This window comes from Pandoraea commovens (assembly GCF_024704525.1).
Taxonomy (GTDB): Bacteria; Pseudomonadota; Gammaproteobacteria; order Burkholderiales; family Burkholderiaceae; genus Pandoraea; species Pandoraea commovens.
In genome coordinates this window covers 4540978-4598648 of the sequence record NZ_CP102780.1, presented here as the reverse complement: position 1 = coordinate 4598648, position 57671 = coordinate 4540978, and the positions used below count along the sequence as shown (strand labels likewise).

Genomic DNA, 57671 nt, shown 5'->3' with positions numbered 1-57671 from the left:
GCGGCGAGTCGCCGTCCTGATGCAGCGCGAACCACAGCATTTCGAACCACAGATTGGCGAGCTGCAATGGCTCGAAACGTACGCGTCCCTCCTCGTGGTCGGCGAGCGTTGTAGCCACAACGTCGGTCCAGCGCAGGAAACCTTTGGCGCGCGAGAAGGGCGCGCCGAATGGCTGGACGGCGTCGAGAAAGGCATCGACTGCGAGGGGCGTGCTCGCGCGCAGCGTCTCCAGATCGGGATCGCGTCGCACCGGGACAGCGCCTCGTGCAATGCGCAGCAGGAACACCGTATTCCAGACGGAATTCCCGCCCACACCGAAGCGGTCGCAAATCCACTCCGATAAGCCGATCCACCGCAATGCCTGACGCTGGACTTCGGCCGCTGCAAGCCTTCTGCCCGGATCGATCAGCGCCCCTTGCCAGAACAGCCAGAGCGACAGGCCGATGTTGGCGGCCACGTGCTGAGCCAGCTCGATGGAGTCGGCTTCGAACGCGGCTTGCAGGGCGTCCGAGAAGGCGGCCAGCGCGTCGGCGGCGGATTGCGCACGGGCAGGCATCGGACCATTGCGCGCGGCGTGCGACTTGTGCAGCAGCGCCTGGAGATTGCGGCTCTCGAAGCGAATGCGCGGGTTGTAGACGAGACACGGGGCGAGCGACGCGTCGTCGCTGATGCGTTGCAGATGCGCGAACGCGCCCGGCTCATCACGCAATGCGTAGGCCTGCCATGCCTGCACGATCCAGTGCATGGCACGTAACGTCGGCGAGCCGGGCTGGCTCGCGCCGAAGGTGGCCGCGAGTGTGGCCAAGGTCTGTTTCGTGCGCGCGGCGTCTCCCATGCGACGCCACACGATGGTCTCGGCGAGCAGCGCAATGCCACGCTGTACGTCGTCCACGGCACACACCTGCGCCGCGTGGAACGACGGGATCGCGCCCGTGCGCTGGCGTCTGGCTTCGCTTGGCGTCGCAGGCGGTGACGGCGAGAAGAACACGCCGTCCTGCATGTCGCGCTTGCCGAGCGTCAGGTGATGCCAGAACGCAATGTCCTGCATGACGTAATCGAGTGCGGGTGACTGAGCGTCCGGCGTGCTGTCCTGCGGCAAACCGAGAAACGCAGCGATCGCGCGGCGCGGATCGGCGGGTGTCGTGTCGCCGATGGCGACTTCGATACGCGACATCTCGTGCGCTGCGAGCCAGAAGGGGCCCTTGCCACGTCCGCGCGTCGGGAGCAGACGCACATCGGCGTGCCGGTCATCGCCCCAGCCGACTGCGACGCCCCATCGCGCAAAGTCAGAAAACGCGCGGCTGATGAGCATGCGCAGATCGCCCCCGAGGCCCGCCTGACCGAAGCGGATCTTGAGCGACGCAAGCGTCACCGGCGACGCCTCGAAATGCGCGGCGTAATAGACGCGCATCAGCAACCACAGGCTTTGGTATCGCACCGGCTGACCGTCGATTTTCTGCGGCGCGTCGAGTCGCACGACGAGTGCGGGAGCGAGCGACGGTTCGGTGGTGTCGTTCATGTTGACTGAGTAACTCGGGCAGCAAGCATGGCAGGGACCGGCGACGCGCATTGCGTCGCGAACGGCGTGCACACGTTCCACGTGTTCATGGAAGGGGCGAGCCGATGATACGGCGGTTACGTCGGTTACGGTAGCTTTGCTTTGCAGCTGTCGAAACGCGCACTAAGCTGCAAACGCATTTCGAAAATGCAGTGCCTGGCCAGCGCGACGCGTATCGGCAGCGACGACGGTTTCGATGTCGCTGCCACCCTCGGTGTGTCATCGCTATGTCACCCACAAGCTTCTTGAAAATAAGGATAACGAAATGAAACGAATTCTCTCTCGCTGGCGCCGCGTGGCCGTCATGCTGCGCCTGGCGTCGTCGGTCGTCGCGTATGGTGTGCTGCCTTCGCCAGCACACGCGCTGGAATTGTCGCGGGCGTCAGCAGCGGGAGCACCTTCCGTGGCAGCCCCCGTCCACCTGACCGAGCGCGCCGACTGGGGCAAGTTCTTCGCGGCGGAAAACGTGAAGGGCACGGTCGTTGTGCTCGACGGCAAGACACAGACGTATCAGGCATATGATTCGGCGCGCGCCGAGCGGCGTATGTCACCGGCGTCGACATACAAGATATTCAACAGTCTGCTGGCGCTGGAATCGGGCGCGCTGGACAACGAGCGCGAGACGATTCCGTGGGACGGCAAACCACGCCGGATGAAGGCGTGGAATGCGGAGTTGAATCTGCGCGACGCGTTTCGTGTGTCTTGCTACCCGTGCTACCAAGTCGTTTCGCACAAGATTCCGCGCGCGTATGCGCAGGCGAAGCTCGACGCCGTCGGGTACGGTAACCGGACCATCGGTCGCGTGAACGACACCTATTGGGTGGATGACAGTTTGCAGATCTCGGCGCGTGAGCAGGTCGATTTTCTGCAACGTCTGGCGCGTGGCACGTTGCCGTTCTCGGCCCGTTCGCAGGACATCGTCCGGCAGATTTCCATCGTCGAAGCGAACATGGACTATGTTCTGCACGGCAAGACGGGCTGGTTTGTCGACAAGAAGCCGGATATCGGCTGGTGGGTGGGCTGGCTCGAGCGTGACGGCAATCTGACGATGATTGCGCTGAACATCGATATGAACGGTGACGCCGACGGACCGAAGCGCGCGCGTATCGTGCGTGAGGTGCTGAAGAACCTGAAGTTGATCTGAGTCTGGCGCCGTGCGACGCGAACGTCGAATGACGTCGTGTCGCACGCGTTGCGGGTGATTTACCGACGCGCTTTACAGAGCGCGCCCGTGTTTGAGCGCCGCGGCGATTTCCGCGACGTGACGGCCTTGCGTCCTTGCAATCGTCAACTCGTTCTCGCTCGGCTGACGTGAGCCGTCGGCGGCAGCGAGTGTCGTGGCACCGTAGGGCGAGCCGCCGGTGATCTCTTTCATGTTGGTGAGCGCAGGCTCGGTGTACGGCACGCCGACGATGATCATGCCGTGGTGGAGCAGCGTGGTGTGGAAGCTGGTGATGGTCGTTTCCTGCCCGCCGTGCTGTGTCGCGGTGCTTGCGAACACGCTGCCGACTTTACCGGCAAGCGCACCTTTGGCCCAGAGGCCGCCGGTCTGATCGAGGAAGTTGCGCATCTGCGCGGTCATGTTACCGAAGCGCGTCGGCGTGCCGAAGATGATCGCGTCGTATTCGGGCAACTGGTCGACGCGCGCGACGGGCACGCTGGCGAAGGCGGCGCGTGCGGCCTTTGCGCCACTTTTTTCCAGCACGTCGTCGGGGACGAGTTCAGGGACCTGCATCACAGTGACGTCGGCGCTGGCGACGCTGCGCGCGCCTTCGGCGACCGCTTCGGCCATCTTGTAGATGTGTCCGTACATGCTATAGAACACCACCAGGATCTTGGCGTTGGCCATGGAATTCTCCTTTGGGGTCGAAAGATGCCGGCGTCGCGGACCGTCGGCCGCGCGAGGCGAGCCGTTCCATCATAGTCGACGCGGATGACGCTTTAGCGCAGGCGGGGCATGCCTTAGCGAAAGTGTGACCCGCCTCAGCGCAAGTGCGACCCGCCTCAGCGCAAGCGCGACCCGATAAGGCAGCCCAGCGTCAGCGCTGCCATGAGCACCGTCACACTCGCCGAGACGCCGCCAGCCAGCGCGAGTCCCGTGGCCGCAAGTCCATGTGCCATCACCGCGGCGGGCACGAGCAGCATGGCGCTGACGACACACCAGCGCATGACGTAGCGCCACATGAAGCGACTCACGATCTGCATACGCGCGTCGAGTTGATGCCGCTGCCAGAAAGACAGATCGGCTGCCGCGTGGAAGAGCCACAGCGGGCTGAAGTATTTGATGAACAAGTCCATGACGCCGTACCGGAAACACAATGCCCGCAGGGCGCGGGCATGTCGTCGAGGCACGATGGCGGGGCAGACGCCCGATGGCACAGTCACGCACTTGGGGGGAGTCGACGCACCGGCATTGTAGCAGGCGCTCACTTACTTTGATGTGTCGAGATCCATCCCGATCAGGTGGTTTTTTGCTGAATTTCGCTCAACGGTGCGCAAAATTCCGGTATCCGTTGGCTATTCCCATCATGTCAGGGAGGGTCGCCCGACGCGTCACTTACGGGGCGTGCCTGACGCAAGCGAGTGCGGCGTATTGGCCGTGATCTGCTGGATCAGTTCCCAGACGGATTGTGCGGCGGGGGAGAGCGTCCGGTTCTTGCGGCGCACCAGCATGATGGTCCGGTCGATCTGCGGCGTGAGCGGCAGGGCCACGAGGCGGCTGTCCGCTTCCGCGCCGTTCACCGCCAGTCCGGGCATGGCGGGCAGCGCCAGCGCAGGCATGATGCTGATGCCGATACCCGCTTCGACCATCCGGAAGACGGTGATCGCGTGCCCGACTTCCTGTGCTACCTGACAGTACGCGCCGTGCTCGGCCAATGCGCGGTCGATCAGCGGTCGGCTACCGGACGCGTAGTCGAGCAACACCAGCTTCTCGCCGTTAAGCTCCTTCCACGTCACCTCTGCCTGCTTCGCAAAGCGATGTGAGCGGTCGCACACCACGAGGAACGGCTCGACCATGATGGGTTCGCCCACCAGATCGTCCGTGCCTTCCGAGGCGACGATCACGCCAAAATCCACTTCACCGTGCCGCACACTGTCCGTCGCGAGCGTCTGAACCTGATCGCGCAGCATCAGCGTGATGTCGGGATAGCGGGCGGCGCACGCCGAGATGCACTCGGGCATGAGATTCGCGGAAATGGTCGGCGCGCTGGCCACGCGCACGCGGCCGCGACGCTCTTCCGCCAACCCGTGCGTGTCGCGCAGGGCGCTCTCCAGTTCGTCGAGCACCCGGGCGAGGGTGGCGGAGAGGCTAGCGCCCACTTCGGTCAGCGTGACCTCCCGCGTGGTGCGGTCCACCAGCTTGAGCCCGAGTTCTTGCTCCAATTCCCGGATGCAGCGGCTCACGGCGGGCTGAGTCAGGCCGATATCCTCGCCCGCGCGGCTGAAACTGCCGTGCTCGGCCACTGCGAGGAATACTTTGAGCTGGCGCAGCGAGATATTCATGCGTCTTTGGTATGAATAAAATTTTTAAATGAATTTGTATTTTAACTACCCTTGCGCTCTAATACGTAAAAACCCGTAGCGCGAGCGCACACTTCCAGTCACTTTTTGACGCCTGGGCCTCCCAGGATCGACAGTCGACCATCGCTGATGGCCCCTCAATGCCATCGCGTCCCGTGTTCTGGCGGAACGGGCTTTGTCATTTCAGACGTATCCGAGAGAGTATTCAAGAGCAACGATGGCCAGACCGCGTTTCCTTCCCGACAATTTCACGTTGATGCTGGTGGCTACCGTAGCGCTGGCCAGTTTCCTACCTGCGCACGGCGAGGGCGAAGTCGCCTTCAACCTGCTGACCAACGTGGCGATTGCCGCATTGTTCTTCCTGCACGGCGCGAAGCTGTCGCGCGAAGCGGTGCTCGCCGGTGCGACCCACTGGCGTTTGCATCTGCTGGTGTTCGCCAGCACGTTCGCTATCTTCCCGATCGTTGGCGTGGCGCTCAAGCCGGTGCTGTCGTGGATGGTCACCCCCGAGCTGTATCTGGGCATCCTCTTCCTGTGCACGCTGCCCGCCACCGTCCAGTCGGCCATCGCCTTCACGTCGATGGCGCGCGGTAATGTGCCCGCCGCGGTGTGCAGCGCATCGGCGTCCAGCTTGTTCGGCATCTTCATTACGCCGCTGCTGGTCGGCCTGGTCGTGATCCATCACGATGGCAACAGCGGCGCGTCGCCGTTCGACTCCATCGGCAACATCATGTTGCAACTGCTCGTGCCGTTCATTGCCGGGCAGTTGTCGCGCAAGGCCATTGGTAAATGGGTGGAGCGCAACCGTGGGCTGCTCAAAATCGTGGATCAGGGCTCGATTCTGCTGGTTGTCTATACCGCGTTCAGCGAAGCCGTGAACACGGGGCTGTGGCATCAGATTCCTCCGCTGGCGCTGCTGGGCCTGCTGGGCTGCTGTGCAGTCATTCTGGCGATCATGCTCGCAATCACGACGTATTCGGCACGCTGGCTCGGATTTTCGCGCGAAGACGAGATCACCATCGTCTTCTGCGGCTCGAAAAAGAGCCTCGCGAGCGGCATTCCGATGGCCAAGGTACTGTTTGCGACCGGCCCGCTCGGCGCGATTGTCCTGCCGCTCATGCTGTTCCATCAGATGCAACTGATGGTGTGCGCCGTGCTGGCGACACGTTATGCCAATCGTCAACGCGCCGCTCAGGCTGCGAAGGCCGTGGCCGGTAAGGCCGCGCCTGGTGCCAAGCCGGGCAAGGCGGAGAGCAGCGGCGCCAATGCGGGCGCGGGCCGCTGAACGCCCAAGGCGCCCAAACTGCCCGTCCTTCGACGCATTCGCCAGCGCGTAACCTGACGCGTTGTCCGATAGACACGGCCCGTCAAGGGCCGTTGTCACACGTTGGTCGTGCGCAAGTGCTAGAATTGCGTCTGTTTCGCTTCTTGACGACCACCCCGGTCCGGCGGCGCCCGACGCATCTGTTACATGACAGACCCCTCTCGCGCCAGCCTTGAGCATGGCGCGCAGCGCCCCTTGAATCTTCGCGAGTGAGCTTTGATGCGGAAACCCTTCCGCGTGGCGGCCCCCGTTTTTTTAAAAGAGATGTCCCTTCATCATGGCTGATGTAAATGCTGTTCCGACCCCCGGCTTCGATAGCTTTGGGCTGCATGCGGACATCTTGCGGGCCATCGCCGAGCAGGGCTACACCCAACCGACCCCGATTCAGGCACAGGCCATTCCGGTCGTGCTGTCCGGTCGCGACGTCATGGGTGCCGCACAAACGGGGACCGGCAAGACCGCCAGCTTCTCGCTGCCGATCATCCAGCGTCTGCTGCCCGATGCCAACACGAGCGCATCGCCCGCCCGTCACCCGGTGCGTGCGCTGATCCTCACGCCGACGCGCGAACTCGCCGATCAGGTGGCCGACAACGTGCGTTCGTACGCCTGTCACACGGCATTGCGTAACACCGTGGTGTTTGGCGGCGTCGACATGAATCCGCAGAAGGACGCGCTGCGCCGCGGCGTCGAAATTCTCATCGCCACGCCGGGCCGTCTGCTCGATCACGTCGAACAGAAAACGGTGAACCTGAGCCAGGTGAAGATGCTGGTGCTCGACGAAGCCGACCGCATGCTCGACATGGGCTTCTTGCCGGATCTCCAGCGCATTCTGAATTTGCTGCCGAAGCAGCGCCAGACGCTGCTCTTCTCGGCCACGTTCTCGAACGACATCAAGCGGCTCGCATCGAGCTACCTCACGAACCCGGTCACGATCGAAGTGGCGCGTCGCAATGCGACGGCCGATACGGTCGAGCAAGTCGTCTACGAAGTGGATGAAGACGACAAGCGCGCGGCTGTGGTCCAAATTCTTAACGAGCGCGATCTGAAGCAGGTCATCGTGTTCGTGAACAGCAAGATCGGCGCGAGTCGTCTGGCGCGTCAGCTTGAGCGCGACGGCATCGTGACGGCCGCCATTCACGGCGACAAGTCGCAGAACGAGCGCATGCAGGCGCTCGAAGCCTTCAAGCAGGGCGGGATTCGCGCGCTTGTGGCGACCGACGTCGCGGCACGCGGTCTGGACATCTCGGATCTGCCGGGCGTGATCAACTACGACCTCCCGTACAACCCGGAAGACTACGTGCACCGCATCGGCCGTACGGGGCGTGCTGGCGCGTCGGGAGAAGCGCTCTCGTTGTGCGCACCGGACGAGCGCAAGCAACTCGTGGAAATCGAGAAGCTGATCAAGCGCGAACTCAAGCGTGGCGAGCTGGTGATGGAGCGCCGCAGCCGTTCGCGTGACGACCGTGGCGATCGCTACGAGCGCAGCGACCGCGGTGAGCGTGCGGAACGTGGCGAGCGTGGTGATCGCGGGGAGCGCCACAGCCGTCACGATGGCCTGCGCGCTGGCCGTAGCGGTGGCAGCACGCCGCGTCGCGTGCGTCCGGAAGATGAATTCTTCTACAAGCCGTACGAGCCGTCGCCGTCGGCCGGTGAGTCGCAGCGCGACCATCGTGCATCGCATGACGCTGCTGCACCGACGACCTTCGGCGCGCCGTCGGAGAAGGCCCCTAAGCGTCAGGTCGCTGCACTGCTCGCGGGCTTCCCGCGCAAGGCACAGGACCGCTAATCCAAGGCCAGGCGCCGGGTGCGGTAGTTTCAGGCACCTTGCCGTCGTAAAAAAGCCAGCGTACACACGCTGGCTTTTTTCATTGGACTGACCCGTCCTGAAATAGGTTGTCACTTTTTCGATGCATTGAAGGAGTGGCAAATGGAGCAAGGGTTTAAGCGGACGCAGCGGGACTACAGCCTGGCTTTTAAGCTATCGGTGGTGGAGCAAGTCGAAAAGGGCGAGCTGACCTACAGGGAGGCGCAGCGGCGATACGGAATTCAGGGTCGCTCGACAGTACTGGTATGGTTACGCAAGCACGGCTTGCAGGATTGGGCCGATCCATCCGGGCGTGCTCAATCGGGTTCCACCATGTCAAAACAAGATTCAAAGCCGCTCACGCCGGAGCAGCGCATCAAGGAGTTGGAGACGCAATTGCGAGAAGCGCAGGAAAAGGCTGCGCTATTCGAGGCGGTGCTCGACGTGATGCGCAAGGACTACGGAATCACCGTAAAAAAGCCTTCGGGCAGGTCGTTGCGCAAAAGCGGATCGAAAAGCTAAGCGTTGAGCGAGCCTGCCGATACATGGGTATCAGCCGCCAGGCATATTACAAGCGCATCCAAAGTGAGGTGCGTCGCTGCTCACAGGCCGAGGCCGTGACAGCGCTGGTGCGCGATGTCCGGTTGCGTCAGCCCCGAATCGGGACCCGAAAATTGCACTATCTACTCGGACCAACGCTGGTCGAGCGAGGCATCAAGCTGGGGCGGGACCGAATGTTCGAGATGCTGCGCCGCGCGCGTCTGCTCGTAGTGGCCCACCGGGCGTACCACAAGACAACGCAAAGTCATCATCGCTTCCGGCGCCATCCGAATCTGCTTAAGCCGGGGCCGCAGCAGGTCGTGCCAACTGGCCCTGAACAGGTATGGGTGGCCGACATCACGTACTTACCGACGGCCGGTTCGTTTGTCTATTTGAGTCTCATCACGGACGCGTTTTCACGCAAGATTGTCGGTCATCACGTTCACGATAGCCTGCAAACTGAACAGGTCAGTCAGGCGCTCCAAAAAGCGCTGCGCAAACGCCGAAGTCGCCAACCACTGATACATCATTCTGATCGGGGCATCCAATACTGCTCGACCTACTATCAGGAGATCCACCGACGCCACGGCTTGCGCTGCTCGATGACTGACGGCTATGACTGTTATCAGAACGCGCTGGCCGAACGGGTCAACGGCATCCTTAAAGACGAGTTCCTCTTGCAGCGTCCTGTTGATCTTGAGCAGGCTGCCAAGATGGTCGAGCAATCCGTGCACATCTACAACCACGAGCGGCCACATGCTGCCCTGAAATACAAAACGCCCGATGCGGTGCATCGGGCGTTTTAACCTGAAATAACTGTCAACCTATTTCAGGACTTGACAGACGGCGATATTCGGACCGGGCAGGACAGTGGGCCGACGATGTCAGCGTGCGTGTTGCGCCTGCCACGCGCGCGTGGCCGCCGCGTAGAAGTCGGCGCGATGGGAGATGTCGGCGAGTACCGCTGGCAGCCCGAGGTGCGAGGCTGCGTCCTTGAGGGAGGCGAGGACCGCGTCGGGTGTATCGAGCGACAGCGGTGCGGCACCGTTCTGCTTGCTCAGCTTCTCGCCGTCGTCGGCCATGACGAGCGGCACGTGCAGATAGCGAGGCGTCGGTGCGCCGAGGCAGGCTTGCAGGTAGATCTGACGTGCGGTCGAGTCGAGCAAGTCGGCCCCGCGCACGATGTCCGTGATGCCCTGCAATTGATCGTCGACGACGACCGCCAACTGGTAGGCCCACTGTCCATCGGCGCGCTTGAGCACGAAATCCCCGACTTCCGTCGCCAGATCCTGCGTCTGCGATCCCATCCAGCGGTCTTCGAAGTGCATGCATGCGGCGTCGCCATCCGGCACCCGAAGGCGCCATGCGCGGGCCGTCTTCCCTTGCAGACCGTCGCGGCAGGTGCCCGGGTAAGCCAGTGTGCTGTGACGCGCATGCACGCGCGTGAGCGAGTCCGCGATTTCGCGACGGGTACATCCGCACGGATAGACGAATCCGCGTGCCGTAAGGGCCGCGAGCGCCTGCTCGTAAAGCGCATGACGACGGCTTTGCCAGACGATCGGTTCGTCCGAATGCAGGCCGAGACGCGTCAGCGTATCGAGAATGTTGTCAGCCGCACCGGGCACGCTGCGCGGTTCGTCGAGATCTTCCATGCGGACGATCCAGACGCCGCCGTGCGCGCGGGCGTCGAGCCAACTGGCCAGTGCCGTGACGAGTGAGCCGCGATGCAGCGGCCCGGTCGGGGAGGGGGCGAAGCGTCCGCGGTAGCCGCCGACGTCTGCACGGGCCGCCGACGTCGGGTCGTCGGTGGCCGGGGCGGCGGATGAGGTGGCGTCGTGCGCCGAAGCCTGCGCCACCCGGGGTCTCAGGCCGAGGTTGCCGTGACAGCCGCAGCGGCGTCAGCGGTATCAGCGGTATCAGCGGCGATGGCACCTGCCTTGTCACCCACGCACGCCGGGCACTGCTCGCCCTCGATGTAATCGGGGCTGCGCTGGTCCTCGGCCGTCACCACGGCGCGGCAGGCGAAGCACTGCTTGGTCGTTGACGGGGCGAGGTCTGGCGTGAGTGCCGTGCGGTAGTCGAACACGAAGCAGTCGCCCTGATAATGCGCGCCGCCCACATCTTCGAAGTACTTGAGAATCCCGCCGTCGAGCTGATATGTGTGCTCAAGCCCGATGTCGCGCATGTAGATGGCGGCCTTCTCGCAGCGAATGCCACCGGTGCAGAACGACACGATGGTCTTGCCCTCGAAGTCTGCGCGATGTGCCGCGATGACGTCAGGGAATTCCGAGAATTTCGTGAGACGGTAGTCGACGGCGTTGTCGAACGTGCCCACGTCCACTTCGAAGTCGTTACGCGTGTCGAGCATCACCACCGGGCGGCCTTCGTCGTCCTGTCCGGCGTCGAGCCAGCGCTTGAGCGTGGCGGGATCGACACCCGGCGCACGTCCGTCTGCCGGTTTGATGACCGGCATCTTCATGGTGATGATTTCTTTCTTCTGGCGCACCAGCATCCGGCGGAACGGCTGATCGTCCGACAGGCTTTCCTTCACTTCCAGATCGGCAAACCGGGCGTCGGCACGCAGGCCTGCGAGGAAGGCATCGATCGACTCGCGTGAACCGGCGAGGAACAGGTTGATGCCTTCCGGCGCGAGCAGGATGGTGCCTTTCAGGTCGAGCGCGTTGCAGCGCTCAAGCACGGCCGGGCGCAGGGTCGCGATGTCGTCGAGCGTGACGAACTTGTACGCAGCGATGTTGACGATAGACATGGCAACGAAATTCCGCAAAAGCGTGAAGCAATAAACCGCCATTATCGCCGATTCGGTGCAAGTTCGCGCTTGATTCAGGACAAAGCCGGGCAAATGAGGTGTGACGCAGGCTTCGCACGCGGGTGGCCGCGAGACAGCCCGGGCGCGCGGCGAAATCCGGCGACGCCGCGTTACAATACGGCCCATGTCAGAACCTCGCTTCGTCCACCTCCGTCTCCACTCCGAATACTCGATCGCCGATGGCATCGTGCGGCTCGACGACGTCGTCAAGGCCGCCGCCAAGGATGGTCAGGGCGCGCTCGCGCTCACCGACCTCGCGAACATGTTCGGAGCCATCCGTTTCTACAAGGAAGCCCGTGGCAAGGGCGTCAAGCCGATCATCGGTTGCGACGCCTGGATCACGAATCCGGCCGACCGTGACAAGCCCTCGCGTCTGTTGCTGCTCGCGCGCGACCGGGAAGGCTATCTGAACCTGTGCCAGTTGCTGTCCAAGGCCTGGCTCGGCAACCAGTACCGGGGACGCGCGGAGATCGAGCCGTCGTGGCTTCAGCCCGACGGCCTCGCCCGTGGCCTGCTGGCGCTCTCCGGCGCGCAGATGGGCGACGTGGGCGCAGCGTTGGCCGCAGGCAACCCCGATCTGGCGTTGCAATGTGCGAAACACTGGGAGAGTGTTTTCCCGGGTGCGTTCTACATCGAACTGCAACGCACTGGTCAGCAGGGCATGGAGACGTACGTCCAACAGGCGGTGCAACTGGCGGCGAAGGCCGGGCTCCCGGTCGTCGCCACGCATCCCATTCAGTTCATGACCTCCGACGATTTCACGGCGCACGAGGCGCGCGTGTGTATCTCGGAAGGTGAGATGCTGGGCAATGCCCGCCGGGTGCGTCGTTTCACGCAGGATCAAAGTTTCCGCACGCAAGACGACATGCTGGCCGCGTTCGAGGACGTGCCGTCCGCGCTGGCCAACACCGTCGAGATCGCCAAGCGCTGCAACCTGACGCTCGAACTCGGCAAGCCGAAGCTGCCGTTGTTTCCCACGCCGGACGGCATGTCGCTCGACGACTATCTCGTCCAGCTGTCCAAGGAAGGCCTGGAGACGCGTCTCGCGCAGCTGTTCCCGGACGAAGCCGAGCGCGACAAGCAGCGGCCCGAGTATTACAAGCGGCTCGATTTCGAGACCGGCACGATCATCAAGATGGGCTTCCCGGGTTACTTCCTGATCGTGGCCGACTTCATCCAGTGGGCGAAGAACAACGGCGTGCCGGTGGGCCCGGGCCGGGGTTCCGGTGCCGGTTCGCTCGTCGCCTATGCGCTGGGCATTACCGACCTCGACCCGCTCAAGTACAACCTGCTGTTCGAGCGCTTCCTGAACCCGGAACGTGTGTCGATGCCCGACTTCGACATCGACTTCTGTCAGGACGGCCGCGACCGCGTCATTCAATACGTGAAGGAAAAGTACGGCGCGGACGCCGTCTCGCAGATCGCCACCTTCGGCTCGATGGCCGCCAAGGCAGCGGTGCGCGACGTGGGCCGCGTGCTCGATCTCGGCTACAACTTCGTAGACGGTATCTCGAAGCTGATCCCGTTCAAGCCGGGCAAGCACGTCACCATCGACGACGCGCTCAAGGAAGAACCCCAACTCGCCGAACGCTTCCAGACGGAAGACGAGGTCAAGCAGCTGATCGAGCTGGCGCAGCGGGTGGAAGGGCTCACGCGTAACGTCGGCATGCACGCGGGCGGTGTGCTGATCGCCCCGGGCAAGCTCACCGATTTCTGCCCGCTCTACACGCAGGGCAGCGGCGAAGACGCCAGCGGTGTGGTGAGTCAGTACGACAAGGACGACGTGGAAGCCGTCGGTCTGGTGAAGTTCGACTTCTTGGGGCTGACCACGCTCACGATCCTGAACTGGGCCGAGCGCTACATCAAGCGCCTGCATCCGGAGATGGCGGACTGGTCGCTCGAACAGGTCTCGCTCACGGACCCGGCCGCGTTCAGCATTCTCAAGAAGGCCAACACGGTCGCCGTGTTCCAGCTGGAAAGTCGCGGCATGCAGGGCATGTTGAAGGACGCTCAGCCTGACCGCTTCGAGGACATCATCGCGCTGGTGGCGTTGTATCGTCCGGGTCCGATGGACCTGATTCCGAGCTTCTGCGCGCGTAAGCACGGTCGCGAGAAGACGGAATATCCGGATCCGCGCGTGGAGCCGGTGCTTCAGGAGACCTACGGCATCATGGTCTACCAGGAGCAGGTGATGCAGATGGCGCAGATCATCGGCGGATACTCGCTCGGTGGCGCCGACTTGCTGCGCCGCGCGATGGGTAAGAAGAAGGCCGAGGAAATGGCCGAGCACCGCGAGATTTTCGCCAAGGGTGCCGCCGAGAATGGCCTGACGCGCGAAAAGTCGGACGAAATCTTCGACTTGATGGAGAAGTTCGCGGGCTACGGCTTCAACAAGTCGCACGCCGCCGCTTATGCGCTGCTCGCCTACTACACCGCGTGGCTGAAGGCCCACCATCCCGCCGAATTCATGGCCGCCAACATGAGCTTGGCCATGGACGACACGGACAAGGTCAAGATTCTCTACGAAGATTGCCTTGCCACGGCCAACGGCTTGGGCGTGCTGCCGCCGGACGTCAACGTCTCGGCGTATCGTTTTGAACCGGCGGACTCGAAGACCGTGCGTTACGGTCTGGGCGCCATCAAAGGCAGCGGTCAGTCGGCCATCGAGGAAATTCTGCGCGCCCGTGAGGGCAAGCCGTTCACCGACCTGTTCGACTTCTGCGCGCGGATCGACCGTCGCGTGGTGAACCGTCGCACGATTGAAGCGCTGATTCGCGCGGGCGCGTTCGATTCGATCCACGACAACCGGGCGCAGTTGATGGCGTCGGTGCCGATGGCGATGGAAGCGGCCGAGCAGGCGAGTGCTGCCGCCAATCAGGTCAGCTTGTTCGATCTGGGCGACGAAAGCCTGCAAGCACCGCTGGAACTGGCCGACGAACCGGCGTGGACCGACAAGCGCAAGCTGCAGGAGGAGAAGCAGGCGCTCGGCTTCTACCTGTCGGGTCACATGTTCGACTCGTATTCGGACGAAGTGCGACGCTTCGTGCGCACGCGTATTCGCGATCTGTCCGAAGGGCGTGATCGTCTCGTTGCTGGCGTGATCTCCAGCATGCGCACCATGATGACGCAGCGCGGCAAGATGCTGATCGTGCAGCTCGACGACGGTACGGCCACGCTCGAAGTCACGATCTTCAACGAGCAGTTCGAGGCAAACAAGCACCTGTTCAAGGAAGACGAACTGCTGATCGTGCACGGCAATGCGCGACCGGACAGCTTTACGGGCGGCCTGCGTTTCACCGTCGAAAGCCTCATGGACCTCGGCCGCGCGCGTGCGCGCTTCGCCCGGGCGCTCAAGCTGTCGTTTAACGGCAACGCCGACTGGACGCGTCTTCGCGCCACGTTGCAGCCGCACTGCACGATGTACCGCGTGGCCGCCACGGCGGGCGCGGGCGGTGGTGGTGGCTTCAATGGCGGCGGTGGGTTTAACGGTGGTGGAGGTGGCGGTGGCGGAGGTTTCGGCCGACGTAACGGTAATGGCAACGGCGATGGCGACGCGGATAAGCAAAACGGCCTGCCGGTGCATATCGTCTATCGCCGCACGGACGCCGAGTGCGAGTCGCGTCTCGGCGACGAGTGGAAGGTGCAGCCTGGCGACGAATTGCTGGGCGAGCTTCGTCAGTGGCTCACCACCGACTCGGTACAAGTCGTCTATTGATGCATCGGTTCGCGCAAGGCAGCGCCGGTTGGCTGCCTTTCGCTAACCGGCGCGTTGGCGTAGCGACGCATTGCCCTATTGCGCCCATCGCGCCCATCGCGTCCATCGCCCGCCGTTCGATATCACAAGGAAATCCGGATGTTCTCCATCATCGTTCCGACCTGGAACAACCTTGCCTTGCTGCAACTGTGCGTGCGCAGCATCCGACAGAACTCGCGCTACCCGCATCAGATCATCGTGCACATCAACGACGGTTCCGACGGTTCGCTCGACTGGGTCCGGGCCGAAGGGATCGAGCATACGGCGTCGCCCAATAACATCGGGATCTGCTACGCGGTGAATCAGGCGGCGGCGCTGGCGCGCGAGAAGTACATCGTCTATCTGAACGACGACATGTATTGCTGTCCGGGTTGGGACACGACGCTGATCGAGCGCGCGGAGGCGCAACCGGACAAGGCGTTCATGCTGTCGGGCACGATGATCGAACCGGTGGATACCGGCAACCCTTGCGTGCTGGTGCAGGACTTCGGCCGTGACGTCGATACGTTCGATGAGGCGGCGCTGCTCGCGGCTGTGCCGACGTACAAGAAGCCCGACTGGTTCGGCGCGACGTGGCCGCCCACGCTCGTGCATCGCGACTGGTGGTTCCTCGTCGGTGGCTACAGCACGGAGCTGAGCCCCGGCATGAGCAGCGACAACGACTTCTCGATGAAGATGTGGGCCGCAGGCGCGCGCCGCTTCGTCGGCGTGGGTGCTAGTCTCGTCTATCACTTCCAGTGCAAGAGCACCGGCAAGGTGGTCAAGAACGACGGACGCACGCAATTCCTGCGCAAGTGGGGCATGACGCAGTCGATCTTCGATCGCCACTATCTGCGTCGCGGCACGCCGGTGCCGTCGGGCAGCGATGGCCGCCTCGCCGAGCCGGTCGATGACAGCAAACTGCGCTGGCAGTTGTTCCGCTCGCGCATCAAACGAGCGCTGGCGAAGTAAGCGTGGAATGAGTGCGGAATGAGTGCGGAATGAGAAACGGACGCCAGGGGCGTCCGTTTTGCTTTGGGGCGGTCGTCAGACTTCGCCGCGTCGAAGCAAAGCGTACTTCAGGAACGCACTGCGAGCGTTCATGCGGGCAATCGCGGCACCGGCTGCGCCGTCGAGGAAGCCACGACGTAGCACGTAGGTCCGAACGAACGCCCATCCGCCATTGATCCACGGCTTGATCGCGGAGACGCGTTTGCCGCGCAGCGACATCTCCCTGGCACCGGCGCGTGCGTATCGCTGCACCTTGTCCTCGACCTGACGGACTTCCGTGTAGCTGTAATGGAGCAGGTGGTGGGTGAGGGTGCCGATCTCGCCGTCGACGATCACGCGCTCGTGCACGAGATTGTCGGAGAAGCGTCCGGCTTCGCGGCGAAACAGTCGCAGCACGTAATCGGGATACCAGCCGCAATGCTTCACCCAGTGCCCCAGAAACTGAGACAGACGCGGCATGCGATAGCCAGCGTGGGATGCACTGCCAATCGCCGCCGCGATCTCGGCGGCCAGTTCCGGCGTGACGCGCTCGTCCGCATCGAGCGACAGCACCCACGGTTGCGTGGCGAACGACAGCGCGCGATTCTTCTGCGGCCCAAAGCCCGGCCAGTCGGGCGTGACATGGACCTCCGCTCCGGCGGCGCGTGCGATATCGACGGTGCCGTCCGTACTCGCGTTATCGACCACCACGATCTGCGAGGCGAACGCCTTCACCGATGCAATGCAGTCGGCGATGTTGTGACGCTCGTTGCGCGTGAGGATCGTGACGGTAAGCGGTAATGTGGGCATGAGCGGGCGTGGGCGGGGCGTGGGCGCGGCGTGGGCTTTAGGCGTTCAACAATTCGACGAGCGCTTCGCCGTAACGCTCGATCTTCGCTTCTCCGAGGCCGGTGATATCGACCAGTCCTTCGCGGTGACGCGGGCGGCGCTGAGCGAGTTCTCGCAGTGTACGGTCGTGAAGGATAACGTAGGCGGGGACGGCCTGCGTCTTCGCCATTTCCTGACGCCACGTGCGCAGTTTCTCGAACAATTGCTGATCGGCCGTATCCAGTTCGATGGCCTGCGACGATGCATATCCGGCAAAGCGGCTCTTCTTGCCCGCCGTGGGACGCTGGCGTCGTAGCGACACGACCGTCTCACCCTTGAGTACCGGACGCGCCGCCGCATTGAGCGTGAGCGCACCGTACTGACTGCTGTCCGGCTCGATGATGCCGTGGGCAATCAGTTGACGGAACACGGCCCGCCAGCCCTGATCGTCCATCTCGCCGCCGACCCCGAAGGTCGGCAGGCTTTCGTGGCCGAACTGACGAATCTTGTCCGTGCTACGCCCGCGCAGCAGGTCAACCAGATGGCCTGCGCCGAAGCGCTGGCCCGTACGCAGGATTGCCGACAGCGCTTTTTGCGCCGCAATCGTGCCGTCGAAAACTTCCGGGGGATTCAGGCAGACGTCGCAGTTGCCGCATGGCTCACTCGACTCGCCGAAGTACGACAGGAGCACCGTACGACGGCAGCGCGGGGCTTCGCAGTAACCGAGCAGCGCGTCGAGCTTCTGGCGTTCGATGCGCTTCTGGAGGTCCGGCGCGTTCGACTCGTCGATCCGGCTTCGGTGGACCACCACGTCGTTCAGGCCGTAGGTCATCCAGGCTTCGGCCGGTTCGCCGTCGCGCCCGGCACGTCCCGTCTCCTGATAATAGGCTTCGAGGCTCTTGGGCAAGTCCAGATGGGCAACGAAGCGCACATCCGGCTTGTCGATGCCCATGCCGAAGGCGACGGTCGCGGCCATGACCAGCCCTTCCTCGCGCAGGAAACGCTGTTGGTGCGTGCGGCGCACCTCGGCGTCCAGCCCCGCGTGATACGGCAGCGCGGGAATGCCTTGCGTTTCCAGCCACGCGGCCGTTTCTTCCACCTTCTTGCGCGACAGGCAGTAGACGATGCCTGCTTCGCCGCGATGCCGACTCAGAAAGGCCAGCAACTGCTTGCGGGGGTTGTCCCGGTCGACGATTTCGTACCGGATATTCGGCCGGTCGAAGCTGGAGACGAACAGGCGCGCGTCCGTCAGGCCGAGCCGCGTCTGTATTTCCTCGCGCGTCGCGGCGTCTGCCGTGGCCGTGAGCGCAATGCGCGGCACACGCGGATAACGCTCATGCAACGCCGAGAGCTGGATGTACTCAGGACGGAAGTCGTGTCCCCATTGCGAGACACAGTGGGCCTCGTCGATGGCGAACAACGCCAGCTGACCGCGTTCGTCGAGCCGGTCGAGCAGATTGAGGAAACGGTCGGTCAGCAGCCGTTCGGGCGCGACGTACAGCAGATCGAGCTCGCCTCGCGCGGCGCGGCGTTCGATATCGACCGCTTCATCGAAAGCGAGACTGGAATTCAGATAGGCGGCGCGGACCCCGGCTTGCAGCAGGGCGTCGACCTGATCCTGCATGAGGGCGATGAGCGGGGAGACGACGATGCCGATGCCCGGGCGCAACAGCGCGGGGATCTGGTAGCAAAGTGACTTGCCGCCGCCCGTGGGCATGAGCACGAGTGCATCGCCCCCGTCGGCCACATGGTCGACGATGGCGGCCTGATCGCCACGGAATGCGTTATAGCCGAATACGGTACGGAGAACTTCGAGTGCGCTTGCCATGCGCCGGAGTATACCGGTTCCACCCGGCGTCCGGCGTGCCAAAGACCCCGGAAATCCGGCGTTAGGGCGATTTTTGGGGCGCGGTCCGAGTCCGCTTCGGACACGTCCCGACGGGACCGGCCGGTACGTTAGAATAGCGGTTTTCCCGCTGTCCCCGACTTACATGAGCGCACCGCACAAGCCCACCGGACCGATTCTGCGACGTCTGCTGGGCTATCTCCAGCCATATTGGCACATGGGCCTGCTGGCCGTTCTCGCCATGGCGCTGGTGGCGGCCACCGAAGCGGCCATCCCGGCAGTCCTCAAGCCGGTGCTCGACAAGGGCTTCTCGGGCGGCGATCCCTGGAAGCTCTGGTATGTCCCGGCCGCCGTGATCGGCCTGGCCGTGATCCGGGGGCTGGCGCAATATTCGGCCAACTACATGCTGTCGTGGGTCTCGAACCGCGTGCTGCTCGACCTGCGCGTGAAGATGTTCGAGCGTCTGCTGCACGCCCCGGCCGCCTACTACCAGCGCGAGACGACCAGCACGCTCATCAACGCGATCGTCTACGAAGTCAATCAGGTGCTCGGCGTGCTTACCACGGTGCTGATCACGCTCGTGCGCGATTCGCTCACCGTCGTCGGCCTGCTGGGGTATCTGTTCTATCTGAACTGGCGTCTCACGCTGGTTGTGGCCGTGATTCTGCCGTTGATCGGCTGGCTGGTCGGCAAGATCAACCGCCGCCTGCGTCGTCTCAATCGTGAGCAGCAGACGCTGACCAACGCGTTGTCGTATGTGGTCGAAGAAGCGGTCGGCGGCTACAAGGTCGTGAAGATCCACAATGGCGAAGAGTACGAGAAGAACCGCTTCGACAAGATGACCAGCACGCTGCGCGGCTACGCCATGCGCGTGACGGTCTCCGGCGGTCTCGCGCAGCCGGTCACGCAGGCGCTGGCCTCGCTGGCGCTCGCCATCGTGATTACCGTCGCGATGATCGAGTCGTCGTCGGGCGAGATGACCGTGGGCGGTTTCACGGCGTTCGTCACGGCACTGCTGCTGGTTGTGTCCCCGCTCAAGCATCTGATGGACGTCAACCAGCCGCTGCAACGCGGCGTGACGGCTGCCGAGCTGATCTTCGAAGTGATGGACGTCGAAGTCGAGCCGGTCGGCGGCGAGCGCACGCTCGAACGTGCGAAGGGCCGTGTGACGTTCGATCAGGTGAGCTTCAACTACGGCGCGAGCGAGCGCCCGACGCTCGACAGGATTTCGCTGGAGGTCGCGCCGGGCGAGATGGTGGCGTTGGTCGGTCCCTCGGGCAGCGGCAAGACGACGATGGTCAATCTGGTGCCGCGCTTCTTCGATCCGACCGGCGGACGCATTCTGCTCGACGACATTCCGCTCAACGATCTGCGTCTGGCTGACCTGCGTCGTCAGATTGCGTTCGTGAGTCAGGACGTCGTGCTGTTCAACGACACCATTGCCGCAAACGTCGCCTACGGTCAGGAAGTCGACGCCGAACGAGTGCAGGCAGCGCTGCGCGCTGCCAATCTGGCCGATGCAGTCGCCGCCATGCCTGACGGCGTGAACACGCTGGTGGGCGATAACGGCATGCGCCTGTCGGGCGGCCAGCGTCAGCGTCTGGCGATTGCCCGCGCGATCTACAAGGACGCGCCGATCCTGATTCTGGACGAAGCGACGTCGGCACTCGATTCGGAATCCGAGCGTCATGTGCAGGCGGCGCTCGAAGTGTTGATGGAAGGCCGTACCACGCTGGTGATCGCGCACCGCCTGTCGACCATCGAACGCGCCGACCGTATCGTCGTGCTCGAACATGGCCGCATAGCGGAGCAGGGATCTCACCAGGCACTCGTGGCGCATAATGGCCTCTACGCCCATTTGCACCGCATTCAGTACGCACAGCAGCAGGAAGCGTGACATCCGGGGCGCCCGCCGATGCCGTGTGCACTGCGGGGGGCGCAACGTCATGCCCCAAACCACATACCCCAGCATTTGAGGATTTGAGGAGACTATGATGAGCCAGCCGCCGATCAGTCGTTTTCCCGTGCCGGACCTCGCCGCGTTGCCGGACGATATTCGTGCGCGCATCGTCGCGGTCCATGAAAAGGCTGGCTTCATCCCCAACGTCTTCCTCACGCTCGCGCACCGTCCGGACGAATTTCGCGCATTTTTCGCATATCACGACGCCTTGATGCTCAAGGATGGCAATCTGAGCCAGGGTGAGCGCGAGATGATCGTGGTCGCAACCAGTGCGGTGAATCAATGTCTGTATTGTGTGGTCGCGCATGGTGCGCTGGTGCGCATCTACGAAAAGCAGCCGTTGCTCGCCGATCAGGTGGCCGTCAACTATCTGAAGGCGGACCTGACCGAACGGCAAAAGGCGATTCTGGCGTACGCGATGAAGGTCTGCGAACGCTCGCATGAAGTGAGCGACGAAGACTACGCCACGCTGCGTCGCCACGGGCTGAACGACGAGGATATCTGGGACATTGCGTCCATTACGGCGTTCTTCGGTATGTCCAACCGAATCGCCAATGCCATTTCGATGCGGCCCAACGACGAATTCTTCTTGATGGGGCGCGTGCCTCGCACCCGTTAAACCTACTTCTCACAAAACTTCGATACCTATGATCTTCGTGACTGGCGGCGCCGGATTCATCGGCGCAAACTTCGTTCTCGACTGGCTCGCGCAACACGATGAACCGGTCGTGACGATCGACAAGCTCACCTACGCAGGCAATCTGGCGAATCTGGCAAGTCTTGAGCGCGACCCCCGTCACCATTTCGCGCAAGTCGACATCTGCGATCGCGCAGCGCTCGACAAGCTGTACGCCGAACACCGTCCGCGTGCCGTGCTGCATTTCGCGGCGGAAAGCCACGTCGACCGTTCCATTCATGGTCCGGGCGAGTTCGTGCAGACGAACATCGTCGGCACCTTCACGATGCTCGAAGCCGCTCGCGCCTATTGGGGTTCGCTCGAAGGCGAAGCGCGCGATAACTTCCGATTCGTGCATGTATCGACGGATGAGGTCTACGGTTCGCTGAGCCCGACGGATCCGGCCTTCACCGAGACCACGCCCTACGCCCCGAACAGCCCGTATTCGGCCTCGAAGGCAGGCTCCGACCATCTGGTGCGCGCTTATCACCACACGTACGGTCTGCCGGTCCTCACGACCAACTGCTCGAACAACTACGGTCCCTACCAGTTCCCCGAGAAGCTGATTCCGCTGGTGATCGCCAATGCGCTCGCCGGCAAACCGTTGCCGATCTATGGCGACGGCAGCAACGTGCGCGACTGGCTGTACGTTGGCGACCATTGCTCGGCCATTCGCGAAGTGCTTGCCAAGGGTGTGCTGGGCGAGGTCTACAACGTGGGCGGCTGGAACGAGCAGAACAACCTGTCGGTCGTGAAGCATCTGTGCACATTGCTCGACGAGTTGTCGCCGCGCGCCGACGGTAAGTCGTACCTCGATCAGATCACGTTCGTGACGGATCGCCCGGGACATGATCGTCGTTACGCTATCGATGCCCGCAAGCTTGAGCGCGAACTGGGCTGGCGTCCGGCGGAAACGTTCGAGACCGGCATGCGCAAGACGGTGCAGTGGTATCTGGCCAACGGCGAGTGGGTGCGTCAGGTGCAGTCAGGCGAGTACCAGCGCTGGATCGAAACGCATTATCAGAAGAACGACTGAGGCAACGTATGAGTATCAAACGTAAGGGCATCATCTTGGCTGGCGGGTCCGGCACGCGCTTGTATCCGGCGACGCTGGCCGTCTCGAAGCAACTGCTTCCGGTCTACGACAAGCCGATGATCTATTACCCGCTGACCACGCTGATGCTGGCGGGGATCCGGGACGTGCTGATCATTTCGACCCCGCAGGACACGCCGCGTTTCGAGCAATTGCTGGGCGACGGCAGCCAGTGGGGCCTGAATCTCCAGTATGCGGTTCAGCCCTCGCCGGACGGTCTGGCTCAGGCCTTCCTGATCGGTGCCGACTTCATCGGCAACGATCCGTGCGCGCTCGTGCTCGGTGACAACCTGTTCTACGGACACGATTTCGCTGCGCTGCTTTCGGCCGCCAACGCGCAAACGGACGGCGCATCGGTGTTTGCCTATCCGGTGCACGATCCCGAACGCTACGGTGTGGTCACGTTCGACGAACACGGCAAGGCGATCGAACTCGTCGAGAAGCCGACGGAGCCGAAGTCGCGCTACGCCGTGACCGGGCTGTACTTCTGCGACAACGACGTCGTCGACATCGCACGCTCGATCAAGCCGTCGGCACGAGGCGAGCTGGAAATTACCGACGTCAATAACGAATACCTGAAGCGCGGAAAGCTGAACGTGCAGATCATGGGACGCGGCTACGCCTGGCTCGACACGGGGACTCACGAGTCGATGCTCGAAGCGAGCACGTTCATTCAAACGATCGAATCGCGTCAGGGGCTCAAGGTGGCCTGTCCGGAAGAGATCGCGTACCGCAGGGGCTGGATCGATGCGGCGGCCATCGAAAAGCTGGCGCAACCGCTGGCGAAGACGGGTTACGGCCAGTATCTCCTCTCCATGCTGCGTGAGCGCGTGTTCTAAGGTCGGCGCTTTTCCGTCTCAGTTCTCTGTCTCAGATTCTTACCGGTACCTCAATATGCAAGTGATTCCCACCGCCATTCCGGCCGTTCGCGTAATCGAACCCAAGGTGTTCGGCGACTCGCGCGGTCATTTCTTCGAAAGCTTCAACCAGCGTAATTTCAACGACGGTCTTGGCGAGACGCTCACGTTCGTGCAGGACAATCAGTCGCGCTCGGCGCGCGGCGTGTTGCGTGGTCTGCACTATCAGGTCAAGCAGCCGCAAGGCAAGCTGGTCCGCGTGCTGCAAGGCGAGATCTATGACGTGGCCGTCGATATTCGCGAAGGATCGCCGACGTTCGGCAAGTGGGTCGCCGAAGTGCTGAGCGCTGAGAACAAGCGGCAACTGTGGATTCCGGCGGGCTTCGCCCACGGGTTTGTGGTGACGTCGGAGACGGCCGAGGTGCTGTACAAGACCACGGACTACTGGGCGCCGCAGTTCGAGCGCTGCATCCGCTGGGACGATCCGACACTGGCGATTCCCTGGCCGCTCGACGGCATCACGCCGATCGTCTCGGACAAGGATAAGCAGGGCATGCTGTTCGCCGACTACACTCACGAAGACTGAGTTTCGCCCGTGACCCTGAGCACTCGCACGAACCGCAATCCCAGCGGGGCGAAGCGGGCGGTCAGGGCATCGGCGACGGTCTGCGACGGCCCTTCGATGCCACCGTCGCCCGCCGCCAAACGGTTCGAACCGTTCGAACCGTTCAGCCCTTCGACGATCACATCGGCTTCCAGCCCGTTGTTCAGATAGTGCAGCTTGACGTCGTGCAGGGCCAGCGCATTGGCCCGGCACAGCAGTTCGGCCGCACCGACCACCACGGCGCGTGCCGGCCACTGTTGCAGCGCGGTACCCTTGGTGTCGCTTTCCGGGTCGACGTGCACCAGCACGTCGAGGATCTGCGGTTCGTTCATGACTGCGGCCCGAGCCTGTTCGGCGAGGTAGTGCCCCTCCGAGACCGACAGGCGTGCGTCCACGAGAATGTGGACGTCGACGACGATCTCATCGCCCATTCGTCGCGTACGCAGCATGTCGATGCCGCGCACGCCCGGTGTGTCGAGCAGACGCTGGCGAATCGTGACGGTGGTGTCGTCGTCCACGCCGCGATCGATCAGGTCCTGCAAGGCGTTCCAGCCGAATTTCCACCCGGTGCGTCCGATCATCAGCCCGACGAGCGCGGCCGCGAGCGGATCGAGAATGCGGTAGCCCGCGAGGTTGCCGAGAATCCCGCACGCCACCACGAGCGACGAGAGGGCGTCCGAACGTGCATGCCACGCGTTGGCGACGAGCATCGCCGAGCGCACCCGTTGTGCCGCGCGCAGCATGTAGCGGAAGAGTCCTTCCTTGCTGACGAGCACCACGACCGCCACGACCAGCGCGATGGTATGCACCTCGGGAATGTCCTCGGGGTGCAGCAGACGCTCCACGCCACGCCACAACATCCCCGCACCCACTACGAGCAGGATCACGCCCAGAAATAGCGACGCGGCGTTTTCGTAACGGTTGTGCCCGTAAGGGTGATCGGCGTCCGGTGCCCGGGCGCTGCCGCGTGCGGCGGCGAGCACCACAAAGTCGGAGACGATGTCGGAGAGGGAGTGGATGCCGTCGGCGATCAGCGCCTGCGAGCGCGCGAATATCCCGATGACGATCTGGGCGGTCGTCAGCACGACATTGACCCAGATGCTGACCCAGGTCGAATGGCGAGCGACGGCATGTTTGTCGAGCGCCTCGCTCGATGCCGCAAGGTTGTCGTAGTTCGAGTAGGGCATGGCCGGGGCGTGCTTTCGCGCACGACGAAATCGGATCGATTGCGTATTGTATGGCGGATGCCCCGGTTTTTTGCAATGGCGGTTACATCAGAATAATGTCGTACTGCTCCTGATGGAACGACGATTCGACCTGAAGCGAGATCGGCTTACCGATGAAGTCGATCAACATCGCGAGGTGCTGCGACTCTTCTTCGAGGAACAGATCGACGACTTCCTGCGAGGCGATCAGGCGGAACTCGCGCGGGTTGAACTGACGCGATTCGCGCAAAATCTCGCGCAGGATGTCGTAGCACAGCGTGCGCGGCGTCTTGACCTGTCCCTTGCCCTGACACACGGCACACGGCTCGCATAGCACGTGCGCAAGCGATTCGCGCGTGCGCTTGCGCGTCATCTCCACCAGCCCCAACTGCGAGAAGCCGTTCACCGTGATGCGCGTGCGGTCGCGTGCAAGCGCCTTCTTCAACTCCGAGAGTACGGAGTCGCGATGGTCGGCGCTTTCCATGTCGATGAAGTCGATGATGATGATCCCGCCCAGATTACGCAGCCGCAACTGGCGCGCAATCATCAGCGCCGCTTCCAGGTTGGTCTTGAAGATCGTGTCGTCGAAGTTGCGCGCACCGACGTAGCCGCCGGTGTTCACGTCGATGGTCGTCATCGCTTCGGTCTGGTCGATCATCAGATAGCCGCCGGACTTCAGATCGACACGACGCGACAACGCGCGCTCGATTTCCGTCTCGACGTTGTACAGATCGAACAGCGGACGCTCGCCCGTGTAGTGCGTGAGCTTGCCGAGCACGGCAGGCGTGTAAGTCGCCGCAAACTCGGCCAGCTTCTGATACGTCTCGCGCGAGTCGACGAGGATCTTGCCCGTCTCTTCATGCACGAAGTCGCGCAGCACGCGCTGGGCCAGATTCAGATCCTGATACAGCAGGGCAGGGGCGGGCACACGCGTGCTTTGCTCGCCAATCGTCTGCCATGACTTGCGCAGATAGGCGACGTCGTTGGCGAGTTCGGCGTCCGCTGCATCTTCCGCAATAGTGCGCACGATGAAGCCACCTTTCTCGTCGGCCGGCACGAGCGCCTGAATCTTGCTACGCAGCGCCTCGCGCTCGGCTTCGCTCTCGATGCGCTGCGAGATACCGATATGCGGCTCCTGCGGCAGATAGACGAGCGTGCGTCCGGCAATGCTGATTTGCGTCGACAGACGCGCACCCTTCGTGCCGATCGGGTCCTTGATGACCTGCACCATCAGCGTCTGCCCTTCGAAAACCGTCTTCTCGATGGGCGGCTGCGGATGCGGCACGGACGTGTCGTTATTGGTGCGCGGATGCCAGATATCGGCCACATGCAGGAACGCCGCGCGCTCCAGCCCGACATCGATGAAGGCCGATTGCATGCCCGGGAGCACGCGCACGACGCGGCCCAGATAGATGTTGCCGACCAGACCGCGCGAGAGCGTGCGCTCGATGTGCAGTTCCTGCACGGCGCCGAGCTGCATAAGCGCCACACGGGTTTCCTGTGGCGTGATATTGACCAGAATGTCTTCGTTCATAAATTGTCGACCAGACTCGAAATGCGCGGGGCCAAATAGCGTTAGAAGTCGACGCCCGCCTGGCGCAGCAGCGCGGCGGTTTCGCAAAGCGGCAGTCCCATGATGCCGGAGTAGCTGCCGTCGATACGCATCACAAACTCGGCAGCCTTCCCCTGAATACCATAAGCGCCCGCCTTGCCTTTCGGTTCTCCCGAGGCGACGTAGCGCTCGATCTCCTCGCGGCGCAACGGCCGGAACCACACGTGCGAGATGTTGACCGCCTGATGGACCTGTCCGTCGGCACAGACCGCTACGGCGGTGAGCACGCGATGACGGGTGCCCGACAGACGGGCGAGTACGGCGCAGGCGTCGGCGTCGTCGAACGGCTTGCCGAGGATGGTGCCGTCGAGACAGACGGTCGTGTCGGCCGTCAGGATCGGCGCGCCGGGCAGTCCGGCACGCGCCAGACGGGCCATCGCCGCTTCGGCCTTGGCGCGCGTGACGCGCTGCACGTAGTCGTCGGGCGGCTCCCCAGGCAGCACGGCTTCGAGTGCTTCGGCGTCCTCGTCGGCATGGGGCAGCAGCAACTCGAAACGAACGCCGAGCTGTTGCAGCAGTTCCTGACGGCGGGGGCTTTGCGAAGCGAGATAGATGTACGGCATGGCGGCTTGGCTTGAATTCGTCCAGCCCGGCACACGGCTTTGCAGAAATTTGCAGCGCGCGCACCGGGCCGCTGGATGGGCTGGGCGAGGGGAACGCCCTATTATGCCGCCTTGCGACCCCGCCCGCCACCATGCGGCGGCGGCAGGCGGGTGCCGTTTTTCAAGGGAATTGCGTGCGATAGGGGGCTTTCAGGGACGGTAGAGGCCGTGGAGCCAAAGCGCCGAACAGGCCGAACAGGCCGAAAGGGCCGTGCAGGGCGGGGAACGTCCACGACGTCCCCCTCTACCGCTCAGAGGTCGGCCAGGAAGTCCGCGCCGATCAGGTCGATGCGGTCGGTGCAGATGGCGTCCACGCCCCACGCGGCCAGTTCACGGGCACGTGCCGGCTCGTTGACCGTGTAGACGAGCATATGCAGCCCAGCGGCTTTGATCTCGGCGACCTGCGGGCCGTCGAGATGCTTGTGGCTCGCATGCAGCGTGACGGTGCCCAACTTACGGGCATCGTCGCGCCAGTGCGCCGGTACGGCCTCGTACAGCATGCCGCGCGGCAGTTCCGGCACGGCAGCGGCCGCCGCTTCGAGCGCCTCATAGGAGAACGAGGAAAGCAGCGGCGGCTGGGCCTGACCGGCCCACAGCGCCTTGACGGCTTGCGCCACCAACGTGCCAGTCTCGGCTTCACGCCCCGGGCATGGCTTGATCTCGACGTTCGCCGCGAGTCCCAGCGCCTGACAACGCTCCGCCACCTGCGCCAGCGTCGGCATCGTCTGGCCTGCAAAGCGGCCGTCCGCGCCAAACCAACTGCCAGCGTCGAGCTTTTCGATCTCGGCGTAGGTCATTTGCGCTGCAGCGCCGTGACCGTTGCTGGTGCGATCGACGGTGTCGTCGTGCAGCAGGAAGACGACGTTATCCGCCGAGAGCTTGGCGTCGAACTCGACCATGCGCAGGCCGAGCGAGGCACCCATCTCGAAGGCGGCGAGCGTGTTCTCCGGCGCGAGCTTGCCGCCACCGCGATGCGAGACGATGCGCGGATACGGCCAGTCGCGCCACAAATGGCCGGTTGCCGGGTCTGAGGTCGTGCCGCTCACGCTTCCACCCGCTTGCCCGTCGAAGGATCGAACAGGTGCAGCGCCTTGGCGGAAATCGCCAGCGGCATGACGGAACCCGCCGCCGGACGCAACTCGTGCGGCAGACGCACCGTCAAGTTTTGCTCGCCCCAGCGGCCGTGCAGCAGATTGTCCGCGCCGAGCAGTTCGAGCTGATCGACGGTGATGCTGGTTTGTGCGGCGAACGCGCCCAGCCCGTTCTGCTGTTCGGCAGGCACCAGATGTTCCGGACGCACGCCAAGCACCAGTTCGCGCCCTGCGTGGGCCATGCTCGTCGGCGGCAGGCGCAGCGCCGGACCACCGTCGACTTCGAACGTACGGCCTTCCGCATCGACCCGGCCCTTGAGCAGGTTCATTGCGGGCGAGCCCATGAAGCTCGCCACGAACAGCGACGCCGGACGCTCGTAGACGTCCGTCGGCGTGCCGATCTGCTCGGCGTAGCCCTTGTTCATGACGATCACGCGATCGGCGAGCGTCATGGCTTCGACCTGATCGTGCGTGACGTACAGGCTCGTCGTTTTCAGACGCTTGTGCAGACGCTGAATTTCCAGACGCATCTGCACGCGCAGCTTGGCGTCGAGGTTCGAGAGCGGTTCGTCGAACAGGAACACGGCCGGTTCGCGCACGATGGCACGGCCCATAGCCACGCGCTGACGCTGACCGCCCGACAGTTCACGGGGCTTGCGCGCGAGCAGGGGTTCGAGTTCCAGAATGCGCGCCGCCGCGAGCACGCGCTCTTCGATGGCCTTCTTGTCGATGCCGCGAATCTTCAGGCCGTACGACATGTTCTGACGCACGTCCATGTGCGGATACAGCGCATAGTTCTGGAACACCATCGCAATGTTGCGATCCTTCGGCTCTAGCTGATTGACGACCTGCGAGCCGATCAGAATGCTGCCTTCGCTCACCGATTCGAGGCCGGCGACCATGCGCAGCAGCGTCGACTTGCCACAGCCCGACGGGCCGACGATGACCACGAACTCGCCGTCTTCGATGTCGATGTCGACACCGTGCAGCACGTAGTTGCTCTGGTCGTAGGTTTTCTTGACGCTATGGAGTTTGAGATTTGCCATGATTACTTATCCGAATCGACCAGACCGCGCACGAACCAGCGTTGCATCAGCAGCACCACCGCGAGCGGCGGCAGCATGGCGAGCAACGTAGCGCTCATGACGAGTTGCCATTGGGTAGCGGTGTCGCCGCTACCGATCATGCTCTTGATACCCACGACCGCCGTGGTCATCTCCGGTGCGTTGGTCACCAGAATCGGCCACAGGTACTGATTCCAGCCATAGATGAAGGTGATGACGAACAGCGCCGCGATGTTCGTCTTCGACAGCGGCAGCACCACGTCGAAGAAGAAGCGCATCGGCCCTGCGCCGTCGATGCGCGCGGCTTCGACGAGTTCGTCCGGCAGCGTCATGAAGAACTGACGGAACAGGAAAGTGGCCGTGGCCGAGGCGATCAGCGGGATCGTCAGACCGGCGTAGCTGTTGATGAGCCCGAGGCTCGAAATCACCTGCACCGTTGGGAAAATCCGCACTTCGACCGGCAGCATCAGCGTGACGAAGATGAGCCAGAAGAACAGATTTCGCAGCGGGAAGCGGAAATACACGATGGCGAAGGCCGACAGGATCGACACCGAAATCTTGCCGATCGTGACGACCAGTGCCATGAACAGACTGTTGCCGAGCATCAGTCCGAAGGGCATGGCAGCGTTGCCGGTGCCCGCACTCCACACCGTCGAGAAGTTCTCGAGCAGGTGCGTGCTCGGAATGAGCGACAGGGGAACGTTGAAGACTTCGCTCTCGTTCATGGTGGCGGCGACGAACGCCACGTAGAGCGGGAAGACCACCAGCAGCACGCCGATTATCAGCATGACGTGGCAGAAGATATCCAGGCCGCGACGGTTCTCGATCATGCGTATTGCACCTTGCGTTCGATGAAGCGGAACTGCACGACCGTGAGCACGATGACGATGACCATCAGCACCACCGACTGGGCAGCCGAGCTGCCGAGGTCGAGCCCCTTGAAGCCTTCCGAGTAGATCTTGTAGATCAGCGTCATGGTCGACTGACCCGGACCGCCGCCCGTGGCCGCATCGATCACCGGGAAGGTGTCGAAGAACGAGTACACGAGGTTGACCACGAGCAGGAAGAACGTCGTCGGCGAAATCAGCGGCAGCACCAGCCCGAAGAAGCGTCGGATCGGGCCTGCACCGTCAATCGCGGCGGCTTCCACGAGCGAGCGCGGAATCGCCTGTAACCCGGCGTAGAAGAACAGGAAGTTGTAGCTGACCTGTTTCCAGATCGAGGCGAGCACGACGAGGAACATCGCCTGACCACCGTTGAGCGCGTGGTTCCACTCGATGCCGACCTTCGCCAGGCCGTAGGTGACCAGACCGATACTCGGGTTGAAGAGGAACGCCCACAGCACGGCGGCAATGGCCGGTGCCACGGCGTACGGCCAGATCAGCAGCGTCTGGTACAGGCGCTTGCCGCGCGTGACCCGGTCGGCCATCGCCGCGAGCAACAGCGAGATGACCAGTCCGCAGACGGTGACCAGCCCACTGAAAATCATCGTTGTCTTGAACGACGCGAGATAGAGCGGATCGCCCCACAGCGAGGTGAAGTTGTCGAGCCCGACGAACTCACTCGACAGGCCGAAGGCGTCTTGCGTCGACGTCGATTGCCACAGGGCCTCGCCCGCAGGCCAGAGGAAGAACAGGGCGGTGATGATGAGCTGCGGCGCGACAAGCGCGTAGGGCAGCCAGCCGGTGCCGAAGCGGGGACGTTCTCTGGAGGTATGCGCCATAACGTAGTGACCGAAAAAAACCAAACCGGCCCGCGTATCACGCGAGCCGGGGTGGCGTCATTGTAACGTCACGATTCACGCCGCAAATGCAGGAAAAGCCCCGGCATTGCGTGCGTTATCGCGCGTTCATCGAACGTTGAGCGCGACTTAGCTACCTTGTTTCGCGAAGCGAGCCAGAAGGTCGTTGCCACGTTCCACTGCCTTGTCGAGCGCGGCTTTAGGCGTTTGCTTGCCGCTCCACACGCCTTCGAGTTCCTCGTCGACCACCGTACGGATCTGCGGCATGTTGCCCAAACGCAGACCGCGCGTGTACGGCAGCGGGTCCTTGTTGAGCATCTGCTTGATGGCCGTGTCGGCACCGGGGTTCTTCGCGTAGAAGCCTTGCTTCTCGGTCAGCTCGTAAGCCGCCTTGGTGACCGGCAGGTAGCCGGTGTCCTGGTGCCACTTGGCGGCCACGGCCGGCGAAGCGAGGTAGTTCAGGAACTTGGCCACGCCCTTGTACTCGGTGGCCGACTTGCCGGCGAGCACCCACAGGCTGGCGCCACCGATGATGGCGTTTTGCGGAGCGCCCTTCACGTCGGCGTCGTACGGCATCATGCCCACGCCGTAGCTGAATTTGGCGTACTTGCCGATGTTGGCGAGCGCGCCCGACGTCGTCATGGCGATACCGCAGTCGCCGCTGTAGAACTTCGAGGTCACTTCATCCTTGCGGCCCACATACGTGAACGTGCCTTCCTTGGCCATGTCGGCCAGGAACTGGATGTGCTTGATCTGTTGCGGACCGTTGAATTCGAGCTTGGCGTCGAGACCGCCGAAGCCATTGTCCTTCGTGGCGTACGGCAGGGCGTGCCAGGCGCTGTAGTTCTCGAGCTGCGTCCAGCCTTGCCAGCCCATCGTGAAGCCGCACGACATGCCCGAAGCCTTCAGCTTCTCGGCGTCGGCCTTCACGTCGGCCCACGTCTTCGGCGCCTTGTTCGGATCGAGGCCAGCCTTCTTGAAGGCGTCCTTGTTGTAGTACAGCACCGGCGTCGAGCTGTTGAACGGCATCGAAATCAGGTGATTGGTCTTGCTGTCGGCGTAGTAACCGGCGATGGCGGGCACGAAGGCCTTTTCGTCGAACGGCTCACCGGCGTCCTTCATCACTTGCCACACGGGCTTCACGGCCTTCTTGGCGCCGATCATCGTGGCGGTGCCCACTTCGTACACCTGAAGAATGGCCGGTGCATTGCCAGCGCGGAAGGCGGCGATCCCTGCGGCCAGCCCCTGCTCGTAGTTGCCCTTGTAGATCGGGACAATCTTGTAGTCGCTTTGCGATGCGTTGAAGTCGGCAGCGATCTGGTTGACGCGATCGCCAAGGGCCGATTCCATCGAATGCCAGAATTGGATTTCCGTGGCGGCCAGGGCCGACGTGCTCATGCCGAGTGCCAGGGCGGCGCCAACGCCAGCGAGGGCGAACGTGCGCAGGGAAGGTTGCTTCATGCCAATCTCCGGGGGTTCACGAGAAGTCAAGGGTCTGATTGTGTGAGTGGACCCTACTTGTTCGCGGTGCGAACTGTAGCGCCGCGTAGACTAACACGTCACCGTGTTATTTCCATTCGCACTGCACAATGCGTGTTGCACGCGAGTGCAACGGGGGGATTGACACGCCGCGAAGTGCCACGTCCAGCAAGGCCCGGCGTGGTGTCGAGGGTCCGGCACAACGTTGCATTGCACCGCAAAACGCGTTTATGACTTATGGATGACTTATTTTTTTGTCACACAAGGACGGCGGATATCACGTCAGGTGACGTGCCGTCCCGTCGACAGAATGCCGTCAGACCCGATGATAGGGGTGATTGGCGTTGATGCTCCACGCGCGGTAGAGCTGTTCGGCGAGCAGCACGCGCACCATGCCGTGTGGCAGGGTGAGGCTGGACAGGCGGATGAGGGTGTCGGCGCGCGACTTGAGGGCTGGGTCGAGCCCGTCGGCGCCGCCGATCACGAAGGCCACGTCGCGTCCGTCCTGTTGCCAGACGGTGAGCGACTGGGCCAGACGCATGGTGGTGAGATCCTGCCCGCGTTCGTCCAGACAGACGAGACGACAGCCGCGCGGCAGCGCCGCGTCGATGCGTTGCGCTTCGGCGGCCATGACCGTCTCGGCGGTGCGGGAGTTGGAGCGCTGCTCCGGCTTGATTTCCTTGAGTTCGATGCGCAGCTCGGGCGGCATGCGCTTGGCGTACTCGGCGAAGGCGGTCTCGATCCAGCCGGGCATCTTGTGCCCGACTGCGAGAATGAACAGACGCATGTCGGCAGTGTCGCTTGCGGCGTCTTACTTGCTGGTCTTGCGACGGGCCGGTGCCGGGGCAGCGGGCGCGTCTTCCTCGTCTTCGTCTTCCGCGCTGGCCTTCGCACCGGCCTTGGTGCCGGCGGCCTTCAGGCGGACGGGCTTCTCGCCCCAGATTTCTTCGAGGTTGTAGTACTGGCGCAGGGCCGGTTGCATGATGTGGACGATGGCGTCGCCCGTGTCGACCAGCACCCATTCGCCCACGTCTTCGCCTTCCATGCTGACGATGTCGCCGCCGGCGGCCTTGACCTTGTCGCGCACGCTCGCGGCCAGTGCCTTGGTCTGGCGGTTGGACGTGCCGCTCGCGATGATCACGCGCTCGAACAGGGCGGTGAGGTGTTCGGTGTTGAACACCTTGATGTCCTGGGCCTTGACGTCTTCGAGGGCGTCGACGATCAGGCGCTGAAGTTTACGAATATCCATAGTGCGTCTATTTGGTGAAACAGGGGTGCGAGATAGCGGCCCGGCAATTGCCGTGGGGCCGTCAGGCGCGGTACAGGTGTTGCGTGCGGATGTACTGCCACACGGGTTCGGGCAGGTTTGCCGGGGGTGTGACAGTGTCTCGCGCGTGCGCCAGCATGGCGCGCAACTCGGTGGCGGAGATGTCGACGGCCAGTGAGTCGTCGATCAGGATGCCGCCGCATGGCGTGGATTGTACCCCGAGCGCGGACTTTTCCCGCTCCCCGAAGACCTGACGCAGTTCCGGGGATGCTGTTTCGCGACTGAAACCGGGCCGCGCCGCCGCACAGACGTGGGCGTAATCGAACAGTTCGCGCCAGGCGTGCCAGGTGTCGAGCCGCACCAGTTGGTCCGAGCCGATGAGCAGCGAGAGCGACGCGTCGGGCCCGGCGTCCTGTCGCATGTCCCGCAGGGTATCGACGGTGTAGCTCGGCCCGGCGCGCTCGATCTCGCGCGTGCTGACGATCACCTGCGTCGACGCATGGGTGACGGCCAGCTCGGCCGCCAGCCCCTGTGCGGCGAGCCGGGTCATGGCCAGCCGGTGCTCGGCGGCCGTGCTGCCTTGCTTCTGCGGCTGTTGGCCTGCGGGCATCAGCACCAGTTCGTCCAGCGCCAGCGTGTGCGCGAACAGTGCGCCGAGCGCGAGATGCCCGGTGTGGATCGGATCGAACGTGCCGCCGAGCACGCCGATACGCTTGCGCGTTGGGTGGGGCGGAGTGGCCGGGACGCCTTGCGTTGCAGGAGAGGTGACGGTCATGCGTGCAGCGCCTTTACACCCACTCGCGGCGCACGAGGAAGTCGGTGTAGAGCTTTTCTTCGGGCGTGCCCGGCTCCGGCTTCCAGTCGTAGTGCCATTTCACGATCGGGGGCATCGACATCAGAATCGACTCGGTACGCCCGCCCGATTGCAAGCCGAAGTGCGTGCCACGGTCCCACACCAGATTGAATTCGACGTAGCGGCCACGGCGATGCGCCTGAAAATCGCGTTCGCGTTCGCCGTACGGCATGCCGCGACGGCGTTCGATGATAGGCACGTACGCGTCGAGGAACGCATCGCCCACGCTTTGCATGACGGCAAAGCCCGTGTCGAAGCCACCGCCGGAGAAGTCGTCGAAGAAGATGCCGCCGATGCCGCGCGGCTCCTGGCGATGCTTCAGATAGAAGTACTCATCGCACCACGTCTTGAAGCGCGGATACCACGTGGTGTCGAACGGATCGAGCGCGTTCTTGCACGTCTGATGGAAGTGTTGGCAGTCTTCTTCGTGGGCGTAGTACGGCGTGAGATCCATGCCGCCGCCGAACCAGAACGCGGGCAACTCGCCGGGCGCGGTGGCAATCAGAATGCGCACGTTGAAGTGCACCGTGGGGCAATACGGATTGCGAGGATGCAGGACCAGCGAGACACCGAGCGCCTCGAAGCCGCGTCCGGCCAGCTCAGGCCGCGAGGCGCTGGCCGACGCGGGCAGCTTGTCGCCGATCACATGAGAGAAGTTGACGCCGCCGCGCTCGAAGAAGTCACCATCGTCGAGCACGCGGGTGCGCCCGTCGCCACGCAGCGCGCCATCGGCGGGACGCTGCCAGTCGTCGACGAAGAAGCGTTTGCCGTCCAGGCGCTCCAGCGTCTCGACAATGCGGTCCTGAAGCCCGAGAAGATACGTGCGTACCGCGCCCGTGTCCGGCGCCGGTGCGGTGTCTTGCGCTGTCATTCTGTGACGTCCCTTGCGTGGTCTGTGTATGCAAATTGCGGTTTTATCCGCGATTGTACCGGCACGAGGGCAGACGCGGGCGGGCGGCACCGCGTGCCGGTGCCGCCCGAATGACCTGAATCAAAGGACGATGCGCCGGCGTTTCAGGGCGCTGGTGCGTTCGGAAGTGTCCCGGCGGGGGCCGTGCCCCCCGCGCCCGGCACGATCGGCGGCACGGCGCTGGTGCCGCTGGCCGCCGGTCCCGATATGCCCGGCGGGGGCATGAGGATCTGCCGCGTGGCGGGTACCGGCCAGTGAGCTGTGCCGCCGACTTCGGCAATCGCCTTGTTGGTGTCGAAGTAGACCTGCCAGTAGTCGCGGTTGTGGCAGTAAGGCCGCACCGCGAGCACCGGCCCGGACGGGTTGAACTCGAGAATCTCGACGTCCACGCCCGGCTTCTCGACCACGTTGGGAATCTGCGCCACGCGTGCCTTCAGGCGCGCCACGGCGTCTTGCAGGTCAACCGTATGCGCGAGCTGTGCCGTGAGGTCTACGCGTCGGAAGGCGTTGGCGTCGTACACGGTAATGTTGTCGCCGAATACCTTCGTGTTGCCGACGTACACGCGCAGGTTGTCCGGCGTCGTGAGCGTGGTGACGAACAGGCCGATCTCGTCGACCACGCCCGTCACGCCGCCTGCGCTGATCATGTCGCCCGACTTGAACGGACGCAGCACGATGAGGAAGATGCCCGACGCAAAATTCGACAGCAGTCCGGACCAGGCGGCCCCGATGGCGATACCGGCGGCGGCGAGCAGGGCAGCGAACGACGTCGTTTCAATGCCGCAGACACTCAGAATGGAAAGGATCAGCGCGATACGCAAGGCAATGCGCATCGTCGATTCGGTATAGCGAACGAGGGTGGGATCGATGTGGCGGCGATTCATCGCGCTGCGAACGAGCCGCGCCAGCAGATTGATGACGATGCCACCGATGATCCAGATGACGACGGCCATCACGATTTTCAGGCCGAACGGCACCAGATAATCGTTGACCAGCTTATCGAGGTCGAACATGTAAGTCTCCGTCGAGCGAGGGTCTGTCGGGAAAACTGCATGAATGCCGCCGGGGCTGGCCGGCCGCGCGCTCTCGGGGTAAACCTTCGATGTCACGCGACGCCAGCGTGCCAATTTGGCCTGCGCTTGTCAATCGCGGGGCAATGAAGATGTGAGGCGGCCCATTTCGGGGGCGCAAGGAAGGTGGGGGCGGGCGACGCAATTGCCTGCGTCAAAAGACAACGGCCCGGGGAACGCGAGGTTCCCCGGGCCGTGGCGAAACGATCCGGCGCAAGTCAGCTAAGCGCCGGACGCTGGCGACTTATTCCGGCTTGCGCGCAAGTGCGCGGTTGCCGATGTCGTGGCGATACTGCATGCCGTCGAAGTTGATCTGATTGACGGTCTGGTATGCGACGCTTTGCGCACCGCGCACGGTGTCGGACAGGCCGACCACGCACAGCACACGTCCGCCCGTGACCTTGAGTACGTTGTCTTCGAGCTGCGTGCCTGCGTGGAACGTCACGCATTCGTCGGTCTCTGCCGGGACTTCCGAGATACGGTCGCCCTTGCGCGGTGTGTCCGGGTAGCCGTGAGCGGCGAGCACCACGCCCAGCGCATAACGACGATCCCAGTCGAGTTCGATCTTGTCGAGCGTACCCGCAATCGCGTGCTCGACCACCACCGAGAAGTCACCCTTCAGACGCGCCATGATCGGCTGCGTTTCCGGGTCGCCCATGCGGCAGTTGAATTCGAGCGTCTTGACGTTACCGTCGGCGTCGATCATCAGACCGGCGTAGAGGAAGCCCGTGAAGCGAATGCCGTCGGTCTCCATGCCGCGCACCGTCGGCATAATGATCTCGCGCATCACCTTCGCGTGAATCTGCGGCGTGACGATCGGCGCGGGCGAGTAAGCACCCATGCCGCCCGTGTTCGGGCCCTGATCGTTGTCCAGCAGACGCTTGTGATCCTGCGACGTGGCCAGCGGCAGCACGTTTTTGCCGTCGACCATCACGATGAAGCTGGCTTCTTCGCCTTGCAGGAATTCCTCGATCACCACGCGCGCACCGGCGTCGCCGAGCTTGTTGTCCGCGAGCATCATGTCGACGGCGTTGTGCGCTTCTTCCAGCGACATCGCCACGACCACGCCCTTACCGGCGGCCAGACCGTCGGCCTTGATGACGATCGGCGCACCCTTGGCGTCGATGTAAGCGTGAGCGGCGGCTGCGTCGGCAAACGTTTCGTAATCGGCGGTCGGAATGCCGTGACGCTTCATGAACGCTTTGGCGAAGTCCTTCGACGATTCGAGCTGTGCAGCTTCCTTGGTCGGTCCGAAGATCTTCAGGCCACGGGCGCGGAAGATGTTGACGATACCGGCGGCGAGCGGCGTTTCCGGGCCGACGACCGTCAGCGCGATGCCTTCGCGTGCGGCGAATTCGGCCAGCACGTTCGGATCGCTGATCGGCACGTTGCGCAGACGTTCGTCGAGCGCCGTGCCACCGTTACCCGGTGCGACATAGACGAGTTGAATACGCGGCGATTGGGCAAGCTTCCACGCGAGCGCGTGTTCGCGGCCGCCCGAGCCGACAACCATGATCTTCATGCTTATTCCCCGATGACGGCGTTGGTGAACACTTCCTGCACGTCGTCGAGGTTTTCGAGCGCGTCGAGCAGCTTTTGCATCTTCACGGCGTCGTCGCCGGTGAATTCCACTTCGGTTTGCGGCTTCATCGTCACTTCGGCGACTTCTGCCTTCAGGCCAGCGGCTTCGAGCTTGTCCTTGACGGACTGGAAGTCGTTGGGCGGGCAGATCACTTCGAAGCTGCCGTCTTCATTGGAGATGACGTCGTCCGCACCGGCGTCGAGCGCCACTTCCATGAGCTTGTCTTCCGGGGTTTCCGGCGAGAACAGGAACTGACCGCAGTGCGTGAAGAGGAAGGCGACCGAGCCGTCGGTGCCCATGTTGCCGCCGAACTTCGAGAAGGCGTGACGCACTTCGGCCACCGTACGCACACGGTTGTCCGTCATGGTGTCGACGATCACGGCCGCGCCGTTGATGCCATAGCCTTCGTAGCGGATTTCTTCGTAGTTCGCGCCGTCCAGACCGCCCACGCCGCGATCGACCGCGCGCTTGACGTTGTCCTTGGGCATGTTCGCGTCGGCAGCCTTTTCGACGGCCAGACGCAGGCGCGGGTTGCTGTCGGCGTCACCGCCGCCCAGACGAGCTGCGACCGTGATTTCCTTGATCAGACGTGTCCAGACTTTACCGCGCTTGGCATCTGCCGCAGCCTTCTTGTGCTTGATGTTGGCCCATTTGCTATGACCCGCCATGAATTTCTCCGTCGTGCCGCGCTGAGCGGCGAAGTATGCTCTGCCGGCCTGCGCAGTCCGGCGCGGCCAACCGTTGAAACGGGAGCGCCCGCCACCAATGGGGTCGCGGGCGCCGATTGCCTCGCCGCCCCGTCGTCTCGCACGGATCCTGTCGGTCGCGTGGGGCATTTCGGGGCGGTGCAGTCCGAGCGGCAACCTGTGCCGCTATAATCGGAGGCAATTTTATCATGCCGCCGCACCGTGCCACGGGTGTTTGCTGCGCCGTGTCACGAGCCACGCCGCGTCTACCGCAGAGGTCGCTCATGCCCAAGAAGCCCGTGCCGTCGCAAGCGTCGTCCACCGCGACTCCAGCCGCTCCCGGCTCTTCCGCCGCAACATCCGCTGCGTCAACGAGTTCCGCTCACGAGTCCAGTGAAGGGCTGGTGATCGCGCGCAACGCGCAGCACCTGCTCGGCCTGCTGCCTGCGATGGGCAACCGCCACGGGCTCATCACCGGCGCGACCGGCACCGGCAAGACAGTGACCCTGCAAGTCATCGCCCAAGCGTTTTCGGACATTGGCGTGCCCGTCTTTCTGGCGGACGTCAAAGGCGACCTGACAGGGATTACGCAGCCGGGCGTCGAGACGCCCAAGCTCAAGGAGCGCATCGCCAACCTCGGCTTCGACACCCCCGACTGGCACGGCAGCCCCGCCACGCTATGGGACGTCTTCGGCGAGCAGGGCCACCCGGTGCGCGCCACCATCTCCGATTTGGGACCGCTCCTGCTCTCTCGCCTGCTGGGCCTGAACGAGACGCAGACTGGGGTACTTAACCTCGTCTTCAAAATCGCCGACGACAACGGTCTGCTGCTGCTCGACAGCAAGGACCTGCGCGCCATGCTCCAGCACGTGGGCGACAACGCGTCGAACTTCACCACGCAATACGGCAATATCTCGGCCGCGTCAGTCGGGGCGATCCAGCGCGGGCTGCTCACGCTGGAGCAACAGGGCGCGGACAAGTTCTTCGGCGAGCCGATGCTCAACATCGAAGACTTCATGCAGACGGACGCGCAGGGACGCGGCATCGTCAACATTCTTGCGGCGGACAAACTGCTGGCCGCCCCGCGCATCTACGCCACGTTCCTGTTGTGGTTGCTCGCGGAGCTGTTCGAGCGCCTGCCGGAAGTGGGCGACCCCGATAAACCCAAACTCGTCTTCTTCTTCGACGAGGCGCATCTGCTGTTCAACGAAGCGCCGAAGCCCTTGCTCGAACGCATCGAGCAGATGGTCCGGTTGATTCGTTCGAAGGGCGTCGGCGTGTACTTCGTGACGCAAAACCCGGTCGACGTGCCGGACACGGTGCTCGGCCAGTTGGGTAACCGTGTGCAGCACGCGTTACGCGCCTATTCGCCGCGCGATCAGAAGGCGGTGAAGGTCGCTGCGCAGACGATGCGCGCCAATCCGTCGCTCGACATCGAGACGGTGATCGGCGAATTGGGTGTCGGAGAGGCACTCGTGTCGCTGCTCGACGAAAAGGGGCGTCCGGCCATCACCGAGCGCGCCTACATCTCGCCGCCTGCATCGCGTATCGGGCCGATCACGCCGCAGGAGCGCGCGGCGTTGATGGCCAGCTCGCTCGTTGCGGGCGTGTATGAGAAAGCCGTCGACCGCGAATCGGCGTACGAGAAGCTCGTGGGCCGTACGCAGGAACGGCAGCCCGATGGCACGCCGACGCCTGCGGGCAGCGCACCCGCCGGGGCGGGTGGAGCGGGTGGAGGCGGCGGCTGGCTCGACTCTCTCGGCGGTCTGTTGGGTGGCAGCGGGTCGCGCAGCAAGGACTCGCCCGTCGAAGCGATGGTCAAGAGCACGATGCGCACCGTCGGCAGTCAGCTCGGACGCGAAATCGTACGCGGCGTGCTGGGCAGCATCCTGGGCGGCAACAAGCGCCGGTAAGGCGGATACTGACGAGGATGTGGGCGTTGCATTGAGCATTGCGCGCCCGCGTTTTCACGTTTATCGCCTCTCGCGTCTTCTTTGCCCGTGTTGCAGATCCGGTTCCCGTCAAACAATAAAAGGTCGCTCACTCGCCGATGTCCCTCAAATCTTCGCTGGAGCCGGTGCGAACCGGCGTCGCACACGATCCGCTGTGGCTGCGCGCCGCACCGCTCATCTTCCTGTTCCTGTGGTCCGTCGGTTTCACCGTCGCCAAGATCGGTCTGGAGTATGCCGATCCGCTGACCTTCCTGGCGTTGCGCTACGGGCTGGTGCTCGTGGTGCTGGCGCCGCTGGCGGTCGTCATGCGCCCGCCTTTGCCGAAGACGGCGGCTGCGTGGGGCCATCTCATCGTCATCGGCTTGCTGATTCAGGCGCTGTATTTCAGCATGACGTATCTGGCGCTGCGACTCGGCGTGTCGGCGGGGAGTGTGGCGCTGATCACGTCGCTGCAACCGATTCTGGTGGCACTGGCGGTGCCGCATCTGGTGGGCGAGCGCGTGAGCGGGCTGAATTGGATCGGGCTCGGTCTGGGGCTGGCGGGGGCGGCGCTGGTGATCGTGGCGCGCTCGGCGGTGGAGGCGACGTCGGCCGTCGGGCTGCTATTGACGTTCGTGGCGCTCGGCGCGATTACGTGCGGCACGCTGTACGAAAAGCGCTTCGGCGTGGGGCAGCACCCGGTGACCTCGAATCTGGTGCAGTACTTCGTCGGGTTCGCCGCGACGCTGCCGCTTGCGTGGTGGCTCGAACCGATGCACGTCGCATGGACGTGGCAACTCGGCCTGACGCTCGTCTACCTGGTGATCGGCAACTCGATCATCGCGATCTCGTTGCTGCTGGCGATGATCCGGCGCGGCGAGGCGTCGCGCGTGTCGGCGCTGTTCTTCCTCGTGCCGCCCTCGGCGGCGCTCGCGGCGTGGCTCATGGTCGGGGAGCATATGCCGCCGCTGGCGTGGGCGGGGATGGTGCTGGCGGCCATCGGTGTGGCGATGGCTACGCGACGCAAGGCCGTATAAGGTAGGTGCAGCAGAACGCGCCCCCAAAGCAAAAGCCCCGGCAGGACCGGGGCTTTTTTCATCGTTTCATCAGTTCTTGGTGCCGAACAGGCGGTCGCCTGCGTCGCCAAGGCCCGGAATGATGTACGCGTGGTCGTCCAGACGCTCGTCGAGCGAAGCGACGTAGAGCTTCACGCCCGGATGCGCGTCGAGCAGCACCTTCACACCTTCCGGGGCGGCCACGAGTGCGAGGAATGCGATGTTCTCGGGCGTGACGCCGCGCTTGATCAGCACGTCGACGGCATGCACGGCCGAGTAGCCGGTGGCGACCATCGGATCGCACAGGATGAAGCGGCGGTCGGCCACGTCGGGCAGGCGCACGAGATACTCGACCGGACGATGCTGCTCGTCGCGATACACGCCAATATGGCCGACGCGTGCGGACGGCACCAGATCGAGCAGACCGTCGCTCATGCCGACGCCGGCACGCAGCACGGGCACGATGGCGAGCTTCTTGCCCGCGATGACCGGGGCGTCCATCTCGACCATCGGCGTATCGATGCGCTCGGTGGTGAGCGGCAGGTCGCGCGTGATCTCGTAACCCATGAGCAGCGTGATCTCGCGCAGCAGACCGCGGAACGTGCGCGTCGACGTTTCCTTGTCGCGCATGTGCGACAACTTGTGCTGAATCAGCGGGTGATCGCAGATGAAGAGGTTCGGGAATCGGGTGTCTTGTTTCATGGCAGGCAATTTGGGGCTGGGCCGCTGGATCGCTGGATTGCTGGATCGCCGGGTCGGTATGACCCGGTTCGGCCCGCATGGCCGCGATTTTAGCCGATGCGGGCGATGCCGGTCCGGGTTTCGACTTAGAATCGCTGCAAGACGGCCGCACAGCGGCCAACGACCAACGCATCACTTGTCTTGAAGGCAGAACATGGATCTGGGAATCAAGGGCCGCACCGCGCTGGTGTGCGGCGCGAGCAAGGGGCTGGGACGCGCTTGCGCACAAGCGCTGGCAGAAGCCGGTGTCAATGTCGTGATCGTCGCGCGTACCGCCGACGCGCTGAACGCCACCGCAGCCGAGATCCGTGCGGCCACGGGCGTGAACGTGACCGCAGTGGCCTGCGACATCACCACCCCGGAAGGCCGTGCGCAGGCGCTCGCTGCCTGCCCGCAGCCCGACATCCTCGTGACGAACGCGGGCGGACCGCCCCCGGGCGATTTCCGCGACTGGCTGCGCGACGACTGGATTCGCGCGCTCGACGCCAACATGCTCACCCCCATCGAACTGATCAAGGCCACGGTCGACGGCATGATGGCGCGCGGCTTCGGGCGCATCGTGAACATCACGTCGTCCGCAGTCAAAGCGCCCATCGATATTCTCGGGCTGTCCAACGGCGCGCGCTCCGGGCTGACGGGCTTTGTCGCCGGGCTGGCGCGCACCACGGTGTCGCACAACGTCACCATCAACAATCTGCTGCCGGGCGCGTTCGACACCGATCGTCTGACGGCGACGATGCAGGCGTCGGCAGCCAAGAGCGGGCAGAGTGTCGAGGACACGCGCAGCAAGCGCGCTGCCGCGATTCCGGCGCGGCGCTTCGGTCAGCCCGAGGAGTTCGGCGCGACCTGTGCATTCCTGTGCAGCGCGCACGCAGGCTACATCGCCGGACAAAACGTGCTGATCGACGGCGGGGCTTATCCCGGCACGTTCTGAATCGCGCCACGACGCATTCATCTATCGCACTCACTGCACGCATCAGCACTCAGGACTCGCATTCATGACGGTTTCGACGGTACCCAAGGTAAGAATTGCGCTGATCGCGCACGACAAGAAGAAGGACGAGATCCTCGCGGTCGCACGCGACTATGTCGAGGTGCTGCGTCAATGCCAGCTCGTCGCGACGGGCACGACCGGCGGGCGCATCGCCACGGAACTCGGCCTCGACGTCGAGCGCATGCTCTCCGGCCCGCACGGCGGCGACTTGCAGATCGGCGCACAACTGGCCGAGGGGCGAGTGGACATGGTGCTGTTCCTGCGCGACCCCATGACACCGCAGCCGCACGAACCCGACATCAACGCATTGGTGCGTGCTTGCGACGTGCACAACGTACCGTGTGCGACCAACAGCTCGACGGCGCGTCTGCTGCTCGAACAGTTGATCGTGCGACTGGCAGCACAACCATCCGCTTGAGCGTCGACACGTTCGACGGCAGCGCCGCAGCAAGACACTACCCAGACAGAAAGGAGCGAGGAAGACAACCATGACGAAAGCCATTCGCATCGAACAGAACGGCGGCCCCGAAGTAATGAAGTGGGTCGATGTCGAAGTCGGTGAGCCCGGTCCGGGCGAGGCGCGCGTACGCCACAACGCCGTGGGGCTGAACTACATCGACGTCTATTTCCGCACGGGCTTGTATCCGCAGCCGCTGCCCGCCGGTCTCGGCATGGAAGCGGCGGGCGTGGTCGAAGCGGTGGGCGAGGGTGTGACGCATGTGAAGCCCGGCGACCGTGTGGCCTACGCGAGCCGTCCGTGCGGCGCTTACTCGCAGGCGCGCGTGATGCGCGCTGCACCGCTGGTGCGCGTGCCCGATAACATCAGCGACGATCAGGCCGCCGCCATGATGCTGCAAGGCATGACGGCGCAGTACCTGCTGCGTCGCACGTATCCGGTCAAGGCCGGGGACACGATTCTGATTCACGCCGCCGCAGGTGGCGTGGGGCTGATCGTGTGTCAGTGGGCGAAGGCGCTGGGCGCGACGGTGATCGGCACCGTAGGCTCGGATGAGAAGGCCGCGCTGGTGCGTCAGCACGGCTGCGATCACCCGATCGTCTACACCCGCGAGAACTTCGTCGAGCGTGTGAAAGAGATTACCGGCGGCGAAGGCGTGCCGGTCGTGTACGACTCCATCGGCAAAGACACCTTCATCGGCTCGCTCGACTGCCTGCGTCCGCTGGGCACGATGGTGAACTTCGGTAACGCGTCCGGCCCCGTCACGCAAATCAACACGGCGGATCTGGTGTCGCGCGGCTCGCTGTTTTTCACGCGCCCCACGCTGTTCAACTACACGGCCAAGCGTGCCGATCTGGAGGCCACAGCCAACGAATTGTTCGACGTCGTCGGCAAGGGCACGGTCAAGATCGAGGTGAATCAGCGTTATGCGCTGGCCGACGTCGCACAGGCGCATCGCGATCTCGAAGCGCGCAAGACCACCGGGTCGACGTTGTTGATGCCCTAAGGCACTTGCGCGCGGTTTGCACGTTTTGCGCGATGCCAATGAAAAAGGACGCCTCGGCGTCCTTTTTCGATTTCTGCGATGCGTGAGCGTCAGCGAGCATCAGGCCCGCTGGGTGAACACATGCGCACGCGCGTCCTCGCGCACATCGACCGGCAGGCGCTTGATGAGCCAGTGGACCACCATGCCGATCACGACCACGTCGTCGAGCAAACCGAACACCGGTACGAAATCGGGGATCAGATCGATGGGGCTGAGCAGATAGACGGCGAGCAACACCACGGCAGGCAACAGCCAGCGCGGACGGCGCGGGTCACGGGCCGCATGCCAGAGCACGCGGAAATCATGACGGGCGATTTGCCACAGACGAAGAAAACGCTTCACTTGCAGACTCCTGGTGCCAATGCGTCCGCCAGGAAGCCCCGGTCAGGGCCGGGCAATGTTGGACGCCCAAAAACAATTTCACTCTATCGACACGAACGTCGCTCAATATCAATTGAATATCGTGCAATTTGTCCCGATTATACGCAATCGACATGCTGTGTGCAGAGCCGCACTCAACCGCCGATGACATGTATTCCATGCGTAACAATGAAATAAGACATCGTTCGGCCGGGACGGTTTCATCGGCGCGGGAAAGGGGGAGTAAAGGGGAAGGAAAGGGGAAGGAAAGGGTGGTGGCGAGGCTAACGTCGCGGGGCGTGCAAAAAGGGACGTCTGGGATAGCGGTTGCGGCGGGATTGTGGCGGCGGGATAATTCCCGGGCCGACGTGGTCAATCCTACTTTCCCCCCTTCGTCCACCTTTTTTCGGACGCACCCAAACGCCATCATGACCGACGCTCAAGATCCGAAATCGCCGCAGCAGCCGTCCAAGCCCGAATCCGATACGAGTAAGAGCGCAACCTCGCCGACGGCCCCGGCCGCCCCGGCACACGAATCTGCAAAACACAGCGACTCACCCGCGGACTCGCCCGCGACGCGTTCGTCCGAGTACGTGGCACCCGCGTCGCCCGCGACACCGCGTCCCACGGCAAAGCCAGTCGCCGGTACGGCCGAAGGTTCGGGCGATATGCCGCCTAATCCCGACACGCTGACACGTCCTGCGCCGCCTGCCGAGCAAGGCAGCGCGGTGCGATCCGATGGGTCGGACGATTCGAAGGCCGAGACACCCGCATCCGGTGCGCCAGCGGCCAAGCCGGCTGCGCCTGCCTCGGCGGCCGAAGTGGCGTCCGACCGCAATCCGATCGGCTCCCCCGTTCCGAAATCCGGCGACGACGTTAAGGCGGCCGGTGTGGGGAGTGCCGGGGGCAACATCGGCGAGACGGGGGCAGGTGCCGCCGGTGGTGCGGGCGGCGGTGCAGGCGGTGGTGAGCCACCGCATCAGCCGTCGTTCGGCGCAACCGGGCCGCGTCCTGGCAGTCCGGCGTCGATGGGCGGTCAGCCGTCGTACTTGCAGGCGGGCGACTCGCCGTGGTCGGTGCTGCGCCGGATCATGTCCGCGCGCTTTCGTGCCTGGTACGACCGCGCCGGTCAGCGCATTACGCAACGCACGCTGAAGATCGGCATCTCGGCGCGTATCTTCCATCCGGAACCCGGTTCGAAGGGATTGCGCAGCAAAACGCTGCAATACCTGGAAGAGTCGATTGCGCACTGGGTGATGTCGCGCGATGTGCTCGTCTTCATGATTCCGACGGTGGACACGCAAGGCTTGCTTCACCCGAGCCACATTCGTCTTCACGATTACGCGAAGCACCTCGACGGGCTGGTCTTGCAGGGCGGGGCCGACGTCTCACCGCTGACCTATTCGGAAGTGGCGACGCGTCACGAATGGCAGGGCGACCGCATGCGTGACATGTACGAACTGGAATTGCTCCATGAGTTTGTCGAGCAGGGCAAGCCGATTCTCGGCGTCTGCCGTGGCTGCCAACTGATCAACGTGGCGTTCGGCGGCACGTTGCATCAGGACATTGCGACGGATTTGCCCGAAGCGATCCCGCACGTCACGGAAACGTACGAACACAATCGTCATACGCTCACATTCCCGGAAGGGTCGTCGCTCGCGCAGATGCTGGCGCCGGTCGATGTACCGATCGTCAACTCGATTCACCACCAGTCGGTCAAGACGCTGGGGCGCGATCTGAGCGTAGAGGCGGTGTGTGCGGAAGACGGTGTGGTGGAGGCGATTCGCTACCGCAAGGCACCGTTCGTGATGGGCTTGCAGTGGCACCCGGAATTCCACCGCGCAGGCGGTCCGGAGTTTCTGGATTGCACGCCGGTGCTGGACAACTTCCTGCGTGCCGCACGCGAGACGCGTTTCTGATGTGACGGGCCTGGGGCGGCGCTGTTCTACGCAGCCTCGTAGCGCCCAGATCATACGTTGATGCAATAAAAAATGGCAGCCCGAAGGCTGCCATTTTCATGTCAGGAGCACCGCGATACGACCGTCGGTGCTCACGCCACTTCGATGCTTAGAAGCGGTGACGGATGCCCGTGCCCACAACGGTTTGCGAGCTGGTCGACGACATACCGCCGGCAGCGCCGACACCGGCTTGGAGGCCCGTGCCTTCGTTGTCGGAGATGTGCTGGTACGAACCCGTCAGGTACACATCGGTGCGCTTCGACAGACGGTAGTCAGCTTGCAGCGTAACGGTGTGGAACTTCGGCTTCTTGTCCGTCGAATCTTGCTTGGCCATCGTGTACGTGTACGCGGCCGACAGCGAGACTGCCGGGGTCAGCATGTAGCGACCGTTGACTTCGAAGTTGTCGAACTTCAGGCCGTCGTTGCCGAAAGCAACTGCGGTGCTGTTGTAGTTCAGACCCGTCAGACCTTGCAGTTGGGTGTGGGTGTACACCAGGCCGACCGTTGCCGGGCCGAAGGCGTAGTTACCACCGATACCCCAGACGCGTTGCTTCGACGACTGGAACACCGAATCACCACCTGCCGACGTGTCGACAGCGCCCGTGCCGTTGTTGTTACCCGGATTGCCTTGACGCTCCAAGTAAGCAGCAGCAACCGTCAGCGGGCCGTTTGCGTAGTTCACGCCGGCGCTGAATGCACGGTTGTTGGCGAAGTCACCAGCCTTGTTCGAGAAGCCATACAGGCCGCCGAACGTCAGGCCGTTGTAGTTGGCGCTCGAGTACTTGACCGAGTTGTTCACACGGAACGAGTTGTTCGTGTTGTCGTTGTCATACGGGTGCGAAGCGATCGTGCCGCCGAACGACGAACCGTTCAGGGTCAGCGGTGCCAGGTAGTCGACCAGCGAGTCGTACTGACGACCGATCGTCACAGCGCCGAAGCGATCGTTTTGCAGACCAACGAAGGCTTGACGACCGAACATGCGGCCGTTTTGGCCCGACGTGCCGTTGTTGATCGAGAAACCGTTTTCAAGCACGAAGATGGCCTTGTTACCGCCACCCAGGTCTTCCGAGCCCTTCAGGCCCCAACGGCTGCCGTTGACCAGGCCGCTCGTTGCACGGAAGTTCTTCGAACCCGAAGCCGACGACGTCGTCGAGTTGCTCGTGTAAGCGACGCCAGCGTCGATCAAGCCGTACAGGGTGACGCTGCTTTGAGCGTGCGCGGTCATCGAGAACGCGCCGACGACGGCAGCGGCAAGAAGAGTTTTTTTCATGGTTTAAGCTCCAGTAACGTGACACGAATCGCAGAATTCGCGTGTAAACAGAACGCGGCGAAACAGAACATGTCGAGGTGACGATTCATCACGCTTCATCACTCGCGGACCCGTACAGCTATCGGCACTGCTCTGTTGACAGGGGGCAGTGTATGAGTCACCGCTACTCCCGCCTATTTCAGAATCCGCAAGAATCTATTTCAGATATGAAAAGAATCTGTGAGACACGTCCTAAAGCGTTGTCGGACAAGGGATTGGCTTGATTAAGCGTAGGCGAGAAATCGCGATGCAAGCGATGTGTGTTGCGCTCGGGACACAGTGTGATGTGCAAGTGAAAGCGCGCGCGAAGCATTGCCAGCACTGGTTTTGCGCGCGACATGCATGTTCGCGTTAAGTTCCATCGCAGTGAATGCACGCGGCGGTGACGGCTCGCGCGCCCGATGCGTCGCGAGAAAAGTGCGATGTGAATTTGTGTGAAGAAGTGAGTGCGTTGCTGTGATGTGCGACGTCGCTATATAGAGAGCGATTCATCGCCATGTCAGGTGGCTGCCATCTCACTGTCATGGGGCTCACGTACTCGCGCGTATTGAGCCATTTCTGAGATATTGGCAAGCGCGTGAAATCGTCGCGTGCCAAAAAGGCCTTTATTTATGGGGTTTTACGGACTATTGCGAGTCGCCGAATAATTCATTGCGTCGAATGATGACAATGATTTTCGCGTGCGCACCTATACTACGTTTCGCGAGAAGTAGACTTTTGCGTTGAGTGAAAAGTCTCCAAACCTTGGCGCGGCCTCATCGGCCGCGCTTTTTTTTGCCCGCGATTTTCGTGTAGGAAAAACTAGGCGTAATGCCTTGTGCTGAGCGCTTCACCGCAATCGCGAACATGCGGAATGCTCAACTGCTTGAGCTTGCGATACAGCGATGCGCGACAGAATCCCAGCGTGCGCGCCGCCGCAGAAATGTTCCAGCGATGCTGTGCGAGTGCTTGCAGAATGCGCTCACGTTCCTGATCGTGCGGCGCGTGAGCATTGTCATGTGCACGATATTGCGTGTGCGAAGCAATGCTGGCGGCATAGGACGTTTCCTCGATCCGAGCGTCGCGCGCTTCCTCGTGGTGATTCACCGGAGGTGTCGAGTGCAATGCACGCGACGACGCAAGTTCTGGCGGAAGATCGTCCACACACAAACGCTCCCCACTCATCACGGCACAGGCGTACCGCAGTGCCGCGCGCATCTGACGCAAATTCCCCGGCCACGCATGCGTGAGAAGACACGAGAGCGCGTCGGACGTCACACGCGCGAGCGCCTGATCGACACGCATCCCCGGCCATTCGTCGCACAACATGCGCGCGATCAGTTCGCGCTTGTCGTCGCGCTCACGCAAGGTGGGCAGCGTCAGCACGCCGACGGCAATCCGGTAGTAGAGGTCTTCACGGAACGTGCCTTGTGCGACGGCGCTTGCCAGATCCTGATGCGTGGCACAGATCAGTTGGACATCGACCGGCACCGGCTGACTTGCCCCTAGCGGTGTGACTTCACGTTCCGATAGCACGCGCAGCAAACGCGTCTGCATCGCGTACGGCATGTCGCCGATTTCGTCGAGGAACAGCGTGCCGCCATCGGCTTGCTGCATCTTCCCTTTCATCCCCCCAGGCAACGCGCCGGAGAAGGCGCCGCGCTGATAGCCGAACAGCTCGCTCTCGATCAGATGCTCCGGCAGCGATGCCGTATTGATGGCGACGAACGCCTGTGCGCGTCGCTCGCTGTACTCGTGCAACGCGCGGGCGAGAAACTCTTTGCCAGTGCCCGTCTCACCGAGAATCAGCACGGGCAGGCCACGGTCGACGAAGCGTTTGCCGCGCGCGAGCAGATCGCGCATGCGGGCATCGGTGCCGCACAAGTCGTCGATAGCGAGGTAATCGGGGCGAAGCTGACGGGACGCCGAGGCGGGCGCGGCGGCGGCTGGCACGCGCACGACACGCTCGGCAAGCGCGGCGATGTTGTTGAATGCGGTATTGGCACTATGGGCACTGGCTGCGCCGAGGGGGGCGGCGTGGCCGACAGGTCGAGCGGGGGCGGACGCTACAGCGAGGTGAGCGGGCATGACTTGTCTCCTTCTCGTATTGGTACGAAAGGGCGCCGTCGGTGGCTTGTGGCCTGGCGATTCCTGACGTCTCTTTATGTTGCGGCTGGCTCGGGTGACCTACCGCCAAAGCAGGATACGACCGCACAGTCATAACATCCAATACAATATTGATGCGCTATTAATACCTCAGGGGTATCAAATGATCGAGTTGCGCCATTTTCAGTACTTCGTGGTGCTCGCGCAGACACTGCACTTTGGCCGCGCAGCCCAGCAGTTGCACATCTCCCAGCCGCCGCTCTCGCGTCAGATTGGCTTGATGGAGGCGGAGCTGGGGGTTCAGTTGTTCGAGCGGACGAACCGCAGCGTGCGACTCACGCGGGCGGGCAATCGCTTCTATCAGGACGCGGTAGAAATCCTCAACGCCGTCGATCGCGCGCGTCGCAACGTGGTGGCGGCCAGCCGGGGGGAAGATGGCGCGATTACGGTCGGCTTCATGATGTCCTCGGCTTACAACATCCTCCCGGCGCTTACGCGGACATACGCAGCGGCGTTCTCGCGCGTCGACATGAAACTTGCGGAGACGCTGCCGAACCTGCTGGCAGAGGCCGTGCGCGCCGGTCAGACCGACGTCGGCATCATGTATCGCCCAGAGGACCTGACCGGCCTCGACACGGCGACGGTGTTTCGCGAAGAGATGGTGGCGGTGATTCCCCGCACGCACCCGCTGGCGAAGGTGCGCGTGCTCGACGCGGCGCAACTGGCCGAGGAATCGTTCGTGAGCATCCCGCGCGAGATCGCGCCGCTCGTCTACGATCTGGTCGTCACCCACTGCCGCCGCTCCGGGTTCTCGCCGCACATCCGGCTCGAAACGAACCTTCAGCAGACGATCATCAACCTCGTGGGGGAGGGGCTGGGTGTGGCGATGGTGCCGATGTCGATGAGCAGCGCGAGTGCGTCCGGCAATGCGGTGTTCAAGCCGCTGCGCAACGCGCCGGTGGCGGAGGTGGCGCTGCTGTGGAGCCGGGACAATCACAACCCGTGCGTGGCGACGTTCGTGGAGAATGCGCGCAGTGTGTGGCGCGAGATGCAGCGTGCGCCCGGTGCGCGGCTGGTGCCCGATCTGCCGGACACCAGCGTGCTTTGAGGCTAAGAGGGCGTTGTGCGCGACGATCGCGTCGCGCCAGCCTTCCTCAGATTTCCAGAATACCGGCGGCCACGAAGCCGCCGTCGACCGGCAGGATATGGCCGGTGACATACGATGCGTCGTCCGACGCGAGAAAACTCACCGCACCGGCAATCTCATGCGGCTGTCCGTAGCGCCCGAGCGGCGTCGTCTCCGTATAGTGACGGCGCGAAACGTCCGAGTGCAGCACTTTGGTCAGCGGCGTGTCGATGGGGCCGGGGGCGATCCCATTGGCGGTAATGCCGAAGGGGGCGAGTTCGATGGCCATCTGGCGCGTCAGACCGATTACTGCCGCCTTCGACGTGCCGTAAGCCGTGCGTCCGGCACTGGCGAGAATGCCTGCGACCGACGCCAGATTGACGATCCGTCCCCAGCGCTGCTCGCGCATGAGTCGCGCGGCGTGCTGCCCGCACAGCAACGTGCCCGTCAGATTGACGGCCATGACCTGATGCCAGTGATCGAGCGGGTAGTCGAGAAACGGGAACGTTTTGGCGACGCCCGCATTGTTCACCAGCACGTCGCAGCGCCCGTGCCGCTTGGCAATCTGTGCAAAGCCGTCGGCAATCGACGCCTCCTCACCCACGTTCATGCCCAGCGCCCACGCGCGGCCACCTGACGCACTCAGCGCTGCGGCCGTCTCCGTCGCCGCACCTTCGTTCAGATCGGCCACGACAACCGTCATGCCATCCTTGATCAGACGTTCGCAAATGGCGGCGCCAATACCCATTCCACCGCCCGTGACTACTGCTACCTTCTCCGTCATGCTATGGACTCCTAAATATACTGATGGCTACAGCACGGGCCCCGCCGCCAGCTAAGCGGCGGAGCCCGTCGGTGATATCGCGAAACCGTTAGGGGGTTAGCGTTACTTCAGGAAACCGATCGAGATCCAGGGGATGAAGACCACGATGAGCAGGGCGACGAGCAGTGCGCCCATGTAGGTCCACATCCGATTGAACACTTTGTCGGGTGATGTCTTGCCGATGGCGCACGCGGCGTAGAAGCCCACGCCGAGCGGCGGTGCGAACAGGCCCATCCCCATCGAGAGAATGACGACCATCGCATAGTGCACGTCGTGAATGCCAAGCGAGCGGGCGACCGGGAACAGCAGCGGGCCGAACAGCACGATGGCCGGAATGCCTTCGAGCACGCTGCCGAGCACGATGAACACGACCATCGAGATGAGCAGGAAGCCGACTTGACCGCCCGGCACACCGTGCATCAGGCCGACGAGCTTCGCGGAGAAACCCGATTGTGTGAGCGCCCAGGCCATGGCCGTCGCCATACCGATGATCAGCAGAATCGCGCCGGAGAGTGCAGCCGTTTCCGTGAGCAGCGGATAGAGACGTTTGAAATTCAGGTGCTTCTTGAAGGCGTGAACGATCAGCCCGATCACGATCGTGTAAGCGATACCGATGGTCGAGACTTCCGTCGCTGTGGCCGCACCTTCGATCACCGCCGTACGGATCAGAATCGGCAGCGCGAGGGCAGGCAGCGCCACGATAAACGTCTTGCCGATGACGCCCCACGGTGCGCGACGTGCTGCGCTCGGCGCTTCCTTGCGCGAGCGGGCAAAGCACACGACGACGATGGCGAGCGTGGCGATCACGGCGGGCAGAAGACCGCCGACGAAGAGCGCCGTTATCGAGACACCGCACACCGCACCGATGGTGATAAGTACGAGGCTCGGCGGAATCGTCTCCGTCATCGCGCCCGTGGCGGACAGCAGCGCCACCAGGTCTTCCTGCTTCGAACCGCGACGTTGCATTTCGGGGAATAGCGCCGGGGCGACGGCCGCCATGTCGGCCGCCTTCGAGCCGGAGATGCCCGAGACGAGGAACATCGCACCGAGCAACACGTATTGCAGGCCGCCGCGCACATGGCCGAGCAGCGACGCCATGAATTCGATCAGGCTACGTGCCAGACCGCTCATCTCGATGAGTGCGCCCAGCAGCACGAACAGCGGCACCGACAGCAGCACGAGGCCGGACATGCCTTCGTCCATGCGGCTCACGACGATTTGCAGCGGTGCATCCGTCACGAGCGCCAGATAGGCGAGTGTGGCGGTCCCGAAGGCAAACGCAATCGGAATACCACCGGCCACGCATGCGCCGACGATCAGCACGAAGAAGATCAGCAAGTTGTAGTTGCCCATCGCGATCAGCGCGGGACGGCCGAGCCAAAGGGCTGCACCGAGGGCCGCGACGAATAGCACGCCGAGGCCGAACTGACGCGCACTGGAGCAGCGCGCCATGCGCGAGATCGCGGCAATGAGCATGAGTGCCGCGCCCACCGGCAGGGCAGCTGCGCGCAGCCCGTCGGGGATTTCCAGCGCGGGCGTGGTGATGTCCATCTGTTCGATGGCATGCGTGTACGCGGGCATGATGATGAGCGCAACGAACACGCACACCGTCAGCGCGGCCATGGTCTGGAACCAGTCGCGCCAAGCAGCGGGAAGTTTGTTGACGATGGCGGACAAGCGCATGTGCTCGCCCCGGTCCAGGGCGATCACGGCACCGAGCATCGAAAGCCAGATGAACAGAATCTGCGCGAGCTCGTCCGACCACGTGAGCGGATTGTCGAACCCGTAACGCGAGACCACGCCCGCGAGCAGGATGAGAGTTTCCGCCACCACCAGCAGCACGGCAACCGCCTCGGTGACTTTCATCACCGCGCGGTTGACGTGGCAGAAGAGGCGGGCGAGCGCGTGCGTCGGCTCGGCCGTCATCGTCAACGTTTCCATTTACGCGAGCTTCCCAGTGTACTTTTCCAACATGGCCCATGCTTCGTCGCCAAACTTCTTGTGCCATTCGGCGTAGAAGCCGGCGGCGCGAAGCTTGTCGCGGAACTGCTCATTGTTCGGGGCGTTGAACACCAGACCCTTCTGCTTGAGCTCGGCCATCACGCCATCGTTGAGCTTGCGCACGTCGTCGCGCTGCGCCATGGCGGCAGCGTTCACGTTGGCGGTGACAATCTCCTGAAGGTCCTTCGGCAGCTTGTCCCACTTCTGCTTGTTGGCGAGGAACCAGAAGCCGTCCCACATGTGGTTCGTCATCGACACGTACTTCTGGACTTCGTAGAGCTTGGCCGTGGTCAGCAGCGCCAGCGGGTTTTCCTGCGCTTCGACGATGTGCGTTTGCAGGGCCGAATACACTTCGGCGAAGTTGATCGACGTGGGCGACGAATCGAACGCCTTGAACATCGACGTCCACAGCGGGCTCGTCGGCACGCGGATCTTCAGACCCTTGAGGTCGGTCGGCGAGTTGATCGGACGGCTGCTCGTGGTGATCTGGCGATAACCGTTCTCCCAGATCTTGTCGAACGCGAACACGGTCGTCTTCGAGATCTGGCCGCGCACGTGCGCACCGAGATCGCCGTCCATGGCCGCCCACACCTGGCTGTAATCCTTGAACGCGAAGCCCACGCCCGAAATCTGTGCGGACGGTACGAGCGTGCCGAGAATCAGTGGCGAGAGCGTGAAGTAGTCGATGGCACCCGAGCGAATCTGGCTCAGCATGTCGCTGTCGGAGCCGAGCTGATTGTTCGGATAGATCTGGAAGTCGATGCGGCCTTTCGATTGCTCCGCGATCTTCTGCGCCATCTCCTTGGCGCGGATGTTCATCGGATGGCTGACCGGCAGGTTATTGGCGAACTTCAGTGTGAATTCGGCAGCGTGCGCCTGCGTCTGATACAACCCCGTAGCGGCGGCGGCCGATGTGGCGGCCACAACCTTGATGAAGTGGCGGCGATCCATGGTGCTCATACTGCATGTCTCCTGTTTATTGGTTTGGTGACTGCGTCTGAAGCGCAGGGCGTGCACACGTGCTGCCGTGCAACGTCCCGGCCAACTCGGAAAAGTGGCTGGCTAATCTTACGCAAATCGAATGCCAGTTCGGCATCCGAACGGGAAAACCCTTACGTTGTTAAGCATTAGTGAAATCCCGGGGGGAGTGCTGGGCGTGCGCCGTGCGCCTGTCACAGGCCTTTCATCAGGCGCAACAAGCCTTCGCGGCGATGTCTCGGGCGCGGCGCGTTTTGCTGCGCGTGCGCGACTCGGCCGAACCCAGCAAACATGCGGGTGTGACACCTGTCGCATTTCGTCGACGCCTTGCGACACTTGTCGCAAATGTCGCCGCGCCCGGTGCGACAGGTGTCGCACGCACTTCGGCGTGCGAGTCATTGTTGCGGCACAGCAAATTTGCTTCACCTGGCGTGCTTAAGAATTCACTTGATGGGCTAGTGACTCCCGCTTTACGCTTGCGTCAATTGCACAGGCGCCACAAGCGCGGCAAGAGAATGACCTCGCAACGACGACTGACCGGGCCGTCGATGTGGCAGATCGGGTGTAGCGCCACGCGCATGCAGACGCCTTGCAGGGATCTGGCATCGAAATTGCTCACCGGAGTCTGGATGACCCCAATTTTCCGGAGACACTTCATGGTTGCTGCATGCCTTACCGGCTGGGCCCACTCCCAGTTCGGCAAACTCGATAACGTCGACGCCGAGGTCCTGCTGGCCGACGTCGCTCAGGCCGCCCTCGACGATGCGGGCCTCTCGCCCGAACAGATCGATTCCATTCACGTCGGCACCTTCAACGGCGGTTTCCTGTATCAGGACTTCCCGTCGTCGCTCATCTTCAACCGCATTCCCGGCCTGCGTTTCAAACCCGCCACACGCTACGAAAATGCGTGCGCGACCGGTTCGGCTGCCGTGCACGGCGGGTTGCAATCCATCGAAGCGGGCAAAGCCACACATGTGCTCGTGATCGGCTTCGAGAAGATGACCGAACTCGCCACGCCGCAGGTCGGTGAAGTGCTGCTCAAGTGTTCGTATGCACGTGAGGAGGCCGGGATTCCCGGTGGCTTCGCGGGCGTGTTCGGCACCATCGCGCAGGCCTACTTCGACCGCTACGGCGATCAGTCCGATGCGCTCGCGCGCATTGCCGCGAAGAACCATCGCAACGGCTCGGTGAATCCGTACGCGCATATGCGTCGCGACTTTGGCTACGACTTCTGCCGCAACGTCTCCGAGAAGAACCCGTTCGTGGCCGGGCCGCTCAAGCGCACCGACTGTTCGATGGTGTCGGACGGTGCGGCTGCGCTCGTCATCTCCAAGGCGGACGTTGCACGTGGCATGCCCAAGGCGGTCGGCTTCCGCGCCGCTGTGCAGGTCAACGACTATCTGCCGCTCTCGCGCCGCGACCCGCTGGCGTTCGAAGGCGGGCAGCATGCATGGCGTCAGGCGCTGGGCGTGGCCGGGGTGTCG

49 protein-coding genes (2 of these 49 only partly in view) are annotated in these 57671 nt (G+C 63.3%); 19 read left to right on the top strand and 30 right to left on the bottom strand.

What is annotated here, in order from left to right:
* Window positions 1-1519: the 5' portion of a hypothetical protein gene (locus NTU39_RS20680; protein ID WP_257958449.1), read on the bottom strand. Its footprint begins 137 nt before the window's first position; the window shows 1519 of its 1656 coding nt (coding positions 1-1519); it begins with the start codon at window positions 1517-1519; its stop codon lies beyond the left edge, outside the window.
* A 304-nt stretch (window positions 1520-1823) separates the two neighbouring features.
* On the opposite strand from NTU39_RS20680, the gene NTU39_RS20675 reads away from it, so the two are divergent.
* Window positions 1824-2702: an OXA-62 family carbapenem-hydrolyzing class D beta-lactamase OXA-1149 gene (locus NTU39_RS20675; protein WP_150664304.1), complete on the top strand. Its 879-nt coding sequence runs from the start codon at window positions 1824-1826 to the stop codon at window positions 2700-2702.
* Window positions 2703-2774: 72 nt separating this feature from the next.
* Here the strand turns inward: NTU39_RS20675 and wrbA are convergent, their stop codons facing one another.
* From wrbA to NTU39_RS20660, 3 genes are all read right to left on the bottom strand, one after another.
* On the bottom strand, window positions 2775-3407 hold the full coding sequence (wrbA, locus tag NTU39_RS20670; protein ID WP_039400726.1) for an NAD(P)H:quinone oxidoreductase: 633 nt from the start codon (window positions 3405-3407) through the stop codon (window positions 2775-2777).
* 155 nt (window positions 3408-3562) lie between these two features.
* Window positions 3563-3856, bottom strand: a complete 294-nt coding sequence (locus tag NTU39_RS20665) for a hypothetical protein (RefSeq protein WP_150664303.1) — start codon at window positions 3854-3856, stop codon at window positions 3563-3565.
* A 255-nt stretch (window positions 3857-4111) separates the two neighbouring features.
* The gene (locus NTU39_RS20660) at window positions 4112-5062 is read right to left on the bottom strand and encodes a LysR family transcriptional regulator (protein WP_150664302.1); all 951 of its coding nucleotides are present in this window, start codon (window positions 5060-5062) and stop codon (window positions 4112-4114) included.
* Between the two features lie 235 nt (window positions 5063-5297).
* Between NTU39_RS20660 and NTU39_RS20655 the strand changes: the two genes are divergently transcribed.
* The 3 genes from NTU39_RS20655 (at window position 5298) to NTU39_RS20645 (ending at window position 9554) form a co-directional block, all read left to right on the top strand.
* Entirely contained in the window at window positions 5298-6365 is a 1068-nt protein-coding gene (locus NTU39_RS20655; protein ID WP_257958447.1) for a bile acid:sodium symporter family protein, read from the top strand.
* A 316-nt stretch (window positions 6366-6681) separates the two neighbouring features.
* Window positions 6682-8190 carry a DEAD/DEAH box helicase gene (locus tag NTU39_RS20650; protein WP_150664300.1) on the top strand — a complete coding sequence of 503 codons (1509 nt, stop codon included), beginning with the start codon at window positions 6682-6684 and terminating at the stop codon, window positions 8188-8190.
* Window positions 8191-8331: 141 nt separating this feature from the next.
* Window positions 8332-9554, top strand: a protein-coding gene (locus NTU39_RS20645) for an IS3 family transposase (protein WP_257958446.1) whose coding sequence is annotated in 2 segments (ribosomal slippage) — window positions 8332-8697 and window positions 8700-9554 — 1221 coding nt in all. Because the reading frame shifts where the segments join, the coding sequence is not laid out codon by codon here.
* A 78-nt stretch (window positions 9555-9632) separates the two neighbouring features.
* On the opposite strand, the gene gluQRS is transcribed toward NTU39_RS20645, so the two are convergent.
* Both gluQRS and NTU39_RS20635 read right to left on the bottom strand, forming a co-directional pair.
* Window positions 9633-10478 (bottom strand): tRNA glutamyl-Q(34) synthetase GluQRS, encoded by an 846-nt coding sequence (gene gluQRS, locus NTU39_RS20640; protein ID WP_257960118.1) that lies wholly within the window; start codon window positions 10476-10478, stop codon window positions 9633-9635.
* A 134-nt stretch (window positions 10479-10612) separates the two neighbouring features.
* Window positions 10613-11515, bottom strand: a complete 903-nt coding sequence (locus NTU39_RS20635) for a sulfurtransferase (RefSeq protein ID WP_257958445.1) — start codon at window positions 11513-11515, stop codon at window positions 10613-10615.
* Window positions 11516-11690: 175 nt separating this feature from the next.
* Between NTU39_RS20635 and dnaE the strand changes: the two genes are divergently transcribed.
* Both dnaE and NTU39_RS20625 read left to right on the top strand, forming a co-directional pair.
* Window positions 11691-15290, top strand: a complete 3600-nt coding sequence (gene dnaE / locus NTU39_RS20630; protein WP_257960117.1) for a DNA polymerase III subunit alpha — start codon at window positions 11691-11693, stop codon at window positions 15288-15290.
* 138 nt (window positions 15291-15428) lie between these two features.
* Window positions 15429-16280: a glycosyltransferase family 2 protein gene (locus NTU39_RS20625; protein ID WP_257958444.1), complete on the top strand. Its 852-nt coding sequence runs from the start codon at window positions 15429-15431 to the stop codon at window positions 16278-16280.
* Window positions 16281-16355: 75 nt separating this feature from the next.
* On the opposite strand, the gene NTU39_RS20620 is transcribed toward NTU39_RS20625, so the two are convergent.
* Both NTU39_RS20620 and recQ read right to left on the bottom strand, forming a co-directional pair.
* Complete coding sequence (locus NTU39_RS20620; RefSeq protein ID WP_257958443.1) at window positions 16356-17108, bottom strand: glycosyltransferase family 2 protein; 753 nt, start codon at window positions 17106-17108, stop codon at window positions 16356-16358.
* A gap of 37 nt (window positions 17109-17145) precedes the next feature.
* Window positions 17146-18954 carry a DNA helicase RecQ gene (recQ, locus tag NTU39_RS20615; RefSeq protein WP_039400709.1) on the bottom strand — a complete coding sequence of 603 codons (1809 nt, stop codon included), beginning with the start codon at window positions 18952-18954 and terminating at the stop codon, window positions 17146-17148.
* Window positions 18955-19117: 163 nt separating this feature from the next.
* On the opposite strand from recQ, the gene msbA reads away from it, so the two are divergent.
* From msbA to rfbC, 5 genes are all read left to right on the top strand, one after another.
* Window positions 19118-20869: a lipid A export permease/ATP-binding protein MsbA gene (gene msbA, locus NTU39_RS20610; protein ID WP_257958442.1), complete on the top strand. Its 1752-nt coding sequence runs from the start codon at window positions 19118-19120 to the stop codon at window positions 20867-20869.
* A 97-nt stretch (window positions 20870-20966) separates the two neighbouring features.
* Window positions 20967-21551 (top strand): peroxidase-related enzyme, encoded by a 585-nt coding sequence (locus NTU39_RS20605; RefSeq protein ID WP_174984633.1) that lies wholly within the window; start codon window positions 20967-20969, stop codon window positions 21549-21551.
* 28 nt (window positions 21552-21579) lie between these two features.
* Entirely contained in the window at window positions 21580-22644 is a 1065-nt protein-coding gene (rfbB, locus tag NTU39_RS20600) for a dTDP-glucose 4,6-dehydratase (RefSeq protein ID WP_150664293.1), read from the top strand.
* A gap of 14 nt (window positions 22645-22658) precedes the next feature.
* Entirely contained in the window at window positions 22659-23540 is an 882-nt protein-coding gene (rfbA, locus tag NTU39_RS20595) for a glucose-1-phosphate thymidylyltransferase RfbA (RefSeq protein WP_150664573.1), read from the top strand.
* A gap of 55 nt (window positions 23541-23595) precedes the next feature.
* Window positions 23596-24144 carry a dTDP-4-dehydrorhamnose 3,5-epimerase gene (rfbC, locus tag NTU39_RS20590; RefSeq protein WP_039400704.1) on the top strand — a complete coding sequence of 183 codons (549 nt, stop codon included), beginning with the start codon at window positions 23596-23598 and terminating at the stop codon, window positions 24142-24144.
* Here the strand turns inward: rfbC and NTU39_RS20585 are convergent.
* The 15 genes from NTU39_RS20585 to NTU39_RS20515 form a co-directional block, all read right to left on the bottom strand.
* On the bottom strand, window positions 24132-25349 hold the full coding sequence (locus tag NTU39_RS20585; RefSeq protein ID WP_257958440.1) for a cation diffusion facilitator family transporter: 1218 nt from the start codon (window positions 25347-25349) through the stop codon (window positions 24132-24134). The genes rfbC and NTU39_RS20585 overlap by 13 nt on opposite strands.
* Window positions 25350-25431: 82 nt before the next feature.
* Window positions 25432-26901 carry a ribonuclease G gene (gene rng / locus NTU39_RS20580; protein ID WP_257958439.1) on the bottom strand — a complete coding sequence of 490 codons (1470 nt, stop codon included), beginning with the start codon at window positions 26899-26901 and terminating at the stop codon, window positions 25432-25434.
* 41 nt (window positions 26902-26942) lie between these two features.
* Window positions 26943-27542, bottom strand: a complete 600-nt coding sequence (locus tag NTU39_RS20575; RefSeq protein ID WP_150664291.1) for a Maf family protein — start codon at window positions 27540-27542, stop codon at window positions 26943-26945.
* A gap of 290 nt (window positions 27543-27832) precedes the next feature.
* A complete protein-coding gene (gene ugpQ / locus NTU39_RS20570; protein ID WP_174984630.1) occupies window positions 27833-28627 on the bottom strand; it encodes a glycerophosphodiester phosphodiesterase in 795 nt (264 codons plus the stop codon).
* Window positions 28624-29718: a sn-glycerol-3-phosphate import ATP-binding protein UgpC gene (locus NTU39_RS20565; RefSeq protein ID WP_150664290.1), complete on the bottom strand. Its 1095-nt coding sequence runs from the start codon at window positions 29716-29718 to the stop codon at window positions 28624-28626. Before NTU39_RS20565 ends, ugpQ begins: the two co-directional genes overlap by 4 nt.
* Before the next feature lie 2 nt (window positions 29719-29720).
* Window positions 29721-30566, bottom strand: coding sequence for a sn-glycerol-3-phosphate ABC transporter permease UgpE (gene ugpE, locus NTU39_RS20560; protein WP_150576340.1), 846 nt, complete (start codon window positions 30564-30566; stop codon window positions 29721-29723).
* Window positions 30563-31459 (bottom strand): sn-glycerol-3-phosphate ABC transporter permease UgpA, encoded by an 897-nt coding sequence (ugpA, locus tag NTU39_RS20555; RefSeq protein WP_150664289.1) that lies wholly within the window; start codon window positions 31457-31459, stop codon window positions 30563-30565. The genes ugpE and ugpA overlap by 4 nt, the downstream gene beginning before the upstream one ends.
* A 147-nt stretch (window positions 31460-31606) precedes the next feature.
* On the bottom strand, window positions 31607-32875 hold the full coding sequence (ugpB, locus tag NTU39_RS20550; protein ID WP_246184582.1) for a sn-glycerol-3-phosphate ABC transporter substrate-binding protein UgpB: 1269 nt from the start codon (window positions 32873-32875) through the stop codon (window positions 31607-31609).
* A gap of 397 nt (window positions 32876-33272) precedes the next feature.
* On the bottom strand, window positions 33273-33743 hold the full coding sequence (gene rlmH / locus NTU39_RS20545; RefSeq protein WP_150576343.1) for a 23S rRNA (pseudouridine(1915)-N(3))-methyltransferase RlmH: 471 nt from the start codon (window positions 33741-33743) through the stop codon (window positions 33273-33275).
* Window positions 33744-33767: 24 nt separating this feature from the next.
* The gene (gene rsfS / locus NTU39_RS20540) at window positions 33768-34205 is read right to left on the bottom strand and encodes a ribosome silencing factor (protein WP_257958438.1); all 438 of its coding nucleotides are present in this window, start codon (window positions 34203-34205) and stop codon (window positions 33768-33770) included.
* Window positions 34206-34266: 61 nt separating this feature from the next.
* A complete protein-coding gene (locus NTU39_RS20535; RefSeq protein ID WP_257958437.1) occupies window positions 34267-34998 on the bottom strand; it encodes a nicotinate-nucleotide adenylyltransferase in 732 nt (243 codons plus the stop codon).
* 13 nt (window positions 34999-35011) lie between these two features.
* On the bottom strand, window positions 35012-35947 hold the full coding sequence (hemF, locus tag NTU39_RS20530) for an oxygen-dependent coproporphyrinogen oxidase (RefSeq protein ID WP_150664285.1): 936 nt from the start codon (window positions 35945-35947) through the stop codon (window positions 35012-35014).
* A gap of 143 nt (window positions 35948-36090) precedes the next feature.
* On the bottom strand, window positions 36091-36999 hold the full coding sequence (locus tag NTU39_RS20525; RefSeq protein ID WP_150664284.1) for a mechanosensitive ion channel family protein: 909 nt from the start codon (window positions 36997-36999) through the stop codon (window positions 36091-36093).
* Window positions 37000-37300: 301 nt separating this feature from the next.
* On the bottom strand, window positions 37301-38578 hold the full coding sequence (gene purD / locus NTU39_RS20520) for a phosphoribosylamine--glycine ligase (RefSeq protein ID WP_039400673.1): 1278 nt from the start codon (window positions 38576-38578) through the stop codon (window positions 37301-37303).
* Between the two features lie 2 nt (window positions 38579-38580).
* Window positions 38581-39306, bottom strand: coding sequence for a YebC/PmpR family DNA-binding transcriptional regulator (locus tag NTU39_RS20515; protein WP_150664283.1), 726 nt, complete (start codon window positions 39304-39306; stop codon window positions 38581-38583).
* A gap of 467 nt (window positions 39307-39773) precedes the next feature.
* On the opposite strand from NTU39_RS20515, the gene NTU39_RS20510 reads away from it, so the two are divergent.
* Both NTU39_RS20510 and NTU39_RS20505 read left to right on the top strand, forming a co-directional pair.
* Window positions 39774-41237, top strand: a complete 1464-nt coding sequence (locus tag NTU39_RS20510) for a helicase HerA-like domain-containing protein (RefSeq protein ID WP_246184581.1) — start codon at window positions 39774-39776, stop codon at window positions 41235-41237.
* 137 nt (window positions 41238-41374) lie between these two features.
* Window positions 41375-42292 carry a DMT family transporter gene (locus NTU39_RS20505; RefSeq protein ID WP_150662354.1) on the top strand — a complete coding sequence of 306 codons (918 nt, stop codon included), beginning with the start codon at window positions 41375-41377 and terminating at the stop codon, window positions 42290-42292.
* Between the two features lie 69 nt (window positions 42293-42361).
* Here the strand turns inward: NTU39_RS20505 and upp are convergent, their stop codons facing one another.
* Window positions 42362-43012, bottom strand: a complete 651-nt coding sequence (upp, locus tag NTU39_RS20500) for a uracil phosphoribosyltransferase (RefSeq protein WP_150576351.1) — start codon at window positions 43010-43012, stop codon at window positions 42362-42364.
* 193 nt (window positions 43013-43205) lie between these two features.
* On the opposite strand from upp, the gene NTU39_RS20495 reads away from it, so the two are divergent.
* The 3 genes from NTU39_RS20495 (at window position 43206) to NTU39_RS20485 (ending at window position 45508) form a co-directional block, all read left to right on the top strand.
* Complete coding sequence (locus NTU39_RS20495) at window positions 43206-43985, top strand: SDR family oxidoreductase (RefSeq protein ID WP_257958436.1); 780 nt, start codon at window positions 43206-43208, stop codon at window positions 43983-43985.
* Window positions 43986-44049: 64 nt separating this feature from the next.
* On the top strand, window positions 44050-44463 hold the full coding sequence (locus tag NTU39_RS20490) for a methylglyoxal synthase (RefSeq protein WP_150576353.1): 414 nt from the start codon (window positions 44050-44052) through the stop codon (window positions 44461-44463).
* A 70-nt stretch (window positions 44464-44533) separates the two neighbouring features.
* A complete protein-coding gene (locus NTU39_RS20485) occupies window positions 44534-45508 on the top strand; it encodes a quinone oxidoreductase family protein (RefSeq protein ID WP_257958435.1) in 975 nt (324 codons plus the stop codon).
* A gap of 99 nt (window positions 45509-45607) precedes the next feature.
* Here NTU39_RS20485 and NTU39_RS20480 read toward each other — a convergent pair whose 3' ends face one another.
* Window positions 45608-45889 (bottom strand): YkvA family protein, encoded by a 282-nt coding sequence (locus NTU39_RS20480; protein ID WP_150664279.1) that lies wholly within the window; start codon window positions 45887-45889, stop codon window positions 45608-45610.
* Window positions 45890-46335: 446 nt separating this feature from the next.
* Here NTU39_RS20480 and NTU39_RS20475 point away from each other — a divergent pair, with 446 nt between their 5' ends.
* Complete coding sequence (locus NTU39_RS20475) at window positions 46336-47826, top strand: type 1 glutamine amidotransferase (RefSeq protein ID WP_150664278.1); 1491 nt, start codon at window positions 46336-46338, stop codon at window positions 47824-47826.
* A gap of 148 nt (window positions 47827-47974) precedes the next feature.
* Here the strand turns inward: NTU39_RS20475 and NTU39_RS20470 are convergent, their stop codons facing one another.
* Window positions 47975-49135: a porin gene (locus NTU39_RS20470; protein ID WP_150576357.1), complete on the bottom strand. Its 1161-nt coding sequence runs from the start codon at window positions 49133-49135 to the stop codon at window positions 47975-47977.
* A gap of 840 nt (window positions 49136-49975) precedes the next feature.
* Window positions 49976-51016, bottom strand: a complete 1041-nt coding sequence (locus NTU39_RS20465) for a sigma-54-dependent Fis family transcriptional regulator (RefSeq protein ID WP_257960115.1) — start codon at window positions 51014-51016, stop codon at window positions 49976-49978.
* A 406-nt stretch (window positions 51017-51422) separates the two neighbouring features.
* On the opposite strand from NTU39_RS20465, the gene NTU39_RS20460 reads away from it, so the two are divergent.
* The gene (locus NTU39_RS20460; protein WP_257958434.1) at window positions 51423-52367 is read left to right on the top strand and encodes a LysR family transcriptional regulator; all 945 of its coding nucleotides are present in this window, start codon (window positions 51423-51425) and stop codon (window positions 52365-52367) included.
* Window positions 52368-52413: 46 nt separating this feature from the next.
* On the opposite strand, the gene NTU39_RS20455 is transcribed toward NTU39_RS20460, so the two are convergent.
* From NTU39_RS20455 to NTU39_RS20445, 3 genes are all read right to left on the bottom strand, one after another.
* Window positions 52414-53169 (bottom strand): SDR family NAD(P)-dependent oxidoreductase, encoded by a 756-nt coding sequence (locus tag NTU39_RS20455; protein WP_150576360.1) that lies wholly within the window; start codon window positions 53167-53169, stop codon window positions 52414-52416.
* 102 nt (window positions 53170-53271) lie between these two features.
* Window positions 53272-55134: a TRAP transporter large permease gene (locus NTU39_RS20450; RefSeq protein WP_246184579.1), complete on the bottom strand. Its 1863-nt coding sequence runs from the start codon at window positions 55132-55134 to the stop codon at window positions 53272-53274.
* Window positions 55135-55149: 15 nt separating this feature from the next.
* Window positions 55150-56169, bottom strand: coding sequence for a TRAP transporter substrate-binding protein (locus tag NTU39_RS20445; RefSeq protein WP_150664275.1), 1020 nt, complete (start codon window positions 56167-56169; stop codon window positions 55150-55152).
* A 674-nt stretch (window positions 56170-56843) separates the two neighbouring features.
* On the opposite strand from NTU39_RS20445, the gene NTU39_RS20440 reads away from it, so the two are divergent.
* Window positions 56844-57671: the 5' portion of an acetyl-CoA acetyltransferase gene (locus NTU39_RS20440; protein WP_150664274.1), read on the top strand. The gene runs 339 nt beyond the window's last position; 828 of the gene's 1167 nt are visible here — the first part of the coding sequence; it begins with the start codon at window positions 56844-56846; its stop codon lies off the right edge, out of view.

Excerpts from the sequence above, each read along its gene's own strand:
- NTU39_RS20675 (WP_150664304.1), top strand. The coding sequence starts at position 1,824 with ATGAAACGAATTCTCTCTCGCTGGCGCCGCGTGGCCGTCATGCTGCGC.
- wrbA (WP_039400726.1), bottom strand. The coding sequence starts at position 3,407 with ATGGCCAACGCCAAGATCCTGGTGGTGTTCTATAGCATGTACGGACAC.
- NTU39_RS20665 (WP_150664303.1), bottom strand. The coding sequence starts at position 3,856 with ATGGACTTGTTCATCAAATACTTCAGCCCGCTGTGGCTCTTCCACGCG.
- NTU39_RS20660 (WP_150664302.1), bottom strand. The coding sequence starts at position 5,062 with ATGAATATCTCGCTGCGCCAGCTCAAAGTATTCCTCGCAGTGGCCGAG.
- NTU39_RS20655 (WP_257958447.1), top strand. The coding sequence starts at position 5,298 with ATGGCCAGACCGCGTTTCCTTCCCGACAATTTCACGTTGATGCTGGTG.
- NTU39_RS20650 (WP_150664300.1), top strand. The coding sequence starts at position 6,682 with ATGGCTGATGTAAATGCTGTTCCGACCCCCGGCTTCGATAGCTTTGGG.
- NTU39_RS20635 (WP_257958445.1), bottom strand. The coding sequence starts at position 11,515 with ATGTCTATCGTCAACATCGCTGCGTACAAGTTCGTCACGCTCGACGAC.
- NTU39_RS20625 (WP_257958444.1), top strand. The coding sequence starts at position 15,429 with ATGTTCTCCATCATCGTTCCGACCTGGAACAACCTTGCCTTGCTGCAA.
- NTU39_RS20620 (WP_257958443.1), bottom strand. The coding sequence starts at position 17,108 with ATGCCCACATTACCGCTTACCGTCACGATCCTCACGCGCAACGAGCGT.
- recQ (WP_039400709.1), bottom strand. The coding sequence starts at position 18,954 with ATGGCAAGCGCACTCGAAGTTCTCCGTACCGTATTCGGCTATAACGCA.
- msbA (WP_257958442.1), top strand. The coding sequence starts at position 19,118 with ATGAGCGCACCGCACAAGCCCACCGGACCGATTCTGCGACGTCTGCTG.
- NTU39_RS20605 (WP_174984633.1), top strand. The coding sequence starts at position 20,967 with ATGAGCCAGCCGCCGATCAGTCGTTTTCCCGTGCCGGACCTCGCCGCG.
- rfbB (WP_150664293.1), top strand. The coding sequence starts at position 21,580 with ATGATCTTCGTGACTGGCGGCGCCGGATTCATCGGCGCAAACTTCGTT.
- rfbC (WP_039400704.1), top strand. The coding sequence starts at position 23,596 with ATGCAAGTGATTCCCACCGCCATTCCGGCCGTTCGCGTAATCGAACCC.
- NTU39_RS20585 (WP_257958440.1), bottom strand. The coding sequence starts at position 25,349 with ATGCCCTACTCGAACTACGACAACCTTGCGGCATCGAGCGAGGCGCTC.
- rng (WP_257958439.1), bottom strand. The coding sequence starts at position 26,901 with ATGAACGAAGACATTCTGGTCAATATCACGCCACAGGAAACCCGTGTG.
- NTU39_RS20575 (WP_150664291.1), bottom strand. The coding sequence starts at position 27,542 with ATGCCGTACATCTATCTCGCTTCGCAAAGCCCCCGCCGTCAGGAACTG.
- NTU39_RS20565 (WP_150664290.1), bottom strand. The coding sequence starts at position 29,718 with ATGGCAAATCTCAAACTCCATAGCGTCAAGAAAACCTACGACCAGAGC.
- ugpE (WP_150576340.1), bottom strand. The coding sequence starts at position 30,566 with ATGATCGAGAACCGTCGCGGCCTGGATATCTTCTGCCACGTCATGCTG.
- ugpA (WP_150664289.1), bottom strand. The coding sequence starts at position 31,459 with ATGGCGCATACCTCCAGAGAACGTCCCCGCTTCGGCACCGGCTGGCTG.
- ugpB (WP_246184582.1), bottom strand. The coding sequence starts at position 32,875 with ATGAGCACGTCGGCCCTGGCCGCCACGGAAATCCAATTCTGGCATTCG.
- rlmH (WP_150576343.1), bottom strand. The coding sequence starts at position 33,743 with ATGCGTCTGTTCATTCTCGCAGTCGGGCACAAGATGCCCGGCTGGATC.
- rsfS (WP_257958438.1), bottom strand. The coding sequence starts at position 34,205 with ATGGATATTCGTAAACTTCAGCGCCTGATCGTCGACGCCCTCGAAGAC.
- NTU39_RS20535 (WP_257958437.1), bottom strand. The coding sequence starts at position 34,998 with ATGACCGTCACCTCTCCTGCAACGCAAGGCGTCCCGGCCACTCCGCCC.
- hemF (WP_150664285.1), bottom strand. The coding sequence starts at position 35,947 with ATGACAGCGCAAGACACCGCACCGGCGCCGGACACGGGCGCGGTACGC.
- NTU39_RS20525 (WP_150664284.1), bottom strand. The coding sequence starts at position 36,999 with ATGTTCGACCTCGATAAGCTGGTCAACGATTATCTGGTGCCGTTCGGC.
- purD (WP_039400673.1), bottom strand. The coding sequence starts at position 38,578 with ATGAAGATCATGGTTGTCGGCTCGGGCGGCCGCGAACACGCGCTCGCG.
- NTU39_RS20515 (WP_150664283.1), bottom strand. The coding sequence starts at position 39,306 with ATGGCGGGTCATAGCAAATGGGCCAACATCAAGCACAAGAAGGCTGCG.
- NTU39_RS20510 (WP_246184581.1), top strand. The coding sequence starts at position 39,774 with ATGGGCAACCGCCACGGGCTCATCACCGGCGCGACCGGCACCGGCAAG.
- NTU39_RS20505 (WP_150662354.1), top strand. The coding sequence starts at position 41,375 with ATGTCCCTCAAATCTTCGCTGGAGCCGGTGCGAACCGGCGTCGCACAC.
- upp (WP_150576351.1), bottom strand. The coding sequence starts at position 43,012 with ATGAAACAAGACACCCGATTCCCGAACCTCTTCATCTGCGATCACCCG.
- NTU39_RS20495 (WP_257958436.1), top strand. The coding sequence starts at position 43,206 with ATGGATCTGGGAATCAAGGGCCGCACCGCGCTGGTGTGCGGCGCGAGC.
- NTU39_RS20490 (WP_150576353.1), top strand. The coding sequence starts at position 44,050 with ATGACGGTTTCGACGGTACCCAAGGTAAGAATTGCGCTGATCGCGCAC.
- NTU39_RS20485 (WP_257958435.1), top strand. The coding sequence starts at position 44,534 with ATGACGAAAGCCATTCGCATCGAACAGAACGGCGGCCCCGAAGTAATG.
- NTU39_RS20475 (WP_150664278.1), top strand. The coding sequence starts at position 46,336 with ATGACCGACGCTCAAGATCCGAAATCGCCGCAGCAGCCGTCCAAGCCC.
- NTU39_RS20470 (WP_150576357.1), bottom strand. The coding sequence starts at position 49,135 with ATGAAAAAAACTCTTCTTGCCGCTGCCGTCGTCGGCGCGTTCTCGATG.
- NTU39_RS20465 (WP_257960115.1), bottom strand. The coding sequence starts at position 51,016 with ATGCGCGATCTGCTCGCGCGCGGCAAACGCTTCGTCGACCGTGGCCTG.
- NTU39_RS20460 (WP_257958434.1), top strand. The coding sequence starts at position 51,423 with ATGATCGAGTTGCGCCATTTTCAGTACTTCGTGGTGCTCGCGCAGACA.
- NTU39_RS20455 (WP_150576360.1), bottom strand. The coding sequence starts at position 53,169 with ATGACGGAGAAGGTAGCAGTAGTCACGGGCGGTGGAATGGGTATTGGC.
- NTU39_RS20450 (WP_246184579.1), bottom strand. The coding sequence starts at position 55,134 with ATGACGGCCGAGCCGACGCACGCGCTCGCCCGCCTCTTCTGCCACGTC.
- NTU39_RS20445 (WP_150664275.1), bottom strand. The coding sequence starts at position 56,169 with ATGAGCACCATGGATCGCCGCCACTTCATCAAGGTTGTGGCCGCCACA.